The sequence below is a fragment of the Pseudooceanicola marinus genome, assembly GCF_020177265.1.
In the GTDB taxonomy this organism is placed as follows: Bacteria; Pseudomonadota; Alphaproteobacteria; order Rhodobacterales; family Rhodobacteraceae; genus Pseudooceanicola; species Pseudooceanicola marinus_A.
Map to the genome: position 1 here is coordinate 283875 of NZ_JAIVMC010000003.1, position 57002 is coordinate 340876.

A 57002-nucleotide genomic window follows, 5' to 3' on the forward strand; every position below is an offset into this window, starting at 1 on the left:
CGACGCCATGCCGGAAACCGAGCGCGCCATCCGCACCGCCCTGCAGGCGGCGCAGAAGATGGCCAAGGTCCGGGTCGACCACGTGATCGCCTGTTTCGCCGGCGCCGGTCCGCGCAGCTATGGCCTGGCCGGTGAGGTCGAGGTCGAGGGCGATCAGGTGACCGAACAGGACGTCAGCCGCGTTCTGGCCGCCTGCGACCTGCCGGACTACGGCGAGGGCCGCGAGGTGCTGCACGCCCAGCCTGTCAACTTCGCCCTCGATTTCCGCTCCGGCCTGTCGGACCCGCGCGGCCAGACCGGCAACACCCTGGCCACCGACATGCACATGCTGACGGTCGACGCCACGGCGGTGCAGAACCTGGCCCATTGCGTCAAACGCTGCGACCTGGAACTGGCGGGGATCGCCTCCTCGGCCTATGTCACCGGCATCTCCTCGCTGGTGGAGGATGAGCAGGAACTGGGTGCGGCCTGCATCGACATGGGCGGCGGCACGACCTCGCTGTCGGTCTTCATGAAGAAACACATGATCTACGCCGATGCGGTGCGCATGGGCGGGGAACACGTCACCGGCGACATCTCCATGGCGCTGCAGATCCCGACGGCGAACGCCGAGCGGCTGAAGACCTTCTACGGCGGGGTCCACGCCACCGGGATGGATGACCGCGAGCGGATCGAGATCGGCGGCGAGACCGGCGATTACGAACACGACCGCCGCACCTGCACCCGGGCCGAACTGATCGGCATCATGCGCCCCCGGGTCGAGGAGATCCTGGAGGAGGTGCGCCATTGTCTCGACGCGGCGGGCTTCGACAGCCTGCCCAACCAGCAGATCGTGCTAACCGGCGGGGCCAGCCAGATCCCCGGTCTCGATGGTCTGGCGTCCAAGATCCTCGGCCAGCAGGTACGCCTGGGCCGGCCGCTGCGGGTGCATGGCCTGCCGCAGGCGGCGACGGGGCCGGGCTTTGCCTCCGCCGTCGGCATGTGCCTCTTCGCGGCGCATCCGCAGGACGAATGGTGGGACTTCGATCTGCCGCTCGACCGCTACCCGGCCCGCTCGCTGAAGCGCGCCGTGCGCTGGTTCCGCGAGAACTGGTAACCGCAACATAAAGTGCTTTCGGCGAAATGCCGCGAACGCGCGGGTTTCGCGCGCCAGATTTGGTGTTTTTCGCTGATTTTGGGGTGACGAGCCGCCGGGAAAGCGTTAATGTTTTACGTGATAGGCAGAAAAAACCCCGCAAAGGGGCCAAGCAGGCGGAAAATTCTATGACACTGAACCTCAGCGTTCCCGGCATGGGAGAAGAGTTGAAGCCGCGTATCACCGTTTTCGGTGTGGGCGGGGCCGGCGGTAATGCCGTCAACAACATGATCGAGAAGGAGCTGGAAGGTGTCGACTTCGTCGTCGCGAACACCGACGCCCAGGCCCTTCAGCAAAGCCAGGCTCAGGCCCGCGTCCAGCTGGGCGTGAAGGTCACCGAGGGTCTCGGCGCCGGCGCAAAGCCCACCGTTGGTGCGGCCGCTGCCGAAGAAAGCATCGAACAGATCGTTGACTACCTTGCCGGCGCGCACATGTGCTTCATCACGGCCGGGATGGGCGGCGGCACCGGCACGGGCGCAGCCCCGATCATCGCGCAGGCCGCGCGGGAACTCGGCGTGCTGACCGTGGGCGTCGTCACCAAGCCCTTCCAGTTCGAGGGCGTGAAGCGGATGCGCCAGGCCGAAGAGGGCGTCGAAGCCCTTCAGAAGGTCGTGGACACGCTGATCATCATCCCGAACCAGAACCTGTTCCGCCTGGCGAACGAGAAGACGACCTTCACCGAGGCCTTCTCGCTGGCCGATGACGTGCTCTACCAGGGCGTCAAGGGCGTGACCGACCTGATGGTTCGTCCGGGCCTGATCAACCTCGACTTCGCCGACGTCCGCGCCGTGATGGACGAGATGGGCAAGGCGATGATGGGCACCGGCGAGGCCGATGGCGAAACCCGTGCCCTGCAGGCCGCGGAGAAGGCGATCGCCAACCCGCTGCTGGACGAGATCAGCCTGAAAGGCGCGCGTGGCGTGCTGATCAACATCACCGGCGGTCACGATCTGACCCTGTTCGAGCTGGACGAAGCCGCGAACCGCATCCGCGAGGAAGTGGACCCGGACGCCAACATCATCGTCGGTTCGACCCTGGACGAGTCGATGGAAGGTGCGATGCGCGTCTCCGTCGTCGCAACCGGCATCGATGCCACCGACGTGCACCAGGATATCCCGGTGCCCCGTCGTCGCATGGCCGAGCCGCTGAAGCAGGCCGTGCAGATGGAAGAACCCGCCGCCGAGCCCGAGCCGCAGCCCGCCCCCATGGCGCGCCAGCCCGAGCCGCAGCAGGGCTACCAGCAGCCGGCAGCCCAGCATGTCGAGGACGACTACGACAATGCGCCGGGTCTCTTCGATGACCTGGAAGGGCAGGGCGCCCAGGACGACGAGATGGACTACCGCCCCGTCGACGATGGCCACCGTGGTTACGAGCCGCAGCAGCCCGAGGCCTACGAGGCCCGCCCCGCACAGCGCACCGGTTACGCGCCGCAGTCGCAGGACGACCTGCCGCCGCCCGCCTATCAGCCGCGCCGTCCCGAGGCCGCGCCGATGGCCCATGCCGTCGACGACCACCAGGCCCAGCGGGAACAATACGTCGCGCCACAGCCGCGTCGCGCCGGTCAGCCCTCGCCCGAGACGATGGCCCGCCTGCAGGCGGCTGTGTCCAAGGCGCCGCGCGCCGAAGGCGCCCGTCCCGTGCAGCAGCAGCCGCAGGCCCAACCGCAGCAGCCCGCGCCCCGCGCCGTGCCGCAGCAGCAGGCCCCGCGCGAAGTGCCGCAGCAGAAGCGGGCCGAGTTCGGTGAACCGGCTGGCGGTGAACGCTCTCGCTCGCGCATCAACTCGCTGATCAACCGCATGACCGGCCATGGTGAAAGCGGTGGCAGCCAGGCGCCGCAGCAGCGCAGCCAGCCCGCCGTTCAGGCGCAGCCCCGGGTCGAACCCAAGGCCGCGCCGGCGCCGCGCCGTGCGCCGGAGCAAGAGGCTGATCCCGACCAGGAACGGATCGAGATTCCCGCCTTCCTGCGCCGTCAGGCCAACTGATCACGCTGGCGGCTGGCGGGGCTCCGCCTCTCCGCCGTGCCGCGATGTGACAGACTGAAAAGCCGCCTTCGGGCGGCTTTTTTCTTTTCTATCAAGGGATTGGCCGCGCGTTTCGGCTGGCCCGCGAAATGTTGCAGGCGATGTTTCAAACCGTTGCAAAGAGTGAGTTGAGGCTTTTATCCCCAGCCCTTACCTAATCAGCAGTTAACGGCCGGGACAGGTCGTATCGGATATTTGGGGTGAGCAACGTGCAACAGACGATCAAAGCACCGGTCAGCTTCAGCGGTCAGGGCCTGCACTCGGGCGCGCCCGCCACGCTGACCATTCGCCCGGCGAAAGCCGGCTACGGGATCTGGTTCCGTCGCTCCGACATGTCCGAGGAAGAGGGGATGATCCCCGCCCGCTGGAACGCTGTGGAGCGCACGGCGCTCTGCACGCGGCTGATCAATGCCACCGGCGCCACCGTCTCCACGGTGGAACACGTCATGGCGGCGCTGGCGGGCTGCGGCATCTCCAATGCCCTGGTCGAGATCGACGGGCCCGAGGTGCCGATCCTGGACGGCTCCGCCGCCCCCTTCGTTCGCGGCATCCTGTGGCGTGGCCTGCTGACGCAATCCGCGCCCCTGCGTGCCATCGAGGTGCTGCGCCCGGTCGAGGTGCAGAATAGCCCGGCGATCGCCCGCCTGCTGCCCGCCGATCAGCTGGAGATTTCCTTCCACATCGATTTCCCCGATGCCGCCATCGGCGTACAGAACCGGGAGCTGGTGGTGAAGAACGGCGCCTTCGTGCGCGAGCTGTCCGACAGCCGCACCTTCTGCCGCCAGTCCGACGTCGAGACGATGCAGGCCAACGGCCTGGCCCTCGGCGGGACGCTGGACAATGCGGTGGTCGTGGACGGCGAGGCGATCCTGTCGCCCTCCGGCCTGCGCCACACGGATGAACCTGTGCGCCACAAGATGCTGGACGCCCTGGGCGACCTGGCCCTGGCCGGCGCCCCGATCCTGGGCCGCTACGAAGGCATCCGGGCAGGGCACGCGCTGACCAATACCCTGCTGCGGGCGCTCTTTGCCGATCGGCGCAACTACCGCATCCGCTCCTGCACGCCCGAGGTGGCCGCGCGGCTGCCCGGCGTCGGCGTCAGCCCCGCCGAGATCCCGGCGGTGGCCTGATCCGGCCAGCCGAGCGCCGGTGTCACCGTGCCGCAGTCCCTTGATTTCCTGTCCTTCCGGTCCGTCATGGCCGGCTGACGTCCTTCCGTTTCGGGAGGACGTCGCACATTTGCGGCGCGTCATCGGGCTTTGCCCGCTTGCCGGGCGTAAAGGCGTTTTGCACCGGAATTTTCTGTGCTAGGACCGATCTGCGGCCCCCGTGCGAGGGGCCCATCGAAGATGACGCTGAAGGGGTTTGCAGGCATGAGCGGCGGCGGTTTCCGAACAAAGCTGGCAGGAGGCGTTCTGCTGATGGGTCTTCTGGCATCCTGCGGGTCTGGCCCCGGGGTCCAGGACCGCAGGGTCCCGATGGAATCCTACACGGCCGAGCAGATCTTCGAACGTGGCGAATACGAGGTCGAGGAAGGCGCCTACGAGGATGGGGCCGAGTACTTCTCCGAGATCGAGCGTCTCTATCCCTATTCCGAATGGGCGCAGCGGGCGCTCATCATGCAGGCCTTTGCCCAGCATTCGGCCCGCAACTACGACGAAAGCCGCGCTGCGGCGCAGCGCTACGTCGACTTCTACCCGCAATCCGAAGATGCGCCCTATGCGCAGTACCTGCTGGCGCTGAGCTACTACGACCAGATCGACGAAGTGGGCCGCGACCAGGGCCTGACCTTCCAGGCCCTCCAAGCCCTGCGCCAGGTCATCGAACGCTATCCCGACAGCGAATACGCCAAGTCGGCCATCCTGAAATTCGAGCTGGCTTTCGACCACCTCGCCGCCAAGGAGATGGAGGTCGGGCGCTACTACCTGAAGCGCGACCATTTCGCCGCCGCGATCAACCGTTTCCGCGTCGTGGTGGAAGAGTTCGAGACCACCTCGCACACGCCCGAGGCGCTCTATCGCCTGGTCGAATCCTACCTGTCGCTGGGCCTCACCGACGAGGCGCAGACGGCCGGCGCGATCCTGGGCTACAACTTCCGCTCGACCGAATGGTACGAGGATGCCTACGACCTGCTGACCAAGCAGGGGCTGGAGGCGAAATCGCGCGGTGACAACTGGCTGGTGCGGATCTACCGCCAGACGGTGAAGGGCGACTGGATCTGATGCAGAGCCCGGCGCCTGTCCGCTATTGCCCGGCCCCCTTCGGCGCAGATCGCCGCGGGGGCGCCGCCGCGCCGCGCTGAGGTCCCCGCGATGCTGCGTGGCCTCGACATTCGCGACATGCTGATCATCGACCGGCTGGAGCTCGACTTCCAGCCGGGTCTGAACGTGCTGACCGGTGAAACCGGGGCGGGCAAATCCATCCTGCTCGATTCGCTTGGCTTCGTGCTGGGCTGGCGCGGGCGTGCCGATCTGGTGCGCGGCGGTGCCGAGCAGGGGGAGGTGACCGCCTGGTTCGAGCTGCCGGAGGATCACCCGGCCCAGGCGGTTCTGGAAGAGGCGGGGCTGCCGGCGGGCGAGGAACTGGTCCTGCGCCGCATCAACACCCGTGATGGTCGCAAGACCGCCTGGATCAACGACCGCCGCGCGTCGGGTCAGGTCCTGCGTGCCCTCTCCGAAACCCTGGTGGAGCTGCATGGCCAGCACGATGACCGCGGGTTGCTCAACCCGAGAGGTCACCGCGCGATCCTCGACGAATTTGCCGGCACCGCACCGCTGCGCGCCGAGCTGCGGGAGGCCTGGCGCTCCCGGTCCTCTGCCCAGAAGAAGCTGGATGCGGCCCGCGCAGCCCTGGCCGCTGCCGCCGCCGAGGAAGAGTTCCTGCGCCATGCCGTGGCCGAACTGGACCAGCTGTCCCCCGAGCAGGGCGAGGAGGCCGATCTGGACGCCCGCCGCCGCCTGATGCAGAGCGCCGAGAAGTTGCGGGCCGACGTGGCCCGGGCCCATCAGGCCCTGGGCAATGACGGCGCCGAGGGGCCGATGAACGATGCGCTGCGCTGGCTGGAAGGCGCTGCTGACGGGGTCGAGGGCCGGCTGGATGAACCGCTGGCCGCGCTGACCCGCGCCCTGGCGGAGCTGGACGAGGCCGCCGATGGTGTCGTGCGCTGCCTGGAGGCGCTGGATTTCGATCCGCTGGAGCTGGAGACGACCGAGGAACGGCTCTTTGCCATCCGGGCCCTGGCGCGCAAGCATGACGTCGCCCCCGATGAGCTGGCCACCCTGGCCGAGGATCTGCGCAGCCGTCTCGATGCCATCGACAACGGCGCGGGTGAGATCGCCTCGTTGGAAACCGCGCTGCGCCAGGCTGATGAAACCTATGCCGCCCTGGCGGAGAGGCTGACCACCGCCCGGACCGAGGCCGCGGCCCGCCTGGATGCCGCCGTCGAGGCGGAGCTGGCTCCGCTGAAGATGGAGCGCGCGCGTTTCGTCACGCAGATCGAAGCCGCCGAGCCCGGTCCCGATGGCCGCGACGAGGTGTCCTTCACCGTGGCGACCAACCCCGGTGCTCCCTCCGGCCCGCTGGCCAAGATCGCCTCGGGCGGGGAGCTGTCGCGCTTTCTGCTGGCGCTGAAGGTCTGCCTGGCAGGCGACGACACGCAGATCACCATGATCTTTGACGAGATCGACCGCGGCGTCGGCGGCGCCACCGCCGATGCGGTTGGCCGCCGCCTGGCGCGGCTGGCCGAGGGCGGTCAGGTCCTGGTCGTCACCCATTCGCCGCAGGTCGCGGCGCGGGCCTCGCATCACTGGCAGGTGGCCAAACGGGTGGAGGGTGACGCGACCCTGTCGACCGTCCTGTCGCTGACGCCCGAAGCGCGGGTGGATGAGCTGGCGAGGATGATTTCCGGCGATGCGGTGACCGAAGAGGCCCGGGCGGCGGCGCGGAAGCTGATCGCCACCGACTGATCCGCGCCTTTGCCCGGGCTGGGGTCATGCCTCCGGGCGCAGAGCCGCGGGAAGGTCCGTGCCGCGCGCGGGGCACGCGACACGGGGGAATACCGACACCACAGCATACTCGTCACCCCGCTCAGAGTTGCAGCTTCGTCCCAGAAGGTCATACCCCAACTGGGGGAAGGCCCCCTGAAAAGGGGGGCGTCAGCCGTCGGGGGGGGGACCGGGCATGGGACGCCGCCACGGCCAGCAGCGCCGGCATTTGTTGCAGGTGCAGAAGCTCTCCTGCCTCGTCAAACCGCTGCATCGCGACCCAGGGGAACTCTGCCTCCAGCGCCGCCTGCTGGGCGGGCCCGGTGCGCAGGTTTTGGCGGCCGAAGAGCATATGCACCGGCATCTGCCCGGCCAGCGCCTGCAAATCGGCGCGGTAGTCGTGCCGGACCTGGGCGATGACCTCCTCCTGAACCGCGGGCATCAGGGCGCCCGACGGATCCAGAAGGATCTCCCGGCTCGAGGCGTGCTGGCACTGGAAATCCAGGTCCTGCACGGTCGCCCGGTCAGCCTGCGAGCCGGCAAAGAGCTTGCTGTGGAAACCCGCGGACCCGAGGCGCCGGGCCATCGCGGCAGACAGGGTGAGGAGGTGGGGAAACAGCTCCGGCAGATCGTGGGCGGCGCCCAGCAGCATCCGGTGCCAGCGGCCCATCTCGTCCAGTGCGGCAGGGGTCAGGGCCGGCGGCGGTGGCGAGACGGCGATCAGCGCAGAGATCCGCCCCGGATCCCGCCGCGCCAGGGCACAGGCCAGGCCCATGTCGTCGGACAGGGACAGCAGCGGCAGGCGCGTGATCTTTAGCTGGTCCAGCAGCGCGCGCAGGTCGGCACAATGCGTCTCCAGCCGATCCGCCCCTGCGGGCAGGGGATCGGAGCCGCCAAAGCCCGCGCGCAGGGGGACCAGCAGCCGCAGGCCGGCACGTGCTGCGGCGGCTTCGTGCCGGGCGGGCAGGCGACAGACGCCCTGCGCGCCATGCAGCCAAAGCACCGGGCGCCCCTCGGGCGCGCCGAGATCGAGATAGCTCAGCCGCCGGCGATCCGGCAGGCACAGGCGGGCGAAGGGACGCGGGGCCAGCAGGCCGCCGCCATGACTGAACTGCACCATTCCGCCGCTGCGGGGACGATCTTGCCCGGATCGCCCGGTCGGAGCGTGCGGGGCCTCCGTCCGCGCCAGCGGGTCCGCCTGGCAGGTGGCGCCTGCCTGGGCGGCGCTGGCCACCGGCGCGGCGAGGGCGCGCGGGACGCTTGCCAGCTGCCCGGCGGACGCCGTCGCCGCAGCGACGCGGCGCGCCTGAACGGCCAGCGCATGGGCCGCGGAAGGCTCCGCTGGCGTCGGCGCGACCCAGTGGTCCGGGGCCGAGGTCGGGGGCGGGGCGGCGTCGACCGCCGGCAGCGGGTCAAATGACAGGACCAGCCGCAGCAGTTCCGCCTGGCTGCGAGTTTCCGTCTTCGCCAGCAGCGCCTTGATCTGTGCCCGGACCGTCTCGACCGAGCGGCCCCGCGCGTGGGCGATTTCGCGCAGGGGGCGGGCCTCCGACAGGGCGCGGAGGATTTCGGTCTCGGCCCGGGTCAGGCCGAAGGCCCGGCGCAGCAGCGTACCCAGGCCACGTGGCCAGTGCAGCAAGGTCGTGACGACCAGCGCGAAGGGCGGTTGGTCAGGCGGCCTATGCAGGGCCAGCTGCGCGATCACCAACCGGCCGCTCGGGGCGAGGCGCAGACGCAGGATCTCCCCGGTGTCGGCGGCAGCGTCGGAGGCTGCCGCCCTGGGCCCTGCCCCCCGGCTTTCGCTGTCCTGTGCCTCCGGCGTGTCGTGCGCGGGGGCAAGCAACTGCCGCAACCGGTCTTCGAGCGGGGCCAGGTGGGAGGGCTCCAGCGGCAGCTGTGACAGGGTATCGCCCGTCTGAACCCCCAGCAGGGCGGTCGCCGGCGCATTGACCGCCCGGAGCGAGAGATCGGGCCCGACGGTGAACCCCGCGCGGCGTGGCAGCTGGCGCAGCAGCATCTCTTCGGCCGGCAGGGCAGGCGCCGCCGGGCTTTGGCCGAGCAGAGCGCGCACGCGGCGGAAATGCGGGAGGAAGCTGGCGGTCAGCTGCACCGCATCGGGACGACGGGGGGCGACCTCCTCCGGCGGGACAGCCGTCGCAGCGTCCCGGGGCGGCGCCGTGCGCAGGGGGCGCGTCAGCTGTTCCCAATCGGTCAGGAAGTCCTCCAGCCGGCGCGGGTCCAGGGCGATATCGTAAAGCTGCCCGATCACGCGGTCCCGCAGTGGGATTGCACCGTCGGACGGGGCCGGGTCGGCGGCGGTGCCGTCTCCGGTCTCTTCCTGCGCCGTGCCGGGCGCGGGACAGTTCTCCATCTCTCTTCGTCTCCCCAAGATGCCCCCCGGGGTGGGCCGACGCCAGCCGGATCCCGCCCCGTGCCCCGACCGTTGTCCCGACGGTCGACGCGATGGCGCAGCGGTTCCCGGCTTCCCACGGCCGCGCTGCGTGTCGGCCATCAGACCGGAGGCGCAGCCCACGATCAAGCTGGCCCAAGGTCGTATGCGCGGCCATTCCCCGTTAACCGTGGGCCGGGCGACCCGCATGGGGCACACCAAGCCCCGCCGCCCCTTTTACGTTTCAGGCCTTTGTCCTAGAAGGGAAAGGTGGTGACCGCCGCGTCGCGCCTCGGCGACAGGGCGCGCGGAGGCGGGCAGGCCGGGTGCGACAAGGCAGGGGTGTGACATCGGATGAGCGGGCGTGACGGGAGTTGGCTGGCACGAGGCCTGGCGGTGATCTTCACACAGCTACGGTCCTACTGGTCGATCCTGCGCACCCGAGGCCCCAACCAGTTGCAATTCTGGCTGATCGCCCTGGCGATCGGCGTGGCCGCCGGTGGCGCCGCGCTGGCCTTTCGCCGTGGCATCGCCCTGCTGCAGAAACTCTCCTACGGCGCCGAGGACGTGCACCGGCTGCATTCCCTGGCCGGCGGGTTGCCCTGGTACGTGGTGCTGGTGGTGCCGATCATCGGCGGGCTGATTGCCGGGATCCTGTTGCATGTCTTCACGCCTGACGGGCGCGTACGCTCCGTGGCCGATGTGGTCGAAGGCGCGGCGCTGAAGGAAGGGCGGGTCGAAGGGCGCGCAGGCCTTGGCTCGGCGCTGGCCTCGCTGGTCACTCTGGGCACCGGCGGCTCTTCGGGCCGCGAAGGGCCGGTGGTGCACCTCGTCGCGGTCATGTCCAGCTGGGTGCTAAACCGGCTGAAGGCCGACGGCATCAAGGGCCGCGATCTGTTGGGCTGCGCCGTGGCCGCTGCCGTTTCGGCCTCCTTCAACGCCCCTATTGCCGGGGCCCTCTTCGCGCTGGAGGTGGTGCTGCGCCACTTCGCCATCCATGCCTTCGCCCCGATCACCGTGGCTGCGGTGGCCGGCGCCGTTATTTCGCGGCTGCAGTTCGGCGAAACGGTGGAGTTCGTCCTGCCCGGCAGTTCGATCCTGGAATTCTACGAGGAACTGCCCGCCTTCCTGCTCCTCGGCGCGGTCTGCGGCGTGGTCGCGGGGCTTTTCATGCGGGCGATCTTCCTGTCCGAGGATGTAGGCACCCGCCTGCAGGGTCGCTTCCGCATCCCGCGGTTTCTGCGTCCTGCCGTCGCCGGCGCCCTTCTGGGCGTCATGGCGATCTGGTTCCCCCATATCATCGGCGTGGGCTACGAGACGACGCTGCGCGCGCTCTCGGGCGAACTGCTGCTGCAACAGGCGATCCTCTTTGCCCTGATCAAGGCGCTGGCCACGGCGATCACCATGGGCGGCCGCATGGGGGGCGGGGTCTTCTCGCCCTCGATGATGCTGGGCGCGCTGACCGGCCTGGCCTTCGGCTTCATCGCCACGGGCATCTTCCCCGACCAGTCGGGGAGCCCGTCGCTCTACGCCCTGGCGGGCCTGGGCGGCGTGGCGGCGGCGGTGCTGGGCGCGCCGATCTCCACCACGCTGATCGTGTTCGAGCTGACCGGCAACTGGACCACCGCCCTGGCGGTGATGGTGACGGTCTCGATCTCCACCGCGATCGGGTCGAAACTGGTGAAACGGTCCTTCTTCCTGACCCAGCTTGAACGGCGCGGCATCCACCTGGCGGCGGGGCCGCAGGAATACCTGCTGGCCATGTTCCGCGTGCGTGACGTCATGCGCCCCTGCGGGGCCGAACGTGCGGCGGCCGAGGCCACCTGCTGGGAGATGGTGGAAAAGGGGATCTACATCGACGGCGGCGCCACGCTGGAGGCTGCCTTCCCGGTCTTCGAGCGTACGCTGGAGGCCTACTTGCCTGTGGTCTCCTCCCCCCAGCCCGGCAAGCCGCCGGAGCTTCTGGGCGCGCTCTTCCACGTCGATGCCCTGCGCACCTACAACCGCGCCCTCGCCGCCACGGCGCGCGAGGAACACAGCTAGGCCGCTTCGGGGCTGCGCCTGACGCCCCTCCCATTCGTTGGCCGAAAACCTCTTGGGTATTAAGCCCCTCAGGGCTCAAGGGGGGCAGCGCCCCCGCCCGCTGTTCGTATCGCCGGGCGGGCGAGGGTCAGGCGCCCTCAGATCTGTTCGATCGTGACGAAATCGGTCGCGTGGAAGGCGATGTGCCCGCCGATCTCCTCGACCCCCGCCAGCGGGGCCTCGTAAGACCAGGCGGCGTTTTCCAGGGTCTGGCTCTTGGTGACGATGGAATAGTAGGTGGCATCGCCCTTCTTCGGGCAATGGCTGCCGTGGTCACTCGGATCGAGAAAGGCCATGGCGATGTCGTCGCGCGGAAAATAGATGATGTCCGGGTAGCCCGGTTCGCTCAGCTGCAGGGCGTTGCGGCTTTCGGCCAGGACCGCGCCACCGGCGCGGACCGACCACAGGCCATCGGCCTTGCGGATCGTGATATCACTCATGTCTGTCCCTCATTGCCCCTGCTTCCTGACGCGCCGCTGTAACAGGGGCGTGTCAAAGCCCGCGATCCGGGCCCGAAGTCAGAGTGTCTCCGTTGCCCGATCCAACCACACTGCGGTCGCTTCGTCCAGAAGTGGACGAATGCGCGCACGCACCTCGGCGTGGTAGGCGTCGATCCAGGCCCGTTCCTCGGTGCTCAGCCGGTCCACCAGGATCAGCCGCCGCTCGATCGGGACCCAGGTCAGGGTTTCGAAGGCCAGCATGTCGCGCGCCGCATCCGCGCCCTCCAGCGCCGGGGCCGGCTCCACCGCGATCAGGTTCTCGATGCGGATGCCGAAGGCGCCCTCGCGGTAATAGCCAGGCTCGTTCGACAGGATCATGCCGGGGCGCAGGGGCACGTCCGACACGCGGCTGAGGCGCTGCGGCCCCTCGTGCACGCACAGGTAGGCGCCGACGCCGTGGCCCGTGCCGTGGTCATAATCCTGCCCGGCCAGCCACAGCGGATAGCGCGCCAGCGCGTCCAGGTGCTGCCCTGCCAGGCCGCGCGGGAAGCGCAGGCGCGAGATGGCGATCATGCCCTGCAGGACGCGGGTAAAGGCGGCCTTCTCGGCCTCGCCCGTATCCTCTCCCACCAGGAGGGTGCGGGTGATGTCGGTGGTGCCGTCCAGGTACTGGCCCCCGCTGTCCACGACAACCAGCTGGCCGGCCTCCAGCGTGCGGTTGCTGTCGCTGGTCACCCGGTAGTGGGGCAGGGCGCCGTTCGGCCCGGCGCCGGCGATGGTGTCGAAGCTGATCTCCATCAGCTGGTTGGTCTCGCGGCGGAAGATCTCCAGCCGGGTCACCAGGTCGATCTCGCTCAGGCTCTCCTGCGGTCCGGCGTCGAACCAGGCGAGGAAGCGGCACATCGCCACCGCGTCGCGTTCATGGGCGGCGCGCATGCCGGCCAGCTCGGCCTCGGTCTTGCAGGCCTTGGGCAGGATGCAGGGATCGCTGTCCCAGTGGATCTCCAGCCCGGCCAGGCGGTCTTGCACCCAGACGGGGCAACTGGCCGGGTCCAGCCGTACCGGCCGCGTCAGCCGGCCCGCCAGGTGCTCCAGCGTCGGGCCGAAGCTCTCGGGGCCTTCGATGTTCACGTCCGGGCCAAGGTGATCCAGCAGCGCCTCGTCGCATTTGGCGTCATCGGCGAAGAGGGCAACCTGCCCGTCGGCGAAGAGCAGGGCGAAGACATGCGGCACCGGGTTGCGGGCGATGTCGCTGCCGCGGATGTTCAGCAGCCAGGCGATGCTGTCGGGCAGGGTCAGCACGACCATGGCCTCGCCCGCCTCGTCCAGCAGGGCGCCTAGGCGGCGGCACTTGTCCTCCAGGCTCTCGCCGGTGAACTCGATGGGCTGCGGCACGATGGGGGCCAAGGGCGGCTCGGGCTGATCCTCCCAGACTGCATCCAGCGGGTTCTCCGCCACCGCGCGCAGGCGGATGCCGGACCCCTTCAGCGCCGTCTCCAGCCGGTCGATCTCGCCTCGGGCATGCAGCCAGGGATCGAAGCCCAGCACGCCACCCCCGGGCAGCGCCTGGCGCGCCCAGGCGGCGATGGAGGTTTCGGGCCAGGCGATGACCTCGAAATCCTCGGCGACCTGGGCCGGGGCCTGTACCCGGTAGCGCCCGTCGACGAAGACGCCTGCGCGGGTCCCGGTCACCAGGCAGAAGCCGGCCGAGCCGGTGAAGCCGGTCAGCCAGGCCAGCCGCTCGTCCCGGGGCGCCACATATTCGCCCTGGTGGGCATCGGCGCGCGGCACCAGGAAGGCATCGAGGGATTGCGCGGCCATGGCATCGCGCAGATCGGCCAGGCGCGGCGGCCCCTGCTCGGGGGAGGACGGAGTTTCAAAGGTCTGGAACATCTTGATCCCTCGGGGTCTTTCGTGTCGCGGTCACTTTAGGCGGCCCGGCTGCGGGGGGCGAGGCGAAAACGCCCGGAGCTCTTGGCCCGCCCCGATGCTCCGAGCGAAGCCTCGCGCCGGGGCGCACCCCCCTTTTGTCTATTTGTTGGCCGGAAATATCCCGGGGGGAATTGCGTCGCAGGCGCAAGGGGAGCAGAGCCCCCTCTTGGCTCTCCCTCAGGCTCAGCTGGCCTTGCGAATGCCGGCAAAGCGCGCCCGGGCGCGCGGGTCATTGTCGAAGAGGCTCGCCAGTTGCTCGGTCATCGCGCCCGCCAGCTGATCGACGTCGGTGATGGTCACGGCGCGCTGGTAGTAGCGGGTCACGTCATGGCCGATGCCGATGGCGATCAGCTCCACCGCCTTCTTCTTCTCGATCATGGCGATCACGTCGCGCAGATGCTTTTCCAGGAAGTTGGCGGGGTTCACCGACAGCGTCGAATCGTCCACCGGCGCCCCGTCGGAGATCACCATCATGATGCGCCGCGCCTCGCGCCGGCCCATCATCCGGCGGTGTGCCCATTCCAGGGCCTCGCCGTCGATATTCTCCTTCAGCAGGCCTTCCTTCATCATCAGGCCGAGGTTCTCGCGGCTCCGCCGCCAGGGGGCATCGGCCTGCTTGTAGATGATGTGGCGCAGGTCGTTCAGGCGGCCGGGCTGCTGCGGGCGGCCATCGGCCAGCCATTTCTCGCGACTCTGCCCGCCCTTCCAGGCGCGGGTGGTGAAGCCCAGGATCTCCACCTTCACGTTGCACCGCTCCAGCGTGCGGGCCAGCACGTCGGCACAGATCGCCGCGATGGAGATCGGGCGGCCGCGCATCGAGCCGGAGTTGTCCAACAGCAGCGTCACCACGGTGTCGCGGAACTCCATGTCCTTCTCGACCTTGAACGACAGCGGCGTCGTGGGGTTGGCCACCACGCGCGCCAGGCGGCCGGCATCCAGCACACCCTCTTCCTTGTCGAATTCCCAGGACCGGTTCTGCTGCGCCTGCAGGCGGCGCTGTAGCTTGTTGGCCAGGCGGCCGACGGCGCCCTTCAGCGGATCCAGCTGCTGGTCCAGGTAGGCGCGCAGGCGCTCCAGCTCGGCGGCCTCGGCCAGCTCCTCGGCCAGGACTTCCTCGTCGTAGGCATCGGTGTAGACGGCGTAGTTCGGGTCGGCGTCGCTGACAGGCGCGGGCGCCGGGGGCTCCTGCGGCGCCTCGCCCTCGGGCATCTCGGCCTCTTCGCCGGCTTCCTGGTCGGCCATGTCGTCGGCGCTGACCTCGGCTTCGGACTGGTCCTGCTGGTCTTCCTGACTCTGCTCGGGGCTGGCCTCGGGCTGATCCTCGCTGTCGTCCTCGCCGGTGGAATCCGGATCCTGCTCTTCCTCGTCGGGGGCCTCCTCGGCGTCGTCCGTGGATTCGTCGTCCTCGGCGTCCGGGTCATCACCCAGCTGGTCACCGTAGCCCAGGTCGTCGATCAACTGGCGGGCGAAGCGGGCGAAGGCGGCCGGGTCCGACAGGCGCTCCTGCAGGTCTTCCAGCGTGGTGCCGCAGCGTTCCTCCATGAAAGGGCGCCACAGCTCCATCACGTTCTCCGCGCCCTCGGGCATCGGACGCCCGGTGGCCAGGTGGCGGATCATGTAACCGGCGGCGGCAGGCAGGGGGGCCTGGGCCCGGTCCTTGATGCCCTCGTAGCCCATGCGCCGGGCCTCGGCGCCGATCTTGTGGTCGATGTTGCCGGCGGTGCCGGGCATGTCGCGCGCGCCCATGGCCTCGCAGCGGGCGGTTTCCATCGCCTCGAACAACTCGCGCGCCATCTGGCCCTCGGGGCGATAGCGGCCATGGGTGGCGGCGTCGTGATAGCGGTGATGCAGGGCCAGGGCATCGGCGGTGCCACGGGCCAGCAGCACCTCGTCCTTCGACATGCGGCGCGAGACCTGCGGCAGGCGCATCTGATCCGCGGACATGCCGGAGGGATCGACGCTGTACTGCACATTCAGCTCGGAATCGTCGGCCATGACCTTGGTGGCCTCGGCCAGGGCCTTCTTGAACGGATCGGCGGGGTTGTCGCTGGACTTGCTCATGGGGAAGATAAAGCATTCCCCCGGCGCACTCGCAAGCGCGAAGCGACCGTCACCGGGCGCGGGTCCAGCGGCGGTGCGCGATTGCGGGCGCAGATGGCTCAGGAGGGGCCGGTCTACTTGGGAGGCAAAGGGGTGGGAGGACGGGCAACTTGGCGGGGGCTCTGCCCCCCTTGAGCCCGTGCCGGGCTCAATTCCCCCCGGAGTATTTTCGACGAAGTGAAGCAGGGGGCGGGGCGCGGGTTTGGGCCACGAGGGCACTGGGGCCGGGCGACCTTTCGAAACCCGGCCTGCATCGCGTCAGTCGGGCAGCAGGGCGCGGCAGCGGGCGATCTCGGACCGGGCGCGCCGGGCGGCCCGGGGGGAGGGGGTGCCGAAGGTGGCCCGCGTCAACAGGGCGGCCTGGGCCGCCTTTGCCTCGACCCGGGCGGCCAGCAGGGCGCGGGTGATGTCCGGTGCGGGAGCCGGATCCGTGGTTGCGGCGAGCAGGGCAAGCATCCGGGCGCGCAGGTCTTCCGTTGCCTCCGCCTCCGGCGTGGCCATCAGCCACTGGTGTTCGAGCAGGGCCGAGAGCCGCCCCGTGCAGCTGGCCAGCAGGCGCGGGGCGTCCGGCAGCGCGACCCCCTGCGGCGCGGCGCGACAGGCCGGGGCCAGCAGCAGGCAGGCGAGGGCGGCGGCGAGGGGGCGGACATGGCGCATGACGGATCTCCGGGGCAGGAGGCGTCAGGCTGCGGGAAAGATGTTCAGATCCGGTTCACGTGGCTGACGGTGGGAGCGGCGGAAGCGGCAACGGGGCGCGCCGGGCAGGAAAAAGGGCGCGTCGCCCGTGGCGCGCGCCCTTGCTCATTCTGTTCTGGCTGCGGGATCAGCTGGCCGCGGCGGCGGCGCTTTCGGGCAGCTCCTCATCGAAGCAGCGCTGGTAGAACTCGGCCACCGTCTGGCGCTCCAGCTCGTCGCACTTGTTGAGGAAGGTGAGGCGGAAGGCATAGCCCGTGTTGCGGAAGATCTCGGCGTTCTGGGCCCAGTTGATCAGCGTCCGGGGTGACATGACGGTCGACAGGTCGCCGTTCATGAAGGCCGTGCGGGTCAGCCCGGCCAGGGTCACCATCTGGCCGATGGTCTTGCGCCCGGCAGCGGTGTTGTAATGCGGCGCCTTCGACAGAACAATCGCGGCCTCGGCGTCATGGCTGAGGTAGTTCAGCGTGGCGACCAGCGACCAGCGGTCCATCTGGGCCTGGTTGATCTGCTGGGTGCCGTGGTAGAGGCCCGTGGTGTCGCCCAGACCCACCGTGTTGGAGGTGGCGAAGAGGCGGAAGTACTTGTTGGGCGTGATGACCTCGTTCTGGTCCAGCAGCGTCAGCTTGCCGTCCGCTTCCAGCACGCGCTGGATGACGAACATCACGTCGGCGCGGCCCGCGTCATATTCGTCGAAGACGATGGCGGCGGGGTTGCGCAGCGCCCAGGGCAGGATGCCCTCGTGGAACTCGGTGACCTGCTTGCCGTCCTTCAGCTTGATCGCATCCTTGCCGATCAGGTCGATCCGGGAGATGTGGCTGTCGAGGTTGACGCGCACGGTCGGCCAGTTCAGCCGGGCCGCGACCTGTTCGATGTGGGTCGACTTGCCCGTGCCGTGGTAGCCCTGCACCATGACGCGGCGGTTGTGCGAGAAGCCTGCCAGGATGGCCAGCGTGGTATCGGGGTCGAAACGATAGGTCTCGTCCACCTCGGGCACGCGGTCGGTGCGCTCTTCAAAGCCCTTCACCACCATATCCGTGTCGATGCCGAAAGTCTCGCGCACGGAAATCTCTTCGGTCGGTTTGGCGTTGCTGTCGAGCGATCCCTCGGCCATGGTCGGTCTATCCCTTCCTGCATTGTTCGCACCCGCAGCATTCCGCGGGTCTGACGTGCACCATATCGAAGCGAACGGCGAGGGAAAGGGCAAAATCGCGCAGGCCGGGACCGCCGGCCGCGAGGGGCAGACGGGGACGGCATGGCGACGCTGGAAGACATCGAGGAGCTGATCGGGCAGGTGGCCGAGGGGGATCGCGCGGCGTTTCAGCGGCTTTACGCGCTGACATCGGCCAAGCTGTTCGGCGTGTCCCTGCGTATCCTGGGACGCCGGGCCGAGGCCGAGGAGGCCTTGCAGGACAGCTTCGTCAAGATCTGGCGCCATGCCGATCGCTACCGCGCCACCGGCTACAGTCCGATGACCTGGCTCATCACCATTGCCCGAAATACCGCCATTGACCGGCTGCGGGCGCGCCGCGCTCGGGGCGAGGACCTGTCGGAGGCGGAGGACCTGGCGTCCTCCGCGCCGGGGCCGGAGGCGCAGGCCATCGCGTCCGACGAACGCGCCCGGCTGACCGCCTGCCTGGAGGAGCTGGAGCCCGACCGGGCCGAGGCGGTGCGCGGCGCCTACCTGATGGGCCATTCCTACAAGGAACTGGCGGAGGCCCACGAGGTGCCGCTGAACACCATGCGGACCTGGCTGCGGCGCAGCCTGCTGAAGCTGAAGGAGTGCCTGGGCCGATGAGCGACACCCCGCCGCCCCCTTCGGACGACACGCCACCGGACAGCGACCTGCTGCGCGCGGCGGAATATGTGCTGGGCCTGCTGGAGCCTGCCGAGGCGGAGGCTTTCGAGGCGCGGCTGGCCACGGACCCGGCGCTGCGGTCGCTGACTGCGGCCTGGGCGGATGACCTGGTGGCGATCACCCATGCGATCCCCGAGGCGCAGGTGCCGGATCACGTCTGGCAGGCCTTGCAGGCCCGGCTTTGGCCCGCGGCGCAGGCGGAGGGCGGGGCGATCCCGCGCAGCTGGCGCGGCTTCATCGCCTCGCTTGGGCTGGGGGAGCTGGTCGTCGGCACGGTGGCCGCCGCACTGCTGGCCTTTGTCGCCTGGGAGTTTGGCTGGATGCAGCCCGACCCGGACCTGGCCGCGCCCGAATACGTGGCGGAGATCGGCGAAGCAACTGGCCCCGTGCGCTTTGCCGCCGGTTATGATGTCGACAGCGAAACGCTGGTGCTGGAACGTCTGGCGGGGGCGGCCGCTGCGGGGCGCAGCCTGGAGCTTTGGCTGATCGCCGGGGATGCCGCGCCGGTCTCGGTCGCTGTCTGGCCCGAGGGGGCGGACCGGCAGGAGGTCGTGTTGCCCTCGGGCTTGGCGGCGCGGGTGCCGGAGGCGGTCCTGGCCGTGTCGGATGAGCCGTCGGGCGGCTCGCCCACCGGATTGCCGACCGGCGCGGTGCTGGCCACCGGCGCGGTGCGGGCGGTCGCAGGGTAGGGCGGGCATCGGGCAGGGGGCTCTGCCGCCGCCGCGGCGACTTCCCAAGGATAGTCCTAGCAAAGAGAAGAGCGGGGCGTGGCCCCCGGTGACCGGCCTTTTGGTCGGCTGTTCTGGGTGTGGCGAAGGGCGCGACAGAGCGCCCCTCGCCAAGGGGTCAGGGCTGGCAGGTGAAGCTCGCGGCCGCCATCGGGTCGCCGTCGCCGTTGTAGCGCGGCACCTCGGGGTATTCGCACAGCGGGCGTTCCGCGGTGACCCGGTCGGCCTTGGGGCTGGAATTGACCATCGGGCCCGGCGCCTCGTCCTCTTCGACCCAGGCTTCCAGTGCCGAGAAGAGATCGGCTGCCGCCGGCATGTCCTGCGGACCGATGCCCGCATGGGTGATCGCCGGGAAGATGTAGAACCGCGCGAAGTCTTCGGCGGGCACATCCGTGGCTTCGGTCATCCGTGTCCAGTAGGCCGCGACCTCCTGCGGGGGGACCTCGGAGGCGCCGCCGGCATACATGATGAGCTTCGTACCGCCTTCGGCCAGGGGCGTCAGGTCCGGATCGGTGGCGTCGATGATCTCGGCCACCTCCTGGATGCGCGCGCGCAGCGCCGGGTCGTTTTCGTCGAAGGTCAGCGCGTCATATTCGGCGTCCTGGGTCACGAAGAACCGCGCGTAGCCGTCGCCCAGGGCATAGACATAGGCATCCTTGCCCAGCTTCACCGGCGACCCGGGTTGCGGGCGCTTGCCCAGGAAGCTGCCGGACCAGACGATATTGCCCCAGGGGTAGCCGGCGTGGCCGGTCAGCCCGTTGGGCAGCTCGTAGTCCAGCTCCAGCGGGGCGTGCAGCTCATTGATGGCGGCCAGCTGGCCTCCGGTCAGGCAGTCGGCACCTTTCTCGCCCTCGCAGAGCATCACCGACAGGTCGGGCTGGCAGCCCTCGAAATCGGCGATCCAGCCGTCCTCCAGCCCGTCCAGCCCGTCGCACTGGGCGATGATCTCGGCGGTAACGGCCTGGGCGGTTTCGGGCGGCACCCAGTTTTCGCCACCGTTTTCATAGAAGACGCGGGTGCCCTTGAGGTGGGTCATCTTCAGCCCCGAGAGCGCCATGACAGGATCCCCGGCCAGGATGCCGTCGTAGTTCTCTGCGTGGCGCTGTGCGGCCACCATGGCTTCCTTGCCGCCCTGGCTGAAGCCGACGAAGTAGCTGTACTCGGGCAGGCGGCCGTAATGGGCCTGCACCAGCGTCATGGCCGCGTCGAAGGTCTTGGGCACCGAGGCCCCGGCGTAGTTCTCGAACTCCTCCGGCACCAGGGCGAAGGAGGCGCCGCGCGGGTCGACCTCCGGGCTTTCGGGCAGATCGCCCTGCTGGTGGCCGCTGTCGCCCTCGAAGGTGACGTGGTTCTTGAACGGAAAGGCCGCCTCAGCCTCGGGCGTCTGCCAGCGGGCGCCCTGGTTGTCGCGGATCACGCCGTTGAAGCCGCCGCCGCCGTATTGCACGCTGCGCCCGCTCCAGTCGGTGGGCAGCGTGACGCGGAAGTTGATCGGCGAGACGCCGTCGCCCTGGGCGAGGCTGGCCATGACGACGCAGGCCTCGGGGCGGCTGTCGTCGGCGGGGACGGTTTCGGCGCTGGTCACGCTCAGGGCGCCGTCCTCGAAATCGGCCAGCGCGGCGCAATCCCCGGCGGCCAGCGCCTGGCCGGTGCTGCCCAGGGCGGCGAGCGCCGCGATCAGCGCGATGCGCGTGCCGCGGGCACGTCCAAGGGGGCGCCGGATGGCACCTTGGGTGATCTGAAATGTCATGTCTGAACTCCTCCCGTTCGTCGACATCGCACAGATTTGTATACACTTAATCAGGAGTCAAACCGAAATCCGGGCGACCTCAGGCGAAGTTTCGCGCGCGGGTTGAGTGGTGGGTGTTGTCGTGCATACATGCGCCCGGCGGAGGCAGGCTATCGGGGCCTCTTCCGGGCAAGCGCCGCCCGCCGGTCCGGGGTCAGGAACGTATCGCGACGCGTCTCGAACCACGCCCCGCAGGCCGCCTCCAGCGCGGCGGTCGGAGGATCGCTGCGCCAGTCGGCGAGGCGGGCCTGCAAGGCTGGCGCCTGATCGGCCAGGGCCCGGGCCTCGACCTCGTTGCGGTTGGCCTCTCGGTGCCAGCGGGAGCCGAGGTGATACTTGCCGCCATCGGCCTTGCCTTGGCCGTCGCCCCGATCGTTCTTCATCAGGAAGCAATCCTCGGAGCGGACCGCGTAATGATAGAGCTGCGCTGCCCGCGCACCGGCGGCCAGCTCATGCGGCCGGAAGCGGGCCGATTTCGCCTGATAGAGGGATCTGTTGGACAGCTCCGCCCCGTCGGGGGTGAGGACCAGCGGGTCGGCGATCTGCGGCTCCAGCGGGTTGTGATCGGTGGCACGGGCGAAACTGGCGACGCGGAAGAGGCATTTGAACTTCGTCCGGCCCGGTTCGGGGGCAGGTTCGGCGCGGGTGTTGCGCTGCGTGACCAAATCGCCCGGGGTCCAGCGGGTGACGCCGCTGTCCCCGAACATCCGCCAGGGGATCGGCACCACGTCTGCCGGCTCTGTCCGGGCCAGAAGGTCGGCCAGGGTGCCCTCGGGCAGGGAGAGAAACTCGTCGCTGTCGATATGGAGCAGGTGCGTCAGCCCGGTGGCACGGGCATGGGCCAGGGCCAGGTCCATCCCGCTGTCCTGCGGCGCCGTGTCGGGGGGCACGTCCTGGCGGATGTGGGTGACGCGGCCCAGCTCCGCCAGCCGGTCGAGCAGCGTGTCGGACCCGTCGGTGCAGGCGTTGGTCACCACGATTATCTCGGCGAACCCCAGGGCGGCGTGAAGGGCCAGCCATTCCAGCACGAAGACACCTTCGTTGCGCATGCAGGCGACGAGCGCGGGGCGTGGCGCTGTCCGGGAGGCAGGGTGCGGGGCGGTCATCGGCGAGGTCCTCGGGGTCCGGTCCCTCCTGCATAGGGGAAAGCCAGACACAGGTCAGGGTTTTCTTCGTTTCGCGGCGGCAGGGAGGACCAAGACGGTGTCATCAGCTGTGAAACTTTTGTAACAGGCCCATGACAGCCTGTGGTCCGGTCAGCCTTCCGCGGCCGGTGGTAACGAAAACGGAGGGACGCATGTCCGGTAACAGCAACCTCGATCCCAGTCACCTGGAGACGCTGGATCGCGACCTGGGGCGCCTGTCGACCCTGGAACGCGCGACCTCGTCGGCCAGCCGTCCCCTGCTGGGGATGGGGTTGGCGCTGATCTTCGTGGTCTTCGCGGCGATCCTCGCGGCCCTGATCTTCGGCCATGCGGACAACACGTTCATCGTGGTGATCGCCGCCGCCTTTGGCGCCTACATGGCGCTGAACATCGGGGCCAATGACGTGGCCAACAACATGGGGCCCGCCGTGGGTGCCAATGCCATGTCGATGGGGGCCGCCATCGTCATCGCCGCCGTCTTTGAAAGCGCGGGCGCCCTGTTGGCGGGGGGCGACGTGGTGTCGACTATCGCCAAGGGGATCATCGCGCCCGAAAGCATGGGCACCTCGTCGAGCTTCATCGCTGCGATGATGGCGGCGCTGCTGGCCTCGGCCCTTTGGGTGAACCTGGCGACCTGGATCGGCGCGCCCGTCTCGACCACGCATTCGGTTGTGGGCGGTGTCATGGGCGCCGGCATTGCCGCGGCCGGCTTCGCCGCCGTCAGCTGGGGCCAGATGAGCGCCATCGCCGCAAGTTGGGTGATCTCGCCTCTGCTGGGCGGGCTGATCGCGGCGGGGGTGCTTTGGTTCATCAAGGCCAACATCATCTACCGCGATGACAAGATCGCCGCCGCCCGTCGCTGGGTGCCGGTGCTGGTGGGGATCATGGCCGGCGCCTTCGCCAGCTACCTGACGGTGAAGGGGCTGAAGAAGATCGTGTCGGTCGACCTCGGCGGAGCGCTGCTGATCGGGGTGGCGGTGGCCGTTGCGGTCTGGCTCTTGATGATCCCGGTGATCCGGCGCCAGTCGCGCAACCTGGAGAACCGCAACAAGTCGCTGAAGGTGCTCTTCGGCATCCCGCTGATCGCCTCCGCCGCGCTGCTGTCCTTCGCCCATGGCGCCAATGACGTGGCCAATGCCGTGGGGCCGCTGGCCGCCATCGTGCAGGCCTCCTCCACCGGGGATTTCACCCAGGCCGTGTCGATCCCGCTGTGGGTCATGGTGATCGGGGCGCTCGGCATCTCCTTCGGGCTGTTCCTCTTCGGGCCGAAACTGATCCGCATGGTGGGAAACCAGATCACCAAGCTCAACCCGATGCGCGCCTATTGCGTGGCGCTGTCGGCGGCGATCACGGTGATCGTGGCCAGCTGGCTGGGCCTGCCGGTCAGCTCCACCCACATCGCCGTGGGCGGCGTCTTCGGCGTGGGCTTCTTCCGCGAATGGGACACCGCACGCCGCATGCGCCGCGCCCGCCAGCCGGTCGCGGGCCTGTCGGTGCCGCCCGAGGAACGCCGCCGCCGCAAGCTGGTGCGGCGGTCGCATTTCATGACCATCGTCGCGGCCTGGGTCATCACCGTGCCGGCCGCGGCCATCCTGTCGGCGGGCATCTTCGTGGTGATCCGCGGCATCACCGGCTGAGGCCATTTCGAGACAGGGCAAGCGAAAGGGGCGGCGCCATCGGCACCGCCCCTTTTCCGTTGTCTGCAACCCGGCGCCCGCAGGCGCCACGCCTCACTTGAAGCTGCGGCTGTCCTTGATCTGGTCCCAGGCCCAGACGACCTGTTGCAGCTGTTCTTCCTGGCTGCGGTCGCCGCCGTTCATGTCGGGGTGCAGCACCTTGATCAGCGCCTTGTAGGCCTTGCGCACCTCGGCCTTGGACCAGTGATCCTTGGCGTCCAGGATCTCGATCGCCTGGCGTTCCTTGGGGGGCAGGCGGCGGGTATGGCCATTGTTGTTGCTGCGTCCGGGATTCTGGGTGGCGTTCTGGCCCAACACCTGGTGCGGGTCCTCGATGCCCAGGCGGGCCCAGGCGCGGGCCTCCGGGTCGCCCAGGGGCTTCGTCTTGCGCTCCCAGACCTTGTCGTTGGATTCCTGGGCGTTCATCTCGGCTTCGGTCTTGCCGTCGAAGAAGCTCCATTTCTGGTTGTATTCGCGGACGTGGTCCTTGCAGAACCAGTAATAATCGTCCAGCACGTCGGGGGCCTTCGGCGCGCGGTACTTGCCGGGCTGATCGCAGCCGGGGTGCTCGCAGATACGCGTCGAGGTTTCGGAGGCCCCGGACATGCCGCGGCGACCGCGGTTCTGTTTCTTCTTGGCAGAAGAAATGGACATGTCGAAACCGAAGGGATCGTTCTTGGGCATGGGGCGCGGGCCTCCTGGGTCTTAGGGGGGAGCTATCCGAGTCAGGCGCTGCAGTTTAGACTTTTGACCGGCAAGTTGAAGAGGCAAGGAGAGAAAAAATGAAGCGACAGGCAGAGATCCGCGAGCGGCTCGAAGCGGCTTTCACCCCCGAGATGCTGGAGGTGATCGACGACAGCGAAAGCCACCGTGGCCACGCGGGCTACCCGGAGGGCGGACAGAGCCACTTCATCGTGAAGATGAAGGCCGAAGGGCTGGCCGGCAAGAGCCGCGTCGCCCAGCACCGCGCCGTCTACGCCGCCCTGGGCGACCTGATGCCCCAGATCCACGCGCTGAACCTCGACCTCAGCGCCTGAGGGCAAGACCGCCGCGTATGCCTCACATCTGGCGCACGCGGCGGATTCTGACGGCTGGGCCCCAGCGACATGGCGGCACCTCCGCCCTCTTTGGTCGCGCCTTCGATAGCCCGGATCAACGAGCGCGCCGTTGCGGTGGAGCGCGGCGCCGCCGTCTTCACTTCGTCAAAATTCTCCGGGGGCTGAGCCGCATGCCGGAAATCGTCCAGTGGACGATTTCAGCGGCGAAGGGGCGGAGCCCCGGAAGAGCGGCAGGGCGGCGGGGCACAGCCCCTGCCGCCAGCTGCATTTGCTCGACCCCGGTGATAGCACCGAGGCCTTTCACAGCTGAGGCGCGCCGCGCAAGAGGGATCGCACAACGGTCAGGCTGGCTCTCCGCTCCCTGCGGTTTCGGACCGGCGGTCAGTCCTGCGAGCGCGGATCGGCCACCGGCGCCTTGGGGGCGCGGCTTTCATCGTCCTCGGGCGTGGCGGTCAGCGGCCGCGACGGGCGGCGCATTTCCTCATGCTGGAACAGCGGCGCCTCGCCCTTGGCCACGACAGGTTCCTGCCGCTTGCCCGGCCGCGCCAGCACCCCGTCCAGAAGGCGCCCCAAACCTGACCGCAGCCGCCCGCCAAGACCGGGACGCTCCGCGACCGGCTCAGGCAGGGACAGCTCTTCGCGGCCCTCGGGAGAGGCCAGACCCGCCTCGCGGCGGAAGACCAGCAGGTTGCGATAGGTGACCCGGCTGCGCCGCTCTTCCTGCGGCAGCATCTCGGCGCGGCAGTAGTCCCAGCCCCGGGCGGCCATCTCGTTGATGACGGTCTCCACGGCCAGCGCGAACTGCGCTTCCGCGCCTTTCACGCCGCGCGCGCGGCGCCCCTTCACGGGGGCAGGTATCACCCGGTATTCCCAGTTCATTTCCGCAATCCCATCGGCTTGCCGACCCAGTCCGGCACCGGCTCCTTCTGGTGCTCCGCCAGGGCCGCGTCAAGCTTGGCCTTCACCGCCTCGGGGAAGGGGGCGACTTTCGGCCCGGACTGGTCGACGTGCAGGGTAATCCCTTCGCCGGTGGCCGCCACCCAGCCGTCCTCGTGGATCAGCTCCTGGATGTAGTGGAAGGACTTCGGCCCCACATCCACCAGCCGCAGGCTGACCCGCAGCTTGGCATCCGCATGGACCTCCTGCAGGTAGCGCGTCTTGAACTCGGCCGCATAGGTCGTGCAGCCGGTCTCGGCCAGGTAGCTTTGCCCCATGCCCATCTCTTCCGTGAAGGGGTCGCCGCCGACATCGAAGAAGACGCCGTAATAGGCCATGTTGAGATGGCCGTTGTAGTCGATCCATTCGGGTTTGATGGTCATCAGATCACTGAGATAGGGCATGGGGCCTCCGTTGTTGCGTTGCGGCGAAGGTAACAGAGGCGCGGGGGAGGGCAAGCGGGTCCGGCCCGTGGGGGCCGCAGGTGCATGGAACGCATGGTTTCGGCGCAGCCGAACCGCTCGTCATGCCAGACGCGAAAAGGGCGGGGTCAGACCCCGCCCTCCTGCTTTCTCAATCCCGTTGCTGCGGGCCTCGGCCTTACAGCCCCAGCTTGGCCGCGACGATCTCGTTGACGGCCTTGGGGTTGGCCTTGCCGCCCGTGGCCTTCATCACCTGGCCCACGAACCAGCCCGCCAGCTTGGGGTTCTGATGGGCCTTCTCGACCTGCTGCGGATTGGCCGCGATCACCTCGTCCACCGCCGTTTCGATGGCGCCGGTGTCGGTGACCTGCTTCAGGCCCTTGTCCTCGACGATCTGCGCCGGGCTGCCGCCTTCGGTAAAGGTGATCTCGAAGACGTCCTTGGCGATCTTGCCGGAGATGTCGCCTTTCTTGATCAGGGTGATGATCTCAGCCAGCTGGTCGGGCGAAACGGGGCTGTCGCCGATGCCCAGGTCGTCCTTCTTCAGGCGGCCGAAAAGCTCGTTGATGACCCAGTTCGCCGCCAGCTTGCCGTCGTCGCATTTCGCCACGACCTCTTCGAAGAAGGCGGAGTTGATGACCTCGGCGGTCAGGACGGAGGCGTCGTATTCCGACAGGCCGAAGTCCTTGACGAAGCGGGCCTTCTTCTCATCCGGCAGCTCGGGCAGGGAGGCGGCGATGTCGTCGACCCAGGCCTGTTCGATCTCCAGCGGCAGCAGGTCGGGATCGGGGAAGTAGCGGTAGTCATGCGCCTCTTCCTTCGAGCGCATCGACCGCGTCTCGCCCTTGTCGGGATCGTAGAGGCGGGTTTCCTGCACCACTTCGCCGCCCGATTCCAGAATCTGGATCTGGCGCCGCGCCTCGAAATCGATGGCCTGCTGGATGAACCGCATGGAGTTCATGTTCTTGAGCTCGCAGCGGGTGCCAAGGTGGCTGAAGTCCTGGGTTTCCATGTACTTCTCGTACTGGCCGGGACGGCAGACCGAGACGTTGACGTCGGCGCGCATGTTGCCGTTCTGCATGTTGCCGTCGCAGGTGCCCAGGTAACGCAGGATCTGGCGCAGCTTGGTGACATAGGCGGCGGCCTCTTCGGGGCCGCGGATGTCGGGGCGGCTGACGATTTCCATCAGCGCCACGCCCGTGCGGTTCAGGTCGACGAAGGACATGTTCGGATCCATGTCGTGGATCGACTTGCCCGCGTCCTGTTCCAGGTGGATCCGCTCGACCCGCACCAGGCGCGCGACGCCCGGGCCCATGTCCACCAGGATCTCGCCCTCGCCCACGATGGGGTGATAGAGCTGCGAAATCTGGTAGCCCTGCGGCAGGTCGGGGTAGAAGTAGTTCTTGCGGTCGAAGGCCGAGCGCAGGTTGATTTCCGCCTTCAGGCCCAGCCCGGTGCGTACCGCCTGCTCGACGCAGAACTCGTTGATGACGGGCAGCATGCCGGGCATCGCGGCGTCGACGAAGGCGACGTTGGAATTGGGCTCGGCCCCGAACTGGGTGGAGCCGCCAGAGAACAGCTTGGCCTTTGAGGACACCTGGGCATGGACTTCCATCCCGATGACCAGTTCCCAATCATGTTTCGCGCCCGCGATGACTTTGGGCTTCGGGGTCTCGTAGGTGAGGTCCAGCATGCTCCGTCCTTTCCGGGATTGGCTCGGATCGGGTTCTAGGACAGGGCGGGAAGGGGAGCAAGAGGCGTCGGCGGTCTGCCTAGTGATGACGCGCCCCCGAGCGGCGCGCCTTGACGATGGCGGCGATCTGGGCGGCATCGGCGGCGAGGTCGGCCGGCGACATCGGTTGCTCGGGAAGAGCCAGGGCCGGTCGGGCGCCGCGCAGCCACAGCTCGGGCCGGATCTCGGTCATGTGGTGCTCGATGATCGCGTCGGCGGCGCTGTAGAGAACGGTGCGGCTGCTGCGCGCGGCCTCGCTGAGGCCCGCAGGTGCGCGGCCCGGGGCCATGGCCAGGGCGCAGAAGCCGGCCAGAAGGTTCGCCACCTCCTGTTTCTCCACCCGGTCGAGGATGTCGAAAAGGCCCCGGCGCAGGCGCGTGGCGTCGCAGGCCGCCGCCGTCTCGGCATCGGTGGACAGGGCGTCGAGCCAGATCCAGGCATAGGCCCCGTCGCCCCAGATGTCGGCCAGACGGTCGGCGGTGGCACTGGCGGCGGTGTCGATGGCGGCGGCATCGGTGCCGTACCAGTCGGGTGTCAGGTAGAGGCCGAACGCGCGGAGCGGACCGGGGTTGGCCGGGTCCAGGTCGATCAGGTCCTCGAAGTCATCGCGCATCCGGGCGCGGGCCTCCACGTCCCCGGCCAGCAGGCCGATCCGCGCCTCGGCCAGCATCGGGCTGTCTTCCTCAATCGGGCTGTAGCCGTCGAGCAGCCGGGCGGCGCGGGCCATATGCGCCTCGAAGGAGATCGAGGGACGGGCAGGGCGCGACACGGGTGGCAGGTCCCCGTGATAGAGCCAGGCCAGGTCCATGTGCAGGCGGGCGACGGTGGCGGCCAGCGGCCAGTCGCCGCCGGAGGCCAGGTCGTCGAGGTCCGCCAGCGAGGCATCGCAGGGCTGGGCGCCCCGGTGGATCGCCTTGCGCGCGGCGCTGACCATGTCGGAACGCGCCCCGGCGGCCAGTACATCGGACATGCGCACCCCCGCGGGGGAGGTCTCGCGCAGACGGTCGGTTTCGCGGATCATCCGCGACAGCAGGTCCCAGCGGTCCTGGCGCGCCAGGGTGCGGCCCTTGTCGAAATAGGCGCGGAAGGCGGATTGCTCCCGTGTCGCGTGACGGATCGGCAGCAGCCGGCGCACCTCGGTCGAGGCGGGGGCCTCGGCCCGGGCCTCGGCGGCGCTGCGGATGCGGATCTGGCGGCCGCCCTCCGGCGTCACGCCTTCCGACATCAGCGCGCCCTGCGGCATCGCTTCGGGCGACGGGGTCTCACCGCCGAAAAGGCTGCGAAGGCTGGAAAGGTCTGGCAGGCCGCGCATGGGTATCTCCACTTTGGTCGTCCCGTCGTTTTGTCGGGGCATTTGGGCCGAAACGTGGCGCCCAGGCGGAGATATGGCGTTAAACCGTCGCCAGATCGTTAACATTTGAGAGGAAGCATGGGGGCTTGTTTCCCGGCGCTGGTGCGCGCCGGGAGGTTTTACTTTGCGATCAGGGGGCTGTCAGCCGCCTAGGATGCGGCTGACCATTTCCGAGGTGTCGCGGGAAAGACCCTGCTGCGCGCCGATCCGCTCCAGCTGGGCTTTCATCATGGCCTGCCGGTCGGCATCGAAACGGCGCCAGGTCTGGAAGGCGGCGCACATGCGCGCGGTGGTCTGCGGGTTCAGCGGATCAAGCTTCAGCAGCCAGTCGGCCAGAAGCTCATAGCCCGCGCCGGAGGCATGGTGGAAGCCCGCGGGGCTCATCGACAGGGCCCCGAAGACCGCGCGGAAGCGGTTGGGGTTCTTCATGTCGAAATCGGGGTGCTCCACCAGCGCGGCGGCGGTCGCGGCTGTCTCCGCCGGCTTGGCATAGGCCACCTGAAGCGAGAACCACTTGTCGATCACCAGCCGATCCGCCTGCCACTGTTCGTAGAAGGCGGCCAGTTCGCCCTCCGCCGCGCCGATGGAGAGCAGGCAGGACAGCGCGGCCAACTGCTGGGTCATGTTGTCGGCCGCCGCATATTGTGCCCGGGCCTTTTCGCCGCCGTCGAGGCGGGTCAGCAGCGACAGCGCGGCATTGGCCAGCGCGCGGGAGGCGGCAGGGCCGGCGTCGGGCTGATAGGTGCCTGGCACCTGGTGGGCATGGAACAGCTTCTCCAGCAGATCGGGCATCCAGCGGGCCATGGCGTCGCGCATTTCTTCGCGCTTTTCCCAGATGCGCTGCGGGTCGGGGGTCATGCCGCTTTCGTGCAGGGTCTGGGCCAGGTCGTCCTCCGACGGCAGGGCCATGGCCAGCGCCCGGAACGCCGGGTCCAGGGTTTCGTCCGACAAGAGCGTGTGCAGGGCCCCCAGGTAGGCCTCATCCGGGGCGGCACCATCTGCGATCATCCGCATCAGGGCCTGTTTCGCCAGGCCACGGCCCGCTTCCCAGCGATTGTAGGGATCGGTGTCATGGGCCATCAGGAAGGCGCGTTCGGCGTTGTCGGTCTCGCGCTGCAGGATCACCGGGGCGGAGAAGCCACGCAGGATCGACGGCACGGGGCGGGCGCCCAGGCCGGTGAAGGCAAAGCTCTGCTCGGCCTCGGTCATTTCCAGAAGGGTCGTTTCCACCACCTCGTCCCCGTTCGGGCCGATCAGGCCGACCTCGATCGGCAGGACCTGTGGCTGCTTCTCGGGCTGGCCGGGGGTGGGGGGCGTTTCCTGGCGGAAATGCAGGGTGAAGGTGCCGTCCTCCCAGGTCTCGGTGACATGCAGGCGCGGCGTGCCGGCCTGGGAATACCAGCGCTTGAACTGGGACAGGTCGCGGCCCGTGGCCTCCTCGAAGACGGCCAGCCAGTCCTCGATGGTGCAGGCCTGGCCATCGTGGCGGGCAAAGTAGAGATCCAGCGCCTTGTAATACTCGTCGTCGCCAACCAGCCGTTTGAGCATGCCGATCACCTCGGCGCCCTTTTCGTAGACGGTAGCGGTGTAGAAGTTGTTGATCTCCTGGAAGCTCTCGGGGCGGACGGGGTGGGCCAGGGGGCCGTTGTCCTCGCGGAACTGGCGGGCGCGCAGGTCGATCACGTCGCCGATCCGCTTCACCGGCTCGCTGCGCATGTCGGCGGTGAACTGGGCGTCGCGGAAGACGGTCAGCCCTTCCTTCAGGCACAGCTGGAACCAGTCGCGACAGGTGATGCGGTTGCCGGTCCAGTTGTGGAAGTACTCATGCGCGATGATCGCCTCGATGCGCTCGAAATTGGCATCGGTCGAGGTCTCGGGCGAGGCCAGCACGCAGGAGGAGTTGAAGATGTTCAACCCCTTGTTTTCCATCGCCCCCATGTTGAAATCGTCCACGGCCACGATGTTGAAGATGTCGAGGTCGTATGCCCGGCCATAGACATCCTCGTCCCACTTCATCGACTTCTTCAGCGCCTCCATCCCGAAGGCGCATTTGCCCTCATCCCCCGGACGGACCCAGATGTTCAGTTCGACCTGCTTGCCGGAACGGGTGGTGAAACTGTCGGGGTGGTTGACCAGCTCGCCCGCGACCAGGGCGAATAGATAGGCGGGCTTGGGCCAGGGGTCATGCCATTCGGCGAAGCCCGCACCGCTGTCCACGGGGTTGCCGTTGGACAGCTTCACCTTTTCGTCGCCCTCGATGCGGACGGTGAAGGTGGACATGACGTCGGGCCGGTCGGGGTAGTAGGTGATCTTGCGAAATCCCTCGGCCTCGCACTGGGTGCAATACATGCCGTTCGACATATACAGGCCTTCCAGGGCGAAGTTCTGCGCCGGGGCGATCTCCACCTCCGCTTCCCAGGTGAAGGGCGCGTCGGGGACGTCACAGGTCAGGCCCTGGGGCGTGACATCGGGCGAGACCTTGGAGCCGTCGATCTTCGCCTCGATCAGCTTGAGCTGTTCGCCATGCAGGAAGAACCGATCCTGGCTGCCGTCCGGGTTGGGCGCGAAGCGGATGCGAGAGGTGACGCGGGTCGCGTCGGGGGAGAGGCGGAAGGTCAGGTGCACCTCCTCCACCGTCCAGCCGAAGGGGGCGTAGTCGGCCAGGTAGACGGTGTCGTGGGAGGTTTCGGCGGCGGCGTCCTTCATCGGGGGTCCTTTCGCATCACTTTACGCTCGATGTTGCGCCGCAGCGCGGGGATTGCAAGGGGCGCGCCCGGAACAAGGCGCGAGGGCACCGCGTTGACCCAAGAGTAACCAGGAGGAGTAAATGACCGCACCTGATACCAACGTCGAGACCGAAAGCCGCAAGCACAAGGCGCCGATCTGGGGCATTCTGCTCGCCGTGATCTTCGGGCTGTTGATGATCCTGGCGATCGTCACGACGGCCTTTGAACGTTCGGACGAGGAGGCCGCGCCCGAAGCCGCGGTGGAAGGTCAGCCCTGAGCTGACCTCGTCCTGCGCGGTGCAGTGGCACCCGCCAAGCAAGCCAGGCCCGCCGGGGAGGATACCCGCGGCGGGCTTTCTGCATTTCTGCCGGGTTCCGAAGCAATCACAGGCGGCGGTGCGTGCCTGCACAGCGATTTCCGTTTAATTCATGCCTCTGAGCGACTAGATTACGGAGCATAACAAGGGGCCCGGACATGACACGACCGCTGATCGGCATCATCACCAACCTGCACGTCATTGACGGCAGCTATCGCACCCATGCGGGGGGCGTGATGAATTGCGAGGCTGTGGCCGAGGTCTGCAAGGCCCAGCCGGCGCTGATCCCCGCCGATCCCCGCTATGTTTCGGTCGACGAACTGCTGGAAACCTACGACGGCTTCGTCCTGACCGGCGGGCGGCCCAACGTGCACCCCAATGAATACGGCGAAGAGGAAACCGAGGCCCATGGGGCCTTTGACCGAGCGCGGGATTCCATCACCCTGCCGCTGGTGCGGGCCTGCGTCGAGCGCGGCCAGCCCTTCCTCGGCATCTGCCGCGGCTTTCAGGAGGTGGCGGTGGCCATGGGATCTACCCTGCACCCGGAGATCCGCGACCTGCCGGGCCGGATGAACCACCGCATGCCCCCCGACGGCACGCTGGAGGAGAAATTCGCCCTGCGCCACAAGGTGACCTTCACCGAGGGCGGGGTCTTCCACCGGATCATGGGCGCGCAGGAGGTGATGACCAACACCCTGCACGGGCAGGGCGTGGTGGCGCCCGGCAAACGCTTCGTCATCGACGGCCATGCCCCCGACGGCACGCCGGAGGCCGCTTATGTCGATGGCGCCTCGGGCTATACCCTGGCCGTGCAGTGGCACCCGGAATACAACGCCGCCAACGATCCCGTGTCGCGCCCGCTGTTCGACGGGCTGGGCGAGGCGGCGCGGGCCTGGGCGCATGGGCGGCAGGCCTGGCCGGTGCTGCGCAGCGCCTGAGCGGCCCTCGCGGCGCTGGATGTGAAAAAGGGCTCCGACCGGAGCCCTTTTGTCGTTCCGAAGGCAGGAAGCGCCCGGTCAGACCTGCCCCCCGGCCAGGGGGACCTCGGTGCCGTTGACGCTTTCACACAGCGGATTGCACAGCCACAGGGCGGCCGCGGCCACCTCCTCGGGTGCGATCAGCCGCTTGTGGCGGTTCAGCTTCACCATCATGTCGCGCGCCTCCGCCTCGCTGACGCCCGCGCGGGCCGAGATCGCATCGGTGTTGCGGCTGACGATGGGGGTGTCCACGTAGCCGGGGCAGATCGAGTTGAAGGTGTAGGGCTGGCCCAGGAAATCCTCAGCGAAGCTGCGCATCATGCCGATCACCCCGTGTTTCGAGGCGGCATAGGCGCCAGCGCCGGCGGAACCGCGCAGCCCGGCGATCGACGATACGGCGATCACCCGGCCCCAGTCGGTGGTCAGCATCGACTGCAGGCTTTCGCGCACGGTGTAGAAACAGCCGTCCAGGTTGGTCGCCATGATCTTGCGCCAGAAGTCAGAGCTGGTCTTGTGCAACTTGCGACCCTCGGCGATGCCGGCATTGGCGACGCAGATCTGCACCGGGCCGCGCGCCTCGACCGCGGCGGCGGTGACATCGCGGATCGCCGCCTCATCCGTCACATCCATCACCGCCGGGTGCAGGCCGGGGCCTGCGACCTCCTCCAGCACCTCCATCCGGCGCCCGGTGATCGTCACCTGCGCGCCGTGGTCCGCCAGGGCGCGGGCGATGGCCAGGCCGATGCCCGTGCCCCCGCCGGTGACGAGGGCGTGTTTGCCATTCAGGTCCATGTCTCTCCTCCCATTTGCGGAAAAATGTTCCGCATATCGAAAGAAAGCCTAGGATGAAGGCAAGGGGCGGATCAAGGGGGCGGAGAAATCGGCCATTCGCGCGGCGCCGGCACATGCCTGCCATGCCGCGGCGGCGCGACTGTCGTCAAACGGGCGCATTCAATGTACCAAAGCTTAGATCACAAGGACTTCGGGCTGGAAATCACGACAGCGCGACATATGCTTGTGTTTGACAGGGCGAGGCATTCCGGGCAAACCCGGACCAGCCTGCGCGCAACAATCTTGCGCGCCAAAAGACCGAGCAGGCCGGAAAGTTCCGGACCCTGCGACAATACGTTGGACCAGAAGGGGGACGACACAGGTGAAGATCGGAACGCCAAAGGAAGTGTTCGAGGGAGAGGCACGTGTCGCGATGACACCGGACTCGGCGCTGCAACTGCAGAAGCTGGGCCACGAGTGCCTGATCGAAAGCGGAGCCGGCACCCGAGCCGGCTTCCTGGATGCCGCCTATGAAGAGGCCGGGGTGACCGTCGTCGACGATGCCGGTGCGCTCTACGCCCAGGCGGATGTGGTGGCCAAGGTGCGCCAGCCCTCCGAGGAAGAGGTGAAGCTGCTGCGGGAAGGTCAGACCCTGATCTCCTTCCTGAACCCGGGCGGCAACGCCGAGCTGCTGGAAGACATCAAGGCGCAGGGCACCACGGCCATCGCCATGGAAATGGTGCCGCGCATCTCGCGCGCCCAGAAGATGGACGCGCTGTCGTCCATGGCCAACATCGCGGGCTACCGCGCCGTGATCGAGGCGGGCAACAACTTCGGCCGCTTCTTCACCGGCCAGATCACCGCGGCGGGCAAGGTGCCCCCGGCGAAGGTGCTGGTCATCGGTGCAGGCGTGGCGGGTCTTGCCGCCATCGGCACCTCGACCTCGCTGGGCGCCATCACCTATGCCTTCGACGTGCGCCCCGAAGTGGCCGAACAGGTTGAAAGCATGGGCGCCGAATTCGTCTACCTGGACTTCGAGGAAGAACAGCAGGATGGCGCCGCCACCGGCGGCTATGCCTCCGTCTCCAGCCCCGAGTTCCGCGAGGCGCAACTGGCCAAGTTCCGCGAGATCGCGCCGGACATCGACATCGTCATCACCACGGCGCTGATCCCCAACCGCGAGGCGCCAAAGCTGTGGCTTGAGGACATGATCAAGTCGATGAAGCCGGGATCGGTCATCGTCGACCTGGCCGCCGAGAAGGGCGGTAACGCCGAGGGCACCGTGGCCGACGAGAAGGTCGTGACCGACAACGGAGTCACGATCGTCGGCTACACCGACTTCCCCTCGCGCATGGCAACGCAGAGCTCCTCGCTCTACGCCACCAACATCCGTCACCTGATGACGGACCTGACGCCCGAGAAGGACGGCGTGATCAACCACGACATGGAAGATGACGTGATCCGCTCGGCCACCGTCACCCATGATCACGAGATCACCTTCCCGCCGCCGCCGCTGAAGGTGCAGGCCATCGCCGCGCAGAAGCCGAAGCCCAAGGCGCCTGAACTGACCCCGGAAGAGAAGCGCGCGCAGGAAGTGGCCGCCTTCAAGAAGCAGACCAAGACCCAGGTAACCCTGCTGGCCGTCATGGCCGTGCTGATCCTCGGCGTCGGCCTGATCGCCCCGTCCAGCTTCATGCAGCACTTCATCGTCTTCGTGCTGTCGGTCTTCGTCGGCTTCCAGGTGATCTGGGGCGTCGCGCATTCGCTGCACACGCCGCTGATGGCCGTGACCAACGCCATCTCCTCGATCATCATCCTGGGCGCGCTGATGCAGATCGGCTCCGGCTCCTGGTTGGTGATCCTGCTGGCCGCGCTGTCGGTCTTCATGGCCGGGATCAACATCTTCGGCGGTTTCCTCGTGACGCGGCGCATGCTCGCCATGTTCCAGAAATCCTAAGGAGAACAGAAACATGGACTTCGGATTTACGACGGCGGCCTATGTGGTCGCGGCTGTTCTCTTCATCCTGTCGCTGGGCGGCCTCTCGGGGCAGGAAAGCGCGAAACGCGCCGTTTGGTATGGCATCGCCGGCATGGCGCTGGCGGTTGTCGCCACGCTGATCGGCCCGGGTTCCGGCCTGTGGCTGCTCTCGGCGATCCTGATCGCCGGCGGCGGCATCATCGGCTGGTACGTGGCCAAGAAGGTCGAGATGACCGAAATGCCGCAGCTGGTGGCGGCGATGCATTCGCTCGTCGGCCTGGCGGCGGTCTTCGTGGGTTACAACGCCCATATCACCATGGCGCGGATCGCCGGCGGTGCGGAGCCTTCGGGCGTCTTCGGTGACCTGGTGGCGCACAAGTCCCCGGTCGAACTGGGCATCCTGTCGGTCGAGCTGTTCCTGGGCGTCTTCATCGGTGCCGTGACCTTCACCGGCTCGGTCATCGCCTACGGCAAGCTGGCTGGGAAGGTGTCGTCGAAGGCAGAGAAACTGCCCGGCGGCCACGCCCTGAACATCGCGGCTGCGGTGATCTCGGTGCTTTGCCTGGTGTGGTACATGTCGACCGGCGGGACCTTCCCGCTGATCCTGATGACCATCGCCGCGCTCTTCATCGGCTATCACCTGATCATGGGCATCGGCGGCGCCGACATGCCCGTGGTCGTCTCGATGCTCAACAGCTACTCGGGCTGGGCGGCGGCGGCCATCGGCTTCTCGCTGTCGAACGACCTGCTGATCGTGGTGGGCGCGCTCGTCGGCTCCTCCGGTGCGATCCTCAGCTACATCATGTGCAAGGCGATGAACCGTTCGTTCATCTCGGTGATTCTGGGCGGCTTCGGCGGCACCGCGGGCCCGGCGATGGAGGTCGAGGGCGAACAGAAGCCCATCGACGTGGACGGCGTGGCCCAGGCCCTGGACGAGGCCGACAGCATCATCATCGTGCCGGGCTACGGCATGGCGGTGGCGCAGGCACAGCAGAACGTGGCCGAATTGACCCGCAAGCTGCGCGCCAAGGGCAAGGAGGTGCGTTTCGCCATCCACCCCGTGGCGGGCCGTCTGCCGGGGCACATGAACGTGCTGCTGGCCGAGGCCAAGGTGCCCTACGACATCGTGCTGGAGATGGACGAGATCAATGACGACTTCCCCGACACGGATGTGGTCATCGTCATCGGCTCGAACGACATCGTGAACCCGGCCGCGCAGGAAGATCCCAACAGCCCGATCGCCGGCATGCCGGTGCTGGAAGTGTGGAAGGCGAAGCAGGTCTTCGTATCGAAACGTGGCCAGGGCACGGGCTACTCGGGGATCGAGAACCCGCTGTTCTACAAGGACAACACCCGCATGTACTACGGTGATGCGAAGTCCTCGATCGGGGATCTTCTGGCGAAGATCGACTGATCTGCCGGACACAGGCAAAGGGAAGGGGCGGCGCGCTGGCGTCGCCCTTTTTCGTTCGGGCAAGGGGGGAGGGGGCTCTGCCCCTCTTGAGCCTGCGGCTCTTCCGGGGCTCCGCCCCCTCGCCGCTGAAATCGTCCACTGGACGATTTCCGGCACGCTGCTCAGCCCCCGGAGTATTTTTGACAAAGTGAAGACATGGGCGAGGGACCCGGTTCCCGATCTGCCCCGGGGGGTATGTAGCGGCGCGTGCTATCAGGCAGGCGCTACGACGCAGCGTCGGGCTGGACCGGAGGCGCGCGGCGGGCAGACTGGGCGCGAGGAGAGATCGGGAGGACAGAAGATGGATCTGATACCCTTTGGCCAGGCGATCCTGGACGCGCAGCCCTTTTCGAAGGAGGTCGGCGTCGAGATCGCGCGGTTCGAGATGGGCTTTTGTGAGCTGACCCTGGAGATCGAGGAGCGCCACAAGCAGCACAACGGTTTCGTCCATGGGGGCGTGACCTCGACCCTGGCGGACATGGCGCTGACCTTCGCGGGCGGCTCGGTCCTGCAGGACGTGCTGACGCTGGAATGGAAGATCAACTTCCTGCGTCCGGGCGTGGGCGAGCGGCTGGTGGCGCGGGGGCAGGTGATGTCCCACGGGGCGACGCAGGCCGTGTGCCGCTGTGACATCTTCGCGGTGACCGATGGCGAGGAGAAGATCGTGGCGGCGGCCCAGGGCACGATCGCCAAGCGGCCAACGAAGATGAAGGGCAGCTAGGCGCGTCATCGCCCTGCCGGAACGAGAAACGCCCGGACCTTGCGGTCCGGGCGTTTGCTCTTGCCGACAGCGGAGGCCTCAGCGGCCGCGGATGCGGGGGTCCAGCGCGTCGCGCAGGCCGTCCCCCAGGTAGTTCACCGACAGCACCGTCAGCGAGATCGCGATACCTGGCATGACCACACGTTCCGGGTTCTGCTGCATGTAGTCCACCGCGTCGAACAGCAGCCGGCCCCAGGTGGGGAAGTCTGGCGGGAAGCCCAGGCCGAGGAAGGACAGCGCCGACTCGGTGATGATCGCGTTGGCGATCCCCAGGGTGGCCGAGACGACGATGGGCGAGATCACGTTGGGCAGGATGTGCCGCATGATCATCATCGCGTTGGTGGTGCCGATGGATTGGGCGGCCAGTACGAATTCCCGTTCCTTCAGGGCCAGTACATCGCCGCGCACGATCCGCGCCGTGGGCATCCAGGAGGTCACGCCGATGGCCGAGACCATCAGGATGAAGATCCCCGTCTCGATGCCGAAGGCGGCGGCCAGCGGTTCGCGGAACAGCAGCACCATGACCAGCAGCAGCGGCAGCAGGGGCAGGGCCAGGAAGAGGTCCGTCAGCCGCATCAGGATGTTGTCCAGCCGGCGGAAATAGCCCGCCAGAACGCCGATCAGCGTGCCCAGCACCAGCGCCAGCAGCATCGCGGTGATGCCCACCGACAGCGACACGCGCCCGCCCTCGATCATCCGGGCCAGCATGTCGCGGCCCAGCTGGTCGGTGCCGAAGGGATGCGCCCAGGTGGGCCCGACGTTGCGGGCGCGGAAGTCGATGGCGGCGGGGTCCAGCGGCCAGAGCCAGGGGCCGAAGACCACGCCCAGCAGGATCACCAGGAAGACGATGCCACCGGCCATGGCGCCCTTGTGGTGCCGGAACTGGGTCCAGACCTCGTACCACTGGCTGCGCGGCGGGGTGGTGGGCATCGGCCCGGCAAGGACGCCGCCGGCTTCGGTGGCGCCTCCGGTTGCGGGGACGGTTTCGTCGATGGGGTCAGTCATAGCGGATCCGCGGGTCGAGGATGCCGTAAAGGACATCGGCGATGAGATTGAAGAGCACGATCAGGACGGCGAAGATGAATGTCAGCGTCTGCACCATGGGCAGGTCGTTGGCCTCGATCGCGCCGATCAGCAGATGGCCCAGACCGTTCACCTTGAACACCTGCTCGGTGATGATGGCGCCGCCGAAGACCTGCGGCACGCCGAGCGCGATGACTGTCACTACGGGGATCAGCGAGTTGCGCAACACGTGCACCAAGACCACGACCCGTTCGCCGGCGCCCTTGGCCCGGGCGGTGCGAACGTAGTCCTGGTTCAGGTTGTCCAGCATCGAGGCCCGCATGAAGCGCGAGATCTGTGCCGCGTTATACAGCGCCAGCACCATCACCGGCAGGAACATCTGCCGCACCTGGAAGCCGAAGGCGGACCAGCTGTCGACCACATGGGTCGTGTCGTAGATCGAGGGGAACCAGAAGAAGCTCTCCCGTGGCATGTTGACCGAGAAGATCACGATCAGCAGCACCCCGGTGAAGAAGGTGGGCACGGAATAGCCCACCATCGAGATGAACGTCCCGGCCTGGTCGAAGACCGAGTACTGGCGATAGGCCGAGTAGATCCCGATTGGCAGGGCGATCAGGATGCCGACGGCGTAGGAGGTGCCCACGACCCAGAGCGTCTGCGGAAGGCGCTGCACCACGATGTCCATCACCGGCGAGCGGGTCTGCCAGGAGATGACGCGCAGCTTGCCCTCGGACAGGGAGGTGCCGAAGATATGGTCGATCAGCACCTGGGGTTCGATCCAGAAGAACTGGACCAGCCATTTCCAGAACTGGATGTGGATCGGCTCGCCAAGGCCCAGGGCCTCGCGCATGCGCTGCTTGACCTCCGGCGGGACCGTCAACGGCACGTTTGCCATCGGGTCGCCCGGGGCGAGTTGCAGCAGGCCGAAGATGACCACGGCACTGGCCAGCAGGGTCGGCACGGCGATCAGGAGCCGCCTTAGAGTGAAATTCAGCATGAAGGGTCCCGGCGTCTGTGGCGCTGATCCGGTCCGTGTCCCGGCCCTGGCCCCGCAATCGGGCTCTCCCGGCCCGGGGGTCCTTGGCTGGCGCTGTCAGACGAGATCAGGCGGGAGGGTCGGAGACCCGGGCCTGCAGGCCCGGATCCCCGGGGAAGGATTTATTCCTCGATGCGGTACCAGTCGGCCACGTTCCACAGCTCGGAGTCCCAAGTGTTCAGGACCACGCCACCGAGCGTGTTGGAATGGGCGGAGACACGGCCACGGTCGACGAGCGGAACGATGGTGTAGCTTTCCTTGGTCAGCATCTCGTTCAGCTTGATCGCGATCTCGCCGCGCTTCTCCAGCTCGCCGGTCTGCGCCAGCTCGTCGAGCAGGGCATCGTATTCCGGGTCGCAGTAGCGGTTGATGTTCTCACCCTGCCACTGGTTGTCGGGCTGGGGTTCGTTGTCGCAACGGTACTGGGCCAGGTAGGCCTGCGGATCGGTGCCGTCGAAGTTGTTGGCGTACATCTCGGTGTCCGCATAGAACTTCTGGAAGGTGTCGGGCGAACCCGCGTCACCGCCGAAGAAGACCGAACCCGAGACGTTGCGCAGCTCGACGGAGGCGCCGATCATTTCCCACCAGGCCTTGATGGCGTCCTGGAAGTTCTGGCGCACGGCGTTGGTCGAGGTCTGGAAGAGGATCTCCATCTCGACGCCATCCTTGTCGCGGATGCCGTTGCCGTTGGTGTCGACCCAGCCGGCTTCGTCCAGCAGCGCCTTGGCGCCTTCCAGGTCCTGCGTCATGCAGTCGGTGTTGGGCGAGGCGTAAAGCTCGGGCGCGGGGACCAGGTTACAGGTCGGACGGCCGGCTTCGCCGTAGCCGATTTCCACCAGGATCTCGCGGTCGATGGCCATCGACAGCGCCTTGCGCACGCGCACGTCGCTGAGGAAGGGATGCGGGGCCTCACGGGTGGCGCGCACGTCGGCCGGCAGGTCGGAGGAGGGATCGGTGAGGTTCATCTCGATCCGTTCCACCAGGGTGCCGAAGCCCACGACGGTCTTGCCCTGGCCGCCTTTTTCCATTTCCGCGATGACCTCGGGGGCCAGCTGCAGGTTCCAGGCATAGTCGAATTCGCCGGTTTCCAGCACGGCACGGCCGGCGGAGGCCGCGTCGCCGCCGCCCTTGAAGGTCACGGTGGCAAAGGCGGGCTTGTTCGGGTCACGATAGTTCGGGTTGGCCGACATCGAGATCACGTCGTTCGGCTTGAACTCGTCCACCACGAAGGGGCCGGTGCCGATCGGGTTGAAGTTGGCCTCGGTGCAGGTCGATGCCGCATCGCCCAGACAGTCCTGGAACTGTGCCTTCTGCACGATCGGGGACTGGCCGCCCATGAAGGGCAGGTAGGGGTTCGGCTGCGGGGCGGAGAAGGTGACCTTCACGGTCAGATCGTCCAGTGCCTCGACGCTGGAGACGCTGTCGAACTTGGCGCCCTGGGCACAGCCGAAGCCTTCGGCGGTGCAGTATTCATAGGTGAAGACCACGTCTTCCGACGTCATCGGCGTGCCGTCGGACCACAGCAGGCCTTCCTTCAGCTTCCAGGTGATCGTCGTCAGGTCCTCGGAGACGCCGCCGTTTTCCACGGTGGGGATCTCTTCCGCCAGGAAGGGCACCAGGGCGCCCGTCTCGTCGAAGCGGCCCAGGGGCTCCAGGATCATCGAGGAGGATTCGATGTCCTTGGTGCCGCCCGACATATAGGGGTTCAGCACCGAGGGGGCCTGCCAGTAGATGATGTTGACGTGGCCGTCGGAGCCGCGCTCGGCGAAGGCTGCCGGGGCAACAGCGGACAGGGCCACTGCTCCGAGCAGGACAGATCTCAGACTCATAGGTATCTCCCAGTTGAGTGCCGGGCCTCTGTGGCCCGATCGTTGACCCGGGTGATATTGAGAACGCCCGGCGCGCCTTTCGGCAGCCGGACGTCAGGTCCCACCCGTGGATACCGTATCGAAAATCGGATTCGATCAAATTGCAACCCTTCGCAGAGCGTCATCCGGGCCGAGCGCGGGTGACCTGAGGGGAATGTACGGAGCCGTTTGACAATGGCGCGACCGCCTCTGTAGCGTTCCGGCAACTCTTTCCGAACAGGTCTCCATATGCTCGACGCTCCCGGCTCCGCCAACCCTATCGCCCGCATTGAAAACCTGCGTGTTTCCTTCGAAACCAAGGACGGCCCGGTGGTTGGCGTGAAGGACGTTTCCTTCCAGATCAACCCCGGCGAGACGGTCTGCGTCGTGGGCGAATCCGGGTCGGGGAAGTCGGTTTCCTCGCTCTCGCTGATGCGGTTGATCGAATATGGCGGCGGGACCATCGCCGGCGGGCGCCTAATTTTTGACCGGAAGGACGGAAAGGAGCTGGACCTGGCCTCGGCGGACCAGTCGTTGATGCGCACCATCCGCGGCAACGAGATCGGGATGATCTTCCAGGAGCCGATGACGGCGCTGAACCCGGTCTTCACCGTGGGCCGCCAACTGGCCGAGGGGCTGATGCTGCACAAGGGCATGAAGAAGGGCGAGGCCATGAAGAAGGCCGTCGACCTGCTGCGCGAGGTGCGAATCCCCGAGCCCGAGCGCCGGATCAAGCAGTACCCCCACGAGCTGTCGGGCGGCATGCGTCAGCGGGTCGTCATCGCCATGGCCCTGGCCTGCGAACCGCGCCTGCTGATCGCGGACGAACCCACCACCGCGCTGGACGTGACCATCCAGGCCGAGATCCTGGCCCTGATGGACCGGCTGAAGCGTGAAACCGGCACCGCCGTCATGTTCATCACCCACGACATGGCCGTGGTGGCCCAGATGGCCGACCGCGTTGTCGTCATGTTCCGCGGCAACAAGGTGGAAGAAGGCCCGGTGGAGGAAATCTTCGCCGCGCCCAAGCATGATTACACCAAGGCTCTGCTGGCGGCCGTGCCCAAGCTGGGCGAGATGACCGGCAAGCCGCTGCCGGAGCCGATGAAGCTGTTCGGTGTCGAGGGCCAGAAGATCGAACCGATCCCCGGCAAGGATGAGGTGCTGCTGTCGGTGAAGAACCTGACCACGCGTTTCCCGGTGAAGGGCGGCGTGCTGCGCAAGACCGTGGCGAATGTGCATGCGGTCGAGGATGTCAGTTTCGACATCAAGCGCGGCCAGACCCTCAGCCTGGTGGGCGAGTCGGGCTGCGGCAAGTCGACGACGGGCCGCTCGGTCCTGCGCCTGGTCGAGCCGCTGTCGGGGGAGATCAACCTGGACGGCAAGGACATCATGGCGCTGAACGACCGTGACCTGCGGAAGGCGCGTCTCGACATGCAGATGATCTTCCAGGATCCCTTCGCCTCGCTAAACCCGCAGATGCAGCTGTCCGACCAGGTGGCCGAGCCGATGAAGAACTTCGGCACGCTGAAGGGCAAGGAGATGCAGGAGCGGGTCGAGATGCTGTTCGACCGGGTCGAGCTGCCGCGCAACTTCATGCGCCGCTATCCGCATGAGCTGTCGGGTGGGCAACGCCAGCGGGTCGCCATCGCGCGGGCGCTGGCGCTGAACCCCAAACTGATCGTTGCGGACGAGGCGGTCTCGGCGCTGGACGTGTCGGTTCAGGCGCAGGTGGTGAACCTGATGATGGAATTGCAGGCGGAACTTGGCCTGTCCTTCCTCTTCATCTCCCATGACATGGCCGTGGTCGAACGGGTCAGCCACCGCGTCGGCGTGATGTACCTGGGCCGCATCGTCGAGATCGGCAGCCGCCAGGCCGTCTTCGAGAACCCGCAGCACCCCTACACCAAGGCCCTGATGAAGGCCGTGCCCATTGCCGACCCGACCAGGCGCAAGTCGGAACGCGAGCTGAACTTCAAGCCGATCCCCTCGCCGATCCATGATCTGGAATATCAGGCCGAATCCTCAGTCTACGAGAAGGTGGGCGAAGACCACTTCATCCTGACCACCGACAGCGGGTATTGATATGGCCGCCCATCTGGTGACGATGCGCCCGGGATGCCCCGGGCAGCCCCGCAGTTATGACCGCGCGCCGTTGTGGCGCGGGACAGGAAAGACCCGACGATGACGTCCCGACTATCTCCGCGTGAGATCCAGGAGAAACTGATCTCCTTCCCCACGGTCAGCCGTGACACGAATATCCCGCTGATCGACTGGGTGCAGAGCTACCTCGAAGAGCATGGCGCAACCTGCATCCGCCATCATCACGAAAGCGAAGCCAAGGCGGGCCTCTGGGCCTTCGTTGGTCCCGCCGAAGAGGGCGGCGTGGTCCTGTCGGGTCATACGGACGTCGTGCCGGTCGACGGGCAAGAGTGGGCCTCCGACCCCTTCACGGTGACCGAACGGGAGGACAAGCTCTTCGGGCGCGGCACCGCAGACATGAAGACCTTCGACGCCATGGCCGTCTGGGCCCTGGCCGAGGCCAGCTCGAAGACGCTGAGCAAACCGCTTCACCTGGCCTTCACCTATGATGAGGAAATCGGCCTACTGGGCGCCGAGCCGCTTCTGGATGATTGCCTGCCGCAGGTGCCGAAACCCGCCGTGGCCATCATCGGCGAGCCGACGGAGATGAAGGTGGTCGCGGGGCACAAGGCCGGCGTGGCCTTCGATACGTTGGTCAACGGCTTCGAGGTGCACAGCTCCATCGCCTATCGCGGCGTCTCAGCCATCATGGAGGCGGCGAAGCTGGTCGACTGGGGCAACCAAGTGAATGCCGCCAATGCCGCCAAGAAGGCCACGGGCACCGACGCCATGTTCGATCCGCCCTGGACCAATGCCCATGTCGGCATGATCGAGGGCGGCACCGCCCATAATATCACCGCCAAGACCTGCCGCTTTGTAATGTCCTTCCGCTGCATTCCCAGCGAAAGCCCGGAGATCTACGCCGAGGCCTACGAGGCCGAGGTGCGCCGCGTCGAGGCCTCGATGCAGGCGATCCGGCCCGAAACCTCGATCACCGTGACGCGCATGTTCTCCTCCAAGGGGCTGACGCCCGAAATCGACGGCCAGGCCGACGCCCTGGCGCGCAAGCTGACCGGCGACAACGGCAGCCACGTGGTCAGCTACGGCACCGAGGCGGGCTATTTTCAGGCGCGCGGCATCTCTGCCGTGGTCTGCGGCCCGGGCAACATCGAACAGGCGCATCAGCCGGACGAGTTCATCACGCTGGAAGAGTTCGACAGGGGCCATGCCTTCATGCGCCGCCTGATCGCAGAGCTAGAGGTCTGATCATGCCGGTACGCAATCGCATTGCCGAAATGGCCAAGGAGGTGACCGGCTGGCGCCATCACCTGCACGCCCACCCCGAACTGCGCTTCGAGGAACACGAGACGGCGCAATTCGTGGCCGAAAAGCTGCGCGGCTTCGGCGTGGACGAGGTGGTCACCGGGATCGGTGGCACCGGCGTGGTCGCCGTGATCCGCGGCAGCCAGCCCGGGCCGACCGTCGGTTTCCGCGCCGATATGGATGCCCTGCCGATCCTGGAGGCGACGGGGCTGCCCCATGCCTCGACCATCCCGGGCAAGATGCACGCCTGCGGCCACGACGGCCATACCTCCATGTTGCTGGGGGCGGCGAAATACCTGGCCGAGACGCGCAACTTTGCCGGCACCGTCGTCTGTATCTTCCAGCCCGCCGAAGAGGGAGGGGGTGGCGCCAAGGCGATGATCGAAGACGGCCTGCTGGACCGCTTCGCCGTGGATGAGGTCTACGGGATGCACAACTGGCCGGGGATGAAGGTCGGCGATTTCTCCATGCGCCCGGGGCCGCAGTTTGCCGCGCCCGCGCGCTTCGACGTGGTGCTGACCGGCAAGGGCGGCCATGCGGCCATGCCCAACCTGAACGTCGACACCACTCTGGCCGCTGCCCATGTCGTCACCGCGCTGCAAAGCATCGTCAGCCGCAACGTGGATCCGGTGCAGAATGCCGTCGTCTCGATCTGCGGCTTCCGGACGGAGACCAACACCTACAACGTCATTCCCGAGGTGGTGGAGCTGAAGGGCACCTTCCGCGTCCATGACGACGAGGTGCAGAAACAGGTTCGCCGCCGGATCGAGGAGGTGACGACCCAGACCGCCGCCGCCTTCGGGGTCACGGCCGAGATCACCTTCCTGCCGGGCCCGCCGGTGCTGATCAACGATGCCGCCTCCATCGAACACGCCGCGGAGGCCGGCCGCGCCGTCTCCACCGCCGCGACCGATTTCCCGCCCGTCATGGGCGCCGACGACTTCGCCGAGATGCTGCGCCTGCGGCCCGGCGCCTACGTGGTGGTGGGCAACGGCGACAGCGCCGGGCTGCATCACCCGGAATATGAATTCAACGACGCGGTCATCCCCTACGGGATAAGCTGGATCGCGGAGATGGCCGAGCGCCGTCTGCCGCTGCCCCGCTGACCGCCCCAACCGACACGAGGACCACACCCATGCCCGTCAAGAACCGCCTGGCCGAGCTGCAGGACGAAATCACCGCCTGGCGCCGCGATCTGCACGAAAACCCCGAGATCCTGTATGAAACGCACCGCACCTCGGCCATCGTCGCGGAGAAGCTGAAGGACTTCGGCGTCGACGAGATCGCCACCGGCCTCGGCCGCACCGGCGTTGTGGGCGTCATCAAGGGCAAGACCAACGGGTCTGGCAAGGTCATCGGCCTGCGTGCCGACATGGACGCCCTGCCGATCCACGAGGAAACCGGGGTGGACTATGCCTCCAAGACCCCCGGCGCCATGCATGCCTGCGGCCATGACGGCCATACCGCCATGCTTCTGGGCGCGGCCAAGTACCTGGCCGAGACGCGCAACTTCGACGGCACCGTCGTGGTGATCTTCCAGCCCGCCGAAGAGGGCGGCGCCGGTGGCAAGGAAATGTGCGACGATGGCCTGATGGAACGCTTCGGCATCCAGGAGGTCTATGGCATGCACAACTGGCCGAAGATCCCGGTGGGCCAGTTCGCCATCCGCTCGGGGCCCTTCTTCGCCGGCACCGACCAGTTCGAGGTGAAGATCATCGGCAATGGCGGCCATGCCGCCAAGCCGCATCAGACCGTGGACCCGATCGTCGCCGCCTCTCACGTGGTGGGGGCGATCCAGTCGATCGTCAGCCGCAACGCCGACCCGGTACATCAGATGGTGATCTCGGTCACCTCGATCGAAAGCTCTTCCAAGGCGTTCAACGTGATCCCCTCGAACGTGGTGATCCGCGGCACGATCCGCACCATGACGCCCGAGATGCGGGCCCTGGCCGAGGAACGGTTCAAGGCCGTGGTGGGCCAGGCGGCGGCGGCCTTCGGCACCCATGCCGACATCCAGTGGTTCCCGGGCTACCCGCCCATGGTCAACGCCGAGGAACAGACCGAGTTCGCCGCCGAGGTCGCGCGGTCCGTCTCCGGCGACTGTGCCCATGCGGACATGACCCTGGGGGGCGAGGATTTCGCCTACATGCTGGAAGAACGTCCCGGCGCCTATATCCTGGTCGGCAACGGCGACAGCGCCGACGTGCACAACCCCGAATACAACTTCAACGACGACGCCATCCCGGCGGGCTGTTCCTGGTGGGCGGAGATCGTCGAGAAGCGGATGCCGGCGGCCTGAGGGTTATACCTCACCGTGATAACCGGACGGATTGAGAACGGGTGCCCTCGTCGGGGCGCCCGTTTTACGTGAGGGCAGGGCACGCGCCGGACCTCCTCGCGGGTTGCCGAGCGTCTGCGCCGCCCCACCTTCTGGATCTGAACAAGATCGGAGGCATCCCTCATGGCACAGAAGACACTTTTCATCACCGGCGCATCCTCGGGCATCGGGGCGGCCACGGCACGGCTGGCGGTCGAAAAGGGCTGGAACGTCGGCCTCTTCGCGCGGTCCGAGGACAAGTTGCAGGCGCTGGTCGAGGAGTTGGGCGACCAGGCCCTGGCCCTGCCGGGTGACGCCAGCCAGCTGGCGGAACAGCAGAAGGCGGTCGACAAGCTGGCCGACCACTTCGGCGATGTCACGGCCGCTTTCGCCAACGCCGGGCGCGGCGCCTCGGCGGCGGGCACGCTGGAGGGCGACCCGGAGGACTGGCAGTCGATGGTGACGCTGAACGTCATGGGCGTGCTGTGGACGGCGAAGGCCATTGCGCCCTACCTGCAGAAGAACAAGGGTGACCTGGTGCTGACCGGCTCCGCCGCCGGGCGGCGGCACATCAAGGGCTCGGTCTATTCCGCGACGAAGTGGTTCGTGCACGGCTATGCTGGCAACCTGGCCGAGGAGTTCCGCGAATGGGGCGCCCGTGTCACCGTCGTGGCCCCGGGCATGGTCGATACGCCCTTCTTCGACGAAGCCAAGCCCGACAAGCTGAAGCCCGAAGATATCGCCGCTTCGGTCCTTTTCGCGCTGGAGGCCGAACGCCGCGCCAGCGTGCGCGAGATCTTCGTCATGCCGACCGACTGAGGCCGCGCGCCGTCGCCGTCAACAGTTCAGCGACAGGACCCGCGCCCCTGTGGCGCGGGTCTTCATGTTTCGTAAAGCTCCAGTGGCAACCCGTCGGGATCGGCGAAGAAGGTGAAGCGGGCGCCGGTGCCCTCGTCGAGTCGGATCGGTTCGACCGTGACGCCTTTCGCCTCCAGCTCGGCCACTGCCGCGTCGAGGTCCGACACGGCGAAACAAAGGTGCCGCAGCCCCTGCGCCTCGGGGCGCGTGGGCCGTGGCGGGGCGTCGGGGAAGGTGAACAGCTCGATCTGCCCCCCGCCGGGCAGGGCGAGGTCCAGCTTCCAGCTGTCGCGTTCGGCGCGGTAAGTTTCCGCAATGACCGACAGGCCCAGCACTTCCGTGTAGAAGGCCTTTGAGCGGGCATAGTCGCTGGCGATGATCGCGACGTGGTGGAAGGCAGTCAGCAGGGGCATGGGCAGAGCCTGACGCCGGTATCAGCCCTCGGCAAGAAGATCACGGTAAATGCCGATCAGGGCGGCGGCCTCCTGCTCGATGCGGCAGCTGTCCAGCACATGGGTGCGGGCGTTGGCGGCCCATTCGGCCCGCCGCGTGTCATCGTCCAGAAGGGCGGCGGTCTCGGCGGTCAGCGTGTCCAGGTCCTCGATGTCGACAATGGCGCCCGCCTGGCCTGCGGGGATGAAATCCTCGAAGGCACCGGCGCGGGTGGCGACCACGGGCACGCCGCAGGCCATGGCCTCCATGGGCGTCAGGCCGAAGCCCTCCCAGCGTTGCGGCGCGATGTAGAGGTCCAGCGCCTTGAACCAGCGCGAGATGTCCCAATGCGGGTCCTCGGGCAGGAACAGGATGCGGTCCGACAAACCGGCCGCTTCCACCTTGGCCTTCAGCCCTTCGTGGAACTCGCGGAACTGGTCGGTCACGCCGCCCATCATCACCGCCGTCACGTCGGGACGGTCCGGCAGCAGGCTCAGCATCATGTCGATGAAAAGGTCATTGCCCTTTTGGGGCCGGATGCGACCGAAACAGCCGACCAGCTTGTGATCCACCGGCAGGTTCAGCTCGGCCCGCAGGGCGGCCTTGTCGGTGGCGGGCTGGAACAGGTCTGCGTCGATGCCGTGGTGGATGACCGTCGCCGGCACCTCCAGGAAGGAGGCCGAGCGGGCGGAGGTTGCGACCACGCGGTCCATCTGCCGGATCAGCCACTTGGTGAACCCCTTGTGGTCGCGCTGCGCGGCGGAGGTGAACATCAGCTTCAGCCGCTTGCCCAGCACACGCTTGAGCGCGATGCCCGCCAGCATCTCGTTGTTGCGCCGGGCATGCCAGACACGCGGGCCGGACGGGCCGCGGCGCGACATGGTGGCCAGCGATCGCAGCGACACCTCGGGCACGCCCTCGGGGATGGCGGGGCCGGCGGAGGCGATGGCGATCTCGCGCGCCTGCAAGGGCACCAGCCGATAGACGGTCGAGGTGACGCCCGACATGCGTTTCTTGAAATTCGGTGCGATCACGTCGATGCGCGCGATGTCTGGCTCGCTCATCCCGGTCCCCTTCGGTTGCCGGACCCGATTACACCAGCGGCGCGGGGGCGGAAAGGGGCGCGAGGCTGTCCAGCAACTCCTGCGCCACCGCGTCCAGCCCGCCACGCTGGTCGGCCGACAAGGCGCGGGTTGCCGCGCTCGCGGCCGTCAGGGCTGCCTCATCCGTCAGCAGCCGCGCGACCTGGGTCCCGAGGGCCCGGGCATCGGGCACTTCCAGCGCGGCCCCGGCACCGTCGAAAGCGGCGTAGGTCTCGGCGAAGTTGGCGTAGCGGGGGCCATGCAGGACCGGCGTGCCGAAACAGGCGGGCTCATAGGGCGTGTGCCCGCCCGCATCGCACAGCGACCCGCCGAGAAACGCGAGGGGGGCGAGGGAGTACCACAGGCCCATTTCTCCGAAGGTATCGGCCAGGTAGACCTCGGCCTCATCTGGGGCCTCGCCCTTGGAACGTTGCGCCAGGCCAAGGCCCCGGTCGCGCACCAGTCTGGCGATGTCCTCGGCGCGGTCGGGATGGCGCGGGATCAGCAGCAGGCGCAGGCCCGGCACCTGCGCGCGGGCGGCTATATGGGCCTCCAACACCTGTTCCTCCTCGCCCGCATGGGTGGCGGCGGCCGCCCAGAGGGGGCCGGGCAGGGCGGCGCGCAAAAGCTTCAGCTCTGCCGCATCCACGGGCGGGGGCGCGATCATCGCCTTCAGGTTCGGCCCCTGCGCCACGCGGGCCGGATCGGCGCCAAGCGCCAGCAGCCCGTCCAGCGTGGCGCGGTCCTGGGTGCGCACCAGGTCGAACTGATCCAGCAGAAAGCGGAAGGTGTCGTCGAACCGGCCCCAGTTGCGCAACGATCCCTTCGACATGCGGGCATTGACCAGTGCCAGCCGGGTCCCGGCGGCCCGCGCCCGCACGATCATCTGCGGCCACAGTTCGCTTTCCACGAAGATGCCCGCGTCGGGCTGCCAATGGCGCAGAAACCGGCGCAGGGCGGCGGCGGTGTCGAGGGGGGCGAACTGGTGCCGTGTCCGGTCCGGCAGGCGATCGGCCAGCACCTTGGCCGCGCCGCCGGTGCCCGAGGTCACAAGGGCCTGCGCCCCGGGCCGGGCGGCCAGCATGCGCTCCACCAGTGCCAGGACGGAAACGCTTTCGCCGACGCTGGCGGCATGGAACCAGAACAGCGGACCCTCGGGCCGGGGCAGGGTGGCGTGGCCCTGACGTTCCCGGATGCGGGCGGGGGCGATGCCCTCGGCCGTCAGCTTGGCGCGCACGCGGCGCCAGGCCAGCGGCGCCGCCACCGTCGCCACGCCACAGTAGAAACGATAGAAGGGGGTCATCCCCGACGGCCGGGTCATCACCCGCCCGTGTGGCTCATGTGGCGCGAGACCTGACCATCGGCGCGGCGGCGCGAATAGTCGAAATCATGCCCCTCGGGCTTGAGCGAGATCGCGCGGCGGATCTCCTGCTCCAGCGGGCCGTCGTCATTGGGGAAGTTGCGCAGGGCAGGGCGCAGGTCCAGCATGTCTTCCTGGCCCAGGCACATGAACAGCTCGCCGGTGCAGGTCATCCGCACGCGGTTGCAGCTCTCGCAGAAGTTATGGCTGAGCGGCGTGATGAAACCGATCTTCTGGCCCGTCTCCTCCACCCGGGCGTAACGGGCGGGGCCGCCGGTGCTCTCGGCCAGGTCGGTCAGGGTGTACTGCTGTTCCAGCTGGGCGCGCAGGTCGCGCATCGACCAGTATTGGCCCACGCGGTCCTCGTTGCCGAGGTCCCCCATGGGCATCACCTCGATCCAGGTCAGGTCCATGCCGCGCTCGGCACAGAACTCGGCCATGGTGAACAGCTCATCCTCGTTGAAGCCCTTCAGGGCCACCGCGTTCAGCTTCACCTTCAACCCGGCCTTCTGAGCGGCATCCAGGCCGCGCATCACCTGGGGCAGGCGGCCCCAGCGGGTGACGCGGGCGAACTTTTCCTCGTCCAGCGTATCGATGGAGACATTGATGCGCCGCACGCCGCAGGCATAAAGCTCATCCGCGAAGCGTTCCAGCTGGCTGCCGTTGGTGGTGATCGTCAGTTCCTGCAAGGCGCCGCTGTCCAGGTGACGGGACATGTCGCGGAAGAAATGCATGATATTGCGCCGCATCAGCGGCTCGCCCCCGGTGATCCGAAGCTTTTCGACGCCCAGATGCACGAAGGTCGAACACATGCGGTCCAGCTCCTCCAGCGTCAGAAGCTCCTTCTTGGGCAGGAACTTCATGTTCTCGGACATGCAGTAGACACAGCGGAAATCGCAGCGGTCGGTGACCGAGACGCGAAGGTAGCGGATGGCCCGTTGGAAGGGATCGACAAGAGGTTCAACCATGTGGGGGAAAGTAGGGGCGCGAGGCGGCGCCGACAAGGACTTTCCCCGATTGCCAGTCCCGGCGGATGGGCTAGGTTCGGGGTCATGACCATATTGCGCCCCCTTCTGCTGATTCCGTTTCTGGCCGCCTGCCAGCCCCTTGGCCTCATGCGCGGCGACGATGCGCCGCAAATGGAGGCGCCTGAAACAGACGGCGCGCCGCTCTCTGCGGAGGTGCAGGACGAGGCCGATGTAGAGGGCGGCGAGGAAGCCTCGGAGACGCCCGCCGGCGCGGTGACAGGCTCTCTGGGCACCTCGGTCGCCTCTCTGGGCACTGCCACGGAGCAGGGGATGTGGATCAAGACCGCCCTGGTGTCCGCGCCGCAGCCCGGACGGGTGCGGGCGGCCGACACGGGGCGCGAGGTGGCAGTGACACTGCGACCGCTGGCCGGTGGTGCCGCCGGGTCCGGCGCGCGGTTGTCGTTGCAGGCGATGCAGGGCCTCGGCCTGCCGCTGACGGCGCTGGCCGAGGTGGAGATCTTCGGCGGGTGATCGACCCTCGGGCCGGTTATGTCGGCTCGCGTGCTTAACCCGCGTCTGCCAGGTACTTGCCGGCTTCCTTGCGCGCGAAGGGCCTCATCTCGTCACCATGGGTCTGAAGGAAGGCGGTGACCGCCAACGCGTCGTGTTTCGACAGGTCGCGCAGCCACCAGGCCACGGCCTTCTGGATGAACCACCGCTGATCGCTGACATAGCCTGCGGCCCAGCCCAGCACCCGCTCGCGCGCGGCGCGTTCGGCGGCACTCGGGTGGTTGGCCTTGGTCAGCCCCAGGGTCATCACCAGCGCCGCGCGTTTCGTCCAGAGGTGATCGTGGGTCGTCCAGGCCTCGACCTCATCGAGCCGCGTCAGATCGGCCATGATCCGCCGCTGGCCCGCCGTGCAGACGTGATCGGCGATCGCCCAAGCGTCGAACTGCGGCACCCAGGAACAGATCAGCCACCAGACCGCGGCGTCGTCGGGCCGGATTCGCGCCTGGGTCAGCAGCTTGGCCGCGACCACGCGCGCCTCGTGGATGTTCGTGTGCCACAGGCCCGCCGCCAAGGCGATCCGCGCCTCTAGCGTCAGCTCGGCGCGCCAGTCGCGCGCCAGGTCGTTCAGCACCGGGTTGGGCACGCCCAGGTAGGGGCGATCCACCTTGTGATAGGCGGCCATGCCATCGGCCCGTTCGGGATCCGCCTGGGCCTGCAGCGCGGCCAGCGCCGCCTCCAGCGTCGGGCCCTGCGCCGCCGTCGTCTCGGCTGTGTCGGTCATTCCACCGTCACCGATTTCGCCAGGTTGCGCGGCTGGTCGACGTCGGTGCCCTTGGCCACGGCGGTGTGATAGGCGATCAGCTGCGCCGGGATGGCGTAGAGGATGGGGGACAGGACCGGATCGACCTGCGGCATCTCGATGCTGCGCCAGATGCCGTCCTGCGCCGCGGTGATCCCGGCGTGGTCGGAGATCAGCAGGACCTGCCCGCCACGCGCCATTACCTCCTGCATGTTCGACACGGTCTTGTCGAACAGCGCGTCGCGCGGTGCCATGACGACCACCGGGACATGCTTGTCGATCAGCGCGATCGGCCCGTGCTTCAGCTCGCCGCTGGCATAGGCCTCGGCGTGGATATAGCTGATTTCCTTCATCTTCAGCGCGCCTTCCAGCGCCAGCGGGTACATCAGGCCGCGGCCAAGAAACAGCACGTCCTGCGCCTCCGCCAGTTGCAGCGACAAGGCCTCGGCGGTGGCGCCGTCGTCGATGGCACGCCCGATGACCGAGGGCAGGCCGCGCAGCGCCGACAGCAGATCCGCCAGACGGTCGGCGTCCAACGTGCCGCGCTGACGCCCGGCCTCGATCGCCAGCAGCAGCAGGACGGTCAGCTGGCAGGAAAACGCCTTGGTCGATGCCACGCCGATTTCGGTGCCCGCCAGGATCGGCAGCGCCAGATCGCTTTCCCGCGCGATGGAGCTTTCGGCGACGTTCACCACGGAGACCACGGTCTCCGCCTTGTCGCGGCAGTAGCGCAGGGCGGCCAGCGTGTCCGCCGTCTCCCCCGACTGGCTGACGAACAGCGCCATTGTGCCGGGCGTGACCGGCGGTTCGCGATAGCGGAATTCCGAGGCCACATCGACCTCCACCGGCATGCGGGCAATCTGTTCGAACCAGTATTTGGCTGTCAGGCAGGCGTAGTAGGCCGTGCCGCAGGCGACCAGGGTCAGCCGTTCCAGCTTGGTGAAGTCGATGCCGTCGTCGGGCAGGGTGATCTTGTCGCCCGCCTCGCCCAGGTAGAACCGCAGCGCCTCGCCCAGAACCTGGGGCTGTTCCGCGATTTCCTTGGCCATGAAGTGGCGGTGCCCGGCCTTGTCGACGCGGGCGTTGTCCAGGGTGACCTGTTTCACCGGGCGGTTGGCGATCTGTCCGGCAGCGTCGTAGATCGTCACGCTTTCGCGGGTGACGACGGCCCAGTCGCCTTCCTCCAGGTAGGTGATCCGGTCGGTCAGCGGGGCCAGCGCCAGCGCGTCGGAGCCGACGTAGTTTTCCCCCGTGCCATGGCCGATGGCCAGCGGCGAACCCTTGCGGGCGGCGATCATCAGGTCGTCTTCCCCGTCAAAGAGGAAGAGCAGGGCGAAGGCCCCTTCGAGACGCGGCAGGGTGCGGGCCACGGCCTCCTGCGGGGACAGGCCCTCGGCCACGTATTGCGCGGTCAGCATGGCGACGGTCTCGGTGTCCGTCTCGGTCTCCGGCACCAGCCCTGCCTCGGCCAGTTCTGCGCGCAGCTCGCGGAAGTTCTCGATGATGCCGTTGTGAACCACGGCCACCTTGCCGACCCGGTGGGGGTGGGCGTTGACGGCGGTCGGGCTGCCATGGGTAGCCCAACGGGTGTGGCCGATGCCCGACTTGCCGGCCAGCGGCGCATGCACCAGCTCGTCCGAGAGGTTCACCAGCTTGCCCACGGCGCGGCGGCGGTCCAGGTGGCCGTCCTGTACCGTGGCGATGCCGGCGCTGTCATAGCCGCGATATTCCAGCCGCTTCAGCGCCTCGACGAGGAAGGGAGCGGCTTCGTGGTTTCCCAGATACCCGATGATTCCGCACATTATTCCACCCCCTTGGCCGCGCGGGCCTTCTTGAGTTTCAACATTTCGAACAATTTTCGCGCCAGGCCTGGTTTCGTCACCTGGCGGGCGCGGCCGATGGCCAGGGCGCCAGGTTCCACGTCCTGGGTGATGACGGACCCGGAGCCGGTCATCGCCTCGTCGCCCACCGAGACGGGGGCGACAAGCATGGTGTTCGACCCGATGAAGGCCCGCGCCCCGATGCGGGTGCGGTGCTTCATCACGCCGTCGTAGTTGCAGGTGATGGTGCCGGCGCCGATGTTCGTTTCCTCGCCGATGTCCGCATCTCCGATATATGTCAGGTGGTTGACCTTGGCGCCGCGATCCAGCCGGGCCTCCTTCACCTCGACGAAGTTGCCGATCTTCACGTCCTCGGCCAGTTCCGCGCCGGGGCGCAGGCGGGCGTAGGGGCCGACGACACCGCCGCGGCTGACGTGGCAGCCTTCGAGGTGGGAGAAGGCGCGGATGCGGGCGCCGTTCTCGACCGTGACGCCGGGGCCGAAGACCACGTTGGGTTCGATCACCGTGTCGCCGCCGACGAAGGTGTCATAGGCGAAGAAGACGGTCTCGGGCGCCTGCAGCGTCACCCCGATCTCCAGCGCCTCGGCGCGGGCGCGGGACTGGAAAAGCGCTTCGGCGACAGAGAGTTCCGCGCGGGAATTCACGCCCAGGGTTTCCTCCTCGGCGCAGGTGACGGCGCCCGAGGACAGGCCTGCTGCATTGGCCAGGCCCACGATGTCGGGCAGGTAGTATTCGCCGGCTGCATTGTCGTTGCCGACCTGCTCCAGTAGCTCGAACAGAACCTTTCGGTCGGCGCAGATAACGCCGGAGTTGCAAAGGGTTATGCGGCGCTCTTCATCCGTTGCATCCTTGAATTCGACGATCCGGTCGAGCCGTTCGCCCTGCATCACCAGCCGCCCGTAGCGTGCCGGGTCCGCGGCTTCGAAGCCCAGGACGATCACGTCGTGTTTGGTGCGGGCGGCCTGCATGGCCTCCAGCGTTTCGGGCCGGATGAAGGGGGTGTCGCCGTAAAGGACGATCACGTCGCCGTCGAAATCGGCCAGCGCCTCACTGGCCTGGGCGACGGCATGGG

At 67.7% G+C, this 57002-nt stretch carries 46 protein-coding genes (2 of these 46 cut by a window edge); 21 read left to right on the forward strand and 25 right to left on the reverse strand.

Annotation, left to right across the window (positions count from 1 at the left end; translation table 11 throughout):
• From ftsA to recN, 5 genes are all read left to right on the forward strand, one after another.
• A protein-coding gene (ftsA, locus tag LC066_RS05955) for a cell division protein FtsA (protein ID WP_198431915.1) crosses the window boundary here: on the forward strand, positions 1-1096 show its 3' portion. It extends 242 nt beyond the left edge of the window; 1096 of the gene's 1338 nt are visible here — the last part of the coding sequence; the start codon falls outside the window, past its left edge; its stop codon occupies positions 1094-1096.
• Between the two features lie 167 nt (positions 1097-1263).
• Positions 1264-3117 carry a cell division protein FtsZ gene (gene ftsZ, locus LC066_RS05960; protein ID WP_224897189.1) on the forward strand — a complete coding sequence of 618 codons (1854 nt, stop codon included), beginning with the start codon at positions 1264-1266 and terminating at the stop codon, positions 3115-3117.
• A gap of 248 nt (positions 3118-3365) precedes the next feature.
• Complete coding sequence (gene lpxC / locus LC066_RS05965; protein ID WP_224897191.1) at positions 3366-4286, forward strand: UDP-3-O-acyl-N-acetylglucosamine deacetylase; 921 nt, start codon at positions 3366-3368, stop codon at positions 4284-4286.
• Between the two features lie 243 nt (positions 4287-4529).
• The gene (locus tag LC066_RS05970; RefSeq protein ID WP_224897194.1) at positions 4530-5378 is read left to right on the forward strand and encodes an outer membrane protein assembly factor BamD; all 849 of its coding nucleotides are present in this window, start codon (positions 4530-4532) and stop codon (positions 5376-5378) included.
• Positions 5379-5468: 90 nt separating this feature from the next.
• The gene (recN, locus tag LC066_RS05975) at positions 5469-7121 is read left to right on the forward strand and encodes a DNA repair protein RecN (protein WP_224897196.1); all 1653 of its coding nucleotides are present in this window, start codon (positions 5469-5471) and stop codon (positions 7119-7121) included.
• Between the two features lie 148 nt (positions 7122-7269).
• Here the strand turns inward: recN and LC066_RS05980 are convergent, their stop codons facing one another.
• Positions 7270-9510 (reverse strand): hypothetical protein, encoded by a 2241-nt coding sequence (locus LC066_RS05980; protein WP_224897198.1) that lies wholly within the window; start codon positions 9508-9510, stop codon positions 7270-7272.
• Between the two features lie 372 nt (positions 9511-9882).
• Here LC066_RS05980 and LC066_RS05985 point away from each other — a divergent pair, with 372 nt between their 5' ends.
• A complete protein-coding gene (locus LC066_RS05985; protein ID WP_224897200.1) occupies positions 9883-11571 on the forward strand; it encodes a chloride channel protein in 1689 nt (562 codons plus the stop codon).
• 137 nt (positions 11572-11708) lie between these two features.
• Here the strand turns inward: LC066_RS05985 and LC066_RS05990 are convergent, their stop codons facing one another.
• The 5 genes from LC066_RS05990 to cobS form a co-directional block, all read right to left on the reverse strand.
• Positions 11709-12050, reverse strand: a complete 342-nt coding sequence (locus LC066_RS05990; RefSeq protein WP_222476887.1) for a DUF427 domain-containing protein — start codon at positions 12048-12050, stop codon at positions 11709-11711.
• A 78-nt stretch (positions 12051-12128) separates the two neighbouring features.
• Positions 12129-13943 carry an aminopeptidase P family protein gene (locus LC066_RS05995; RefSeq protein WP_224897202.1) on the reverse strand — a complete coding sequence of 605 codons (1815 nt, stop codon included), beginning with the start codon at positions 13941-13943 and terminating at the stop codon, positions 12129-12131.
• Positions 13944-14165: 222 nt separating this feature from the next.
• Positions 14166-16043 (reverse strand): cobaltochelatase subunit CobT, encoded by a 1878-nt coding sequence (cobT, locus tag LC066_RS06000; protein WP_224897203.1) that lies wholly within the window; start codon positions 16041-16043, stop codon positions 14166-14168.
• 297 nt (positions 16044-16340) lie between these two features.
• Positions 16341-16739 carry a hypothetical protein gene (locus tag LC066_RS06005; protein WP_224897205.1) on the reverse strand — a complete coding sequence of 133 codons (399 nt, stop codon included), beginning with the start codon at positions 16737-16739 and terminating at the stop codon, positions 16341-16343.
• Positions 16740-16905: 166 nt separating this feature from the next.
• Positions 16906-17889 carry a cobaltochelatase subunit CobS gene (cobS, locus tag LC066_RS06010; protein ID WP_222476898.1) on the reverse strand — a complete coding sequence of 328 codons (984 nt, stop codon included), beginning with the start codon at positions 17887-17889 and terminating at the stop codon, positions 16906-16908.
• 141 nt (positions 17890-18030) lie between these two features.
• On the opposite strand from cobS, the gene LC066_RS06015 reads away from it, so the two are divergent.
• Together LC066_RS06015 and LC066_RS06020 are read left to right on the forward strand one after the other, a co-directional pair.
• Positions 18031-18573, forward strand: coding sequence for a sigma-70 family RNA polymerase sigma factor (locus LC066_RS06015; protein WP_224897207.1), 543 nt, complete (start codon positions 18031-18033; stop codon positions 18571-18573).
• Entirely contained in the window at positions 18570-19322 is a 753-nt protein-coding gene (locus tag LC066_RS06020; protein WP_224897209.1) for an anti-sigma factor domain-containing protein, read from the forward strand. The genes LC066_RS06015 and LC066_RS06020 overlap by 4 nt, the downstream gene beginning before the upstream one ends.
• Before the next feature lie 157 nt (positions 19323-19479).
• Here the strand turns inward: LC066_RS06020 and LC066_RS06025 are convergent, their stop codons facing one another.
• On the reverse strand, positions 19480-21111 hold the full coding sequence (locus LC066_RS06025) for a tannase/feruloyl esterase family alpha/beta hydrolase (protein WP_224897211.1): 1632 nt from the start codon (positions 21109-21111) through the stop codon (positions 19480-19482).
• A gap of 149 nt (positions 21112-21260) precedes the next feature.
• Positions 21261-22256, reverse strand: a complete 996-nt coding sequence (locus LC066_RS06030; RefSeq protein WP_224897213.1) for a glycosyltransferase family 2 protein — start codon at positions 22254-22256, stop codon at positions 21261-21263.
• Positions 22257-22447: 191 nt separating this feature from the next.
• Between LC066_RS06030 and LC066_RS06035 the strand changes: the two genes are divergently transcribed.
• Complete coding sequence (locus LC066_RS06035; RefSeq protein ID WP_224897215.1) at positions 22448-23932, forward strand: inorganic phosphate transporter; 1485 nt, start codon at positions 22448-22450, stop codon at positions 23930-23932.
• A 93-nt stretch (positions 23933-24025) separates the two neighbouring features.
• Here the strand turns inward: LC066_RS06035 and LC066_RS06040 are convergent, their stop codons facing one another.
• Positions 24026-24655, reverse strand: a complete 630-nt coding sequence (locus LC066_RS06040; protein WP_222476918.1) for a J domain-containing protein — start codon at positions 24653-24655, stop codon at positions 24026-24028.
• A 98-nt stretch (positions 24656-24753) separates the two neighbouring features.
• Here LC066_RS06040 and LC066_RS06045 point away from each other — a divergent pair, with 98 nt between their 5' ends.
• On the forward strand, positions 24754-25008 hold the full coding sequence (locus LC066_RS06045) for a BolA family protein (RefSeq protein ID WP_085888459.1): 255 nt from the start codon (positions 24754-24756) through the stop codon (positions 25006-25008).
• A gap of 402 nt (positions 25009-25410) precedes the next feature.
• Here the strand turns inward: LC066_RS06045 and LC066_RS06050 are convergent, their stop codons facing one another.
• The 5 genes from LC066_RS06050 to pepN form a co-directional block, all read right to left on the reverse strand.
• Positions 25411-25908 carry a DUF4177 domain-containing protein gene (locus LC066_RS06050; RefSeq protein WP_224897217.1) on the reverse strand — a complete coding sequence of 166 codons (498 nt, stop codon included), beginning with the start codon at positions 25906-25908 and terminating at the stop codon, positions 25411-25413.
• Entirely contained in the window at positions 25905-26369 is a 465-nt protein-coding gene (locus LC066_RS06055) for a thioesterase family protein (RefSeq protein WP_222476921.1), read from the reverse strand. The genes LC066_RS06050 and LC066_RS06055 overlap by 4 nt, the downstream gene beginning before the upstream one ends.
• A gap of 196 nt (positions 26370-26565) precedes the next feature.
• Positions 26566-28080 carry an Asp-tRNA(Asn)/Glu-tRNA(Gln) amidotransferase subunit GatB gene (gatB, locus tag LC066_RS06060; protein WP_224897219.1) on the reverse strand — a complete coding sequence of 505 codons (1515 nt, stop codon included), beginning with the start codon at positions 28078-28080 and terminating at the stop codon, positions 26566-26568.
• 79 nt (positions 28081-28159) lie between these two features.
• Positions 28160-29431, reverse strand: coding sequence for a hypothetical protein (locus LC066_RS06065; protein ID WP_224897221.1), 1272 nt, complete (start codon positions 29429-29431; stop codon positions 28160-28162).
• Positions 29432-29611: 180 nt separating this feature from the next.
• Complete coding sequence (gene pepN, locus LC066_RS06070) at positions 29612-32176, reverse strand: aminopeptidase N (protein WP_224897224.1); 2565 nt, start codon at positions 32174-32176, stop codon at positions 29612-29614.
• Positions 32177-32297: 121 nt separating this feature from the next.
• Here pepN and LC066_RS06075 point away from each other — a divergent pair, with 121 nt between their 5' ends.
• Entirely contained in the window at positions 32298-32474 is a 177-nt protein-coding gene (locus LC066_RS06075) for a hypothetical protein (RefSeq protein WP_222476925.1), read from the forward strand.
• 197 nt (positions 32475-32671) lie between these two features.
• Positions 32672-33451 (forward strand): gamma-glutamyl-gamma-aminobutyrate hydrolase family protein, encoded by a 780-nt coding sequence (locus tag LC066_RS06080; protein WP_224897226.1) that lies wholly within the window; start codon positions 32672-32674, stop codon positions 33449-33451.
• Between the two features lie 78 nt (positions 33452-33529).
• Here LC066_RS06080 and LC066_RS06085 read toward each other — a convergent pair whose 3' ends face one another.
• Complete coding sequence (locus LC066_RS06085; RefSeq protein WP_222476928.1) at positions 33530-34282, reverse strand: SDR family NAD(P)-dependent oxidoreductase; 753 nt, start codon at positions 34280-34282, stop codon at positions 33530-33532.
• Between the two features lie 361 nt (positions 34283-34643).
• Here LC066_RS06085 and LC066_RS06090 point away from each other — a divergent pair, with 361 nt between their 5' ends.
• The 3 genes from LC066_RS06090 (at position 34644) to LC066_RS06100 (ending at position 38413) form a co-directional block, all read left to right on the forward strand.
• Positions 34644-36218 carry a Re/Si-specific NAD(P)(+) transhydrogenase subunit alpha gene (locus tag LC066_RS06090; RefSeq protein ID WP_224897228.1) on the forward strand — a complete coding sequence of 525 codons (1575 nt, stop codon included), beginning with the start codon at positions 34644-34646 and terminating at the stop codon, positions 36216-36218.
• Between the two features lie 13 nt (positions 36219-36231).
• On the forward strand, positions 36232-37653 hold the full coding sequence (locus LC066_RS06095) for an NAD(P)(+) transhydrogenase (Re/Si-specific) subunit beta (protein ID WP_222476933.1): 1422 nt from the start codon (positions 36232-36234) through the stop codon (positions 37651-37653).
• A 340-nt stretch (positions 37654-37993) separates the two neighbouring features.
• Positions 37994-38413 (forward strand): PaaI family thioesterase, encoded by a 420-nt coding sequence (locus tag LC066_RS06100; protein WP_222476934.1) that lies wholly within the window; start codon positions 37994-37996, stop codon positions 38411-38413.
• Positions 38414-38491: 78 nt separating this feature from the next.
• On the opposite strand, the gene LC066_RS06105 is transcribed toward LC066_RS06100, so the two are convergent.
• The 3 genes from LC066_RS06105 to LC066_RS06115 all read right to left on the reverse strand — a co-directional run bounded on the left by LC066_RS06105 (position 38492) and on the right by LC066_RS06115 (position 42340).
• A complete protein-coding gene (locus LC066_RS06105; protein ID WP_085888448.1) occupies positions 38492-39457 on the reverse strand; it encodes an ABC transporter permease in 966 nt (321 codons plus the stop codon).
• On the reverse strand, positions 39450-40472 hold the full coding sequence (locus LC066_RS06110; RefSeq protein ID WP_224897231.1) for an ABC transporter permease: 1023 nt from the start codon (positions 40470-40472) through the stop codon (positions 39450-39452). The genes LC066_RS06105 and LC066_RS06110 overlap by 8 nt, the downstream gene beginning before the upstream one ends.
• Positions 40473-40633: 161 nt before the next feature.
• The gene (locus LC066_RS06115; RefSeq protein ID WP_224897232.1) at positions 40634-42340 is read right to left on the reverse strand and encodes a peptide ABC transporter substrate-binding protein; all 1707 of its coding nucleotides are present in this window, start codon (positions 42338-42340) and stop codon (positions 40634-40636) included.
• Between the two features lie 267 nt (positions 42341-42607).
• On the opposite strand from LC066_RS06115, the gene LC066_RS06120 reads away from it, so the two are divergent.
• From LC066_RS06120 to LC066_RS06140, 5 genes are all read left to right on the forward strand, one after another.
• A complete protein-coding gene (locus LC066_RS06120) occupies positions 42608-44443 on the forward strand; it encodes an ABC transporter ATP-binding protein (RefSeq protein WP_224897234.1) in 1836 nt (611 codons plus the stop codon).
• A 99-nt stretch (positions 44444-44542) separates the two neighbouring features.
• Positions 44543-45706: an acetylornithine deacetylase gene (gene argE, locus LC066_RS06125; RefSeq protein ID WP_224897236.1), complete on the forward strand. Its 1164-nt coding sequence runs from the start codon at positions 44543-44545 to the stop codon at positions 45704-45706.
• Between the two features lie 2 nt (positions 45707-45708).
• On the forward strand, positions 45709-46869 hold the full coding sequence (locus LC066_RS06130) for a M20 aminoacylase family protein (RefSeq protein WP_224897238.1): 1161 nt from the start codon (positions 45709-45711) through the stop codon (positions 46867-46869).
• A gap of 29 nt (positions 46870-46898) precedes the next feature.
• Positions 46899-48062: a M20 aminoacylase family protein gene (locus tag LC066_RS06135; RefSeq protein ID WP_222476940.1), complete on the forward strand. Its 1164-nt coding sequence runs from the start codon at positions 46899-46901 to the stop codon at positions 48060-48062.
• Positions 48063-48224: 162 nt separating this feature from the next.
• Positions 48225-48899: an SDR family oxidoreductase gene (locus LC066_RS06140; protein ID WP_224897240.1), complete on the forward strand. Its 675-nt coding sequence runs from the start codon at positions 48225-48227 to the stop codon at positions 48897-48899.
• Between the two features lie 62 nt (positions 48900-48961).
• On the opposite strand, the gene LC066_RS06145 is transcribed toward LC066_RS06140, so the two are convergent.
• Genes LC066_RS06145 through moaA form a run of 4 tightly spaced genes read right to left on the reverse strand, consistent with a single transcriptional unit; the run spans position 48962 to position 52780 of the window.
• Positions 48962-49351, reverse strand: coding sequence for a VOC family protein (locus LC066_RS06145; protein WP_222476943.1), 390 nt, complete (start codon positions 49349-49351; stop codon positions 48962-48964).
• A gap of 21 nt (positions 49352-49372) precedes the next feature.
• Positions 49373-50434, reverse strand: coding sequence for a glycosyltransferase family 4 protein (locus tag LC066_RS06150; RefSeq protein ID WP_224897242.1), 1062 nt, complete (start codon positions 50432-50434; stop codon positions 49373-49375).
• Positions 50435-50462: 28 nt separating this feature from the next.
• Positions 50463-51755, reverse strand: coding sequence for a 3-deoxy-D-manno-octulosonic acid transferase (locus LC066_RS06155; RefSeq protein WP_224897244.1), 1293 nt, complete (start codon positions 51753-51755; stop codon positions 50463-50465).
• 17 nt (positions 51756-51772) lie between these two features.
• Positions 51773-52780, reverse strand: a complete 1008-nt coding sequence (gene moaA, locus LC066_RS06160; RefSeq protein ID WP_224897246.1) for a GTP 3',8-cyclase MoaA — start codon at positions 52778-52780, stop codon at positions 51773-51775.
• Between the two features lie 84 nt (positions 52781-52864).
• Here moaA and LC066_RS06165 point away from each other — a divergent pair, with 84 nt between their 5' ends.
• On the forward strand, positions 52865-53311 hold the full coding sequence (locus LC066_RS06165) for a hypothetical protein (RefSeq protein ID WP_224897248.1): 447 nt from the start codon (positions 52865-52867) through the stop codon (positions 53309-53311).
• A 34-nt stretch (positions 53312-53345) separates the two neighbouring features.
• Here LC066_RS06165 and LC066_RS06170 read toward each other — a convergent pair whose 3' ends face one another.
• The 3 genes in view from LC066_RS06170 to glmU are tightly spaced (each overlapping or abutting the next) and all read right to left on the reverse strand, a layout consistent with a single transcriptional unit that may run on beyond the window.
• Positions 53346-54071 carry a DNA alkylation repair protein gene (locus tag LC066_RS06170; protein ID WP_224897250.1) on the reverse strand — a complete coding sequence of 242 codons (726 nt, stop codon included), beginning with the start codon at positions 54069-54071 and terminating at the stop codon, positions 53346-53348.
• Complete coding sequence (gene glmS, locus LC066_RS06175; protein ID WP_224897252.1) at positions 54068-55891, reverse strand: glutamine--fructose-6-phosphate transaminase (isomerizing); 1824 nt, start codon at positions 55889-55891, stop codon at positions 54068-54070. Before glmS ends, LC066_RS06170 begins: the two co-directional genes overlap by 4 nt.
• Positions 55891-57002: the 3' portion of a bifunctional UDP-N-acetylglucosamine diphosphorylase/glucosamine-1-phosphate N-acetyltransferase GlmU gene (glmU, locus tag LC066_RS06180; RefSeq protein WP_224897253.1), read on the reverse strand. Its footprint extends 244 nt past the window's final position; only the last 1112 of its 1356 coding nucleotides appear in the window; the start codon falls outside the window, past its right edge; the stop codon is at positions 55891-55893. The genes glmS and glmU overlap by 1 nt, the downstream gene beginning before the upstream one ends.

Coding starts and splice junctions, on each gene's coding strand:
- glmS (WP_224897252.1), bottom strand. CDS start 55,891: ATGTGCGGAATCATCGGGTATCTGGGAAACCACGAAGCCGCTCCCTTC.
- LC066_RS05970 (WP_224897194.1), top strand. CDS start 4,530: ATGAGCGGCGGCGGTTTCCGAACAAAGCTGGCAGGAGGCGTTCTGCTG.
- LC066_RS06055 (WP_222476921.1), bottom strand. CDS start 26,369: ATGCCCTATCTCAGTGATCTGATGACCATCAAACCCGAATGGATCGAC.
- LC066_RS06075 (WP_222476925.1), top strand. CDS start 32,298: ATGACCGCACCTGATACCAACGTCGAGACCGAAAGCCGCAAGCACAAG.
- LC066_RS06120 (WP_224897234.1), top strand. CDS start 42,608: ATGCTCGACGCTCCCGGCTCCGCCAACCCTATCGCCCGCATTGAAAAC.
- LC066_RS05980 (WP_224897198.1), bottom strand. CDS start 9,510: ATGGAGAACTGTCCCGCGCCCGGCACGGCGCAGGAAGAGACCGGAGAC.
- moaA (WP_224897246.1), bottom strand. CDS start 52,780: ATGGTTGAACCTCTTGTCGATCCCTTCCAACGGGCCATCCGCTACCTT.
- LC066_RS05990 (WP_222476887.1), bottom strand. CDS start 12,050: ATGAGTGATATCACGATCCGCAAGGCCGATGGCCTGTGGTCGGTCCGC.
- LC066_RS06040 (WP_222476918.1), bottom strand. CDS start 24,655: ATGCCCAAGAACGATCCCTTCGGTTTCGACATGTCCATTTCTTCTGCC.
- LC066_RS06115 (WP_224897232.1), bottom strand. CDS start 42,340: ATGAGTCTGAGATCTGTCCTGCTCGGAGCAGTGGCCCTGTCCGCTGTT.
- LC066_RS06130 (WP_224897238.1), top strand. CDS start 45,709: ATGCCGGTACGCAATCGCATTGCCGAAATGGCCAAGGAGGTGACCGGC.
- LC066_RS06145 (WP_222476943.1), bottom strand. CDS start 49,351: ATGCCCCTGCTGACTGCCTTCCACCACGTCGCGATCATCGCCAGCGAC.
- LC066_RS06135 (WP_222476940.1), top strand. CDS start 46,899: ATGCCCGTCAAGAACCGCCTGGCCGAGCTGCAGGACGAAATCACCGCC.
- LC066_RS06150 (WP_224897242.1), bottom strand. CDS start 50,434: ATGAGCGAGCCAGACATCGCGCGCATCGACGTGATCGCACCGAATTTC.
- LC066_RS06100 (WP_222476934.1), top strand. CDS start 37,994: ATGGATCTGATACCCTTTGGCCAGGCGATCCTGGACGCGCAGCCCTTT.
- LC066_RS06165 (WP_224897248.1), top strand. CDS start 52,865: ATGACCATATTGCGCCCCCTTCTGCTGATTCCGTTTCTGGCCGCCTGC.
- LC066_RS06140 (WP_224897240.1), top strand. CDS start 48,225: ATGGCACAGAAGACACTTTTCATCACCGGCGCATCCTCGGGCATCGGG.
- LC066_RS06020 (WP_224897209.1), top strand. CDS start 18,570: ATGAGCGACACCCCGCCGCCCCCTTCGGACGACACGCCACCGGACAGC.
- cobT (WP_224897203.1), bottom strand. CDS start 16,043: ATGAGCAAGTCCAGCGACAACCCCGCCGATCCGTTCAAGAAGGCCCTG.
- LC066_RS06005 (WP_224897205.1), bottom strand. CDS start 16,739: ATGCGCCATGTCCGCCCCCTCGCCGCCGCCCTCGCCTGCCTGCTGCTG.
- LC066_RS06045 (WP_085888459.1), top strand. CDS start 24,754: ATGAAGCGACAGGCAGAGATCCGCGAGCGGCTCGAAGCGGCTTTCACC.
- LC066_RS06080 (WP_224897226.1), top strand. CDS start 32,672: ATGACACGACCGCTGATCGGCATCATCACCAACCTGCACGTCATTGAC.
- LC066_RS06035 (WP_224897215.1), top strand. CDS start 22,448: ATGTCCGGTAACAGCAACCTCGATCCCAGTCACCTGGAGACGCTGGAT.
- LC066_RS05995 (WP_224897202.1), bottom strand. CDS start 13,943: ATGTTCCAGACCTTTGAAACTCCGTCCTCCCCCGAGCAGGGGCCGCCG.
- LC066_RS06025 (WP_224897211.1), bottom strand. CDS start 21,111: ATGACATTTCAGATCACCCAAGGTGCCATCCGGCGCCCCCTTGGACGT.
- LC066_RS06110 (WP_224897231.1), bottom strand. CDS start 40,472: ATGCTGAATTTCACTCTAAGGCGGCTCCTGATCGCCGTGCCGACCCTG.
- recN (WP_224897196.1), top strand. CDS start 5,469: ATGCTGCGTGGCCTCGACATTCGCGACATGCTGATCATCGACCGGCTG.
- LC066_RS06015 (WP_224897207.1), top strand. CDS start 18,031: ATGGCGACGCTGGAAGACATCGAGGAGCTGATCGGGCAGGTGGCCGAG.
- LC066_RS06105 (WP_085888448.1), bottom strand. CDS start 39,457: ATGACTGACCCCATCGACGAAACCGTCCCCGCAACCGGAGGCGCCACC.
- LC066_RS06030 (WP_224897213.1), bottom strand. CDS start 22,256: ATGACCGCCCCGCACCCTGCCTCCCGGACAGCGCCACGCCCCGCGCTC.
- LC066_RS05985 (WP_224897200.1), top strand. CDS start 9,883: ATGAGCGGGCGTGACGGGAGTTGGCTGGCACGAGGCCTGGCGGTGATC.
- LC066_RS06085 (WP_222476928.1), bottom strand. CDS start 34,282: ATGGACCTGAATGGCAAACACGCCCTCGTCACCGGCGGGGGCACGGGC.
- LC066_RS06065 (WP_224897221.1), bottom strand. CDS start 29,431: ATGCGCGGCCTGCCAGACCTTTCCAGCCTTCGCAGCCTTTTCGGCGGT.
- pepN (WP_224897224.1), bottom strand. CDS start 32,176: ATGAAGGACGCCGCCGCCGAAACCTCCCACGACACCGTCTACCTGGCC.
- ftsZ (WP_224897189.1), top strand. CDS start 1,264: ATGACACTGAACCTCAGCGTTCCCGGCATGGGAGAAGAGTTGAAGCCG.
- gatB (WP_224897219.1), bottom strand. CDS start 28,080: ATGCTGGACCTCACCTACGAGACCCCGAAGCCCAAAGTCATCGCGGGC.
- cobS (WP_222476898.1), bottom strand. CDS start 17,889: ATGGCCGAGGGATCGCTCGACAGCAACGCCAAACCGACCGAAGAGATT.
- LC066_RS06170 (WP_224897250.1), bottom strand. CDS start 54,071: ATGACCGACACAGCCGAGACGACGGCGGCGCAGGGCCCGACGCTGGAG.
- argE (WP_224897236.1), top strand. CDS start 44,543: ATGACGTCCCGACTATCTCCGCGTGAGATCCAGGAGAAACTGATCTCC.
- LC066_RS06050 (WP_224897217.1), bottom strand. CDS start 25,908: ATGAACTGGGAATACCGGGTGATACCTGCCCCCGTGAAGGGGCGCCGC.
- LC066_RS06095 (WP_222476933.1), top strand. CDS start 36,232: ATGGACTTCGGATTTACGACGGCGGCCTATGTGGTCGCGGCTGTTCTC.
- LC066_RS06155 (WP_224897244.1), bottom strand. CDS start 51,755: ATGACCCCCTTCTATCGTTTCTACTGTGGCGTGGCGACGGTGGCGGCG.